The 57,671-nt window shown below is 38.8% G+C and carries 44 protein-coding genes and 3 rRNA genes (2 of these 47 cut by a window edge); 12 read left to right on the forward strand and 35 right to left on the reverse strand.

Annotation, left to right across the window (positions count from 1 at the left end; translation table 11 throughout):
- From metG to ALLST_RS0107365, 9 genes are all read right to left on the reverse strand, one after another.
- Window positions 1-1,292, reverse strand: the 5' portion of a protein-coding gene (gene metG, locus ALLST_RS0107320; protein WP_019893482.1) for a methionine--tRNA ligase. The gene continues 673 nt to the left of window position 1, outside the view; 1,292 of the gene's 1,965 nt are visible here — the first part of the coding sequence; it begins with the start codon at window positions 1,290-1,292; its stop codon lies beyond the left edge, outside the window.
- Window positions 1,293-1,533: 241 nt separating this feature from the next.
- Entirely contained in the window at window positions 1,534-3,312 is a 1,779-nt protein-coding gene (locus ALLST_RS11125) for a PHP domain-containing protein (RefSeq protein WP_019893483.1), read from the reverse strand.
- 80 nt (window positions 3,313-3,392) lie between these two features.
- Complete coding sequence (locus tag ALLST_RS0107330) at window positions 3,393-4,550, reverse strand: hypothetical protein (protein WP_019893484.1); 1,158 nt, start codon at window positions 4,548-4,550, stop codon at window positions 3,393-3,395.
- A 178-nt stretch (window positions 4,551-4,728) separates the two neighbouring features.
- Window positions 4,729-5,952 carry a 1-deoxy-D-xylulose-5-phosphate reductoisomerase gene (dxr, locus tag ALLST_RS0107335; RefSeq protein WP_019893485.1) on the reverse strand — a complete coding sequence of 408 codons (1,224 nt, stop codon included), beginning with the start codon at window positions 5,950-5,952 and terminating at the stop codon, window positions 4,729-4,731.
- A gap of 112 nt (window positions 5,953-6,064) precedes the next feature.
- A complete protein-coding gene (locus tag ALLST_RS0107340) occupies window positions 6,065-8,518 on the reverse strand; it encodes a glycogen/starch/alpha-glucan phosphorylase (RefSeq protein WP_019893486.1) in 2,454 nt (817 codons plus the stop codon).
- 499 nt (window positions 8,519-9,017) lie between these two features.
- The gene (locus ALLST_RS11130; protein ID WP_019893487.1) at window positions 9,018-9,626 is read right to left on the reverse strand and encodes a winged helix-turn-helix domain-containing protein; all 609 of its coding nucleotides are present in this window, start codon (window positions 9,624-9,626) and stop codon (window positions 9,018-9,020) included.
- Between the two features lie 362 nt (window positions 9,627-9,988).
- Complete coding sequence (locus ALLST_RS0107355) at window positions 9,989-10,315, reverse strand: septum formation initiator family protein (RefSeq protein ID WP_019893488.1); 327 nt, start codon at window positions 10,313-10,315, stop codon at window positions 9,989-9,991.
- Window positions 10,316-10,653: 338 nt separating this feature from the next.
- Window positions 10,654-12,519 (reverse strand): tRNA uridine-5-carboxymethylaminomethyl(34) synthesis enzyme MnmG, encoded by a 1,866-nt coding sequence (gene mnmG / locus ALLST_RS0107360; RefSeq protein WP_019893489.1) that lies wholly within the window; start codon window positions 12,517-12,519, stop codon window positions 10,654-10,656.
- Window positions 12,520-12,546: 27 nt separating this feature from the next.
- A complete protein-coding gene (locus tag ALLST_RS0107365) occupies window positions 12,547-14,178 on the reverse strand; it encodes an MATE family efflux transporter (protein ID WP_019893490.1) in 1,632 nt (543 codons plus the stop codon).
- Window positions 14,179-14,383: 205 nt separating this feature from the next.
- Between ALLST_RS0107365 and ALLST_RS10480 the strand changes: the two genes are divergently transcribed.
- Complete coding sequence (locus ALLST_RS10480; protein WP_019893491.1) at window positions 14,384-15,316, forward strand: NAD(P)H-hydrate dehydratase; 933 nt, start codon at window positions 14,384-14,386, stop codon at window positions 15,314-15,316.
- A gap of 52 nt (window positions 15,317-15,368) precedes the next feature.
- Here the strand turns inward: ALLST_RS10480 and ALLST_RS0107375 are convergent, their stop codons facing one another.
- The 3 genes from ALLST_RS0107375 to ALLST_RS0107385 all read right to left on the reverse strand — a co-directional run bounded on the left by ALLST_RS0107375 (window position 15,369) and on the right by ALLST_RS0107385 (window position 17,600).
- Complete coding sequence (locus ALLST_RS0107375) at window positions 15,369-15,692, reverse strand: hypothetical protein (protein ID WP_019893492.1); 324 nt, start codon at window positions 15,690-15,692, stop codon at window positions 15,369-15,371.
- Window positions 15,682-15,966: a hypothetical protein gene (locus ALLST_RS0107380; protein ID WP_019893493.1), complete on the reverse strand. Its 285-nt coding sequence runs from the start codon at window positions 15,964-15,966 to the stop codon at window positions 15,682-15,684. Before ALLST_RS0107380 ends, ALLST_RS0107375 begins: the two co-directional genes overlap by 11 nt.
- A gap of 173 nt (window positions 15,967-16,139) precedes the next feature.
- Entirely contained in the window at window positions 16,140-17,600 is a 1,461-nt protein-coding gene (locus tag ALLST_RS0107385) for a DUF1846 domain-containing protein (RefSeq protein WP_019893494.1), read from the reverse strand.
- 318 nt (window positions 17,601-17,918) lie between these two features.
- Here ALLST_RS0107385 and recQ point away from each other — a divergent pair, with 318 nt between their 5' ends.
- The 5 genes from recQ (at window position 17,919) to ALLST_RS0107415 (ending at window position 24,385) form a co-directional block, all read left to right on the forward strand.
- Window positions 17,919-20,153 (forward strand): DNA helicase RecQ, encoded by a 2,235-nt coding sequence (gene recQ / locus ALLST_RS10485; RefSeq protein WP_019893495.1) that lies wholly within the window; start codon window positions 17,919-17,921, stop codon window positions 20,151-20,153.
- Between the two features lie 609 nt (window positions 20,154-20,762).
- Window positions 20,763-22,031: a group II intron reverse transcriptase/maturase gene (gene ltrA, locus ALLST_RS0107400; protein WP_425386755.1), complete on the forward strand. Its 1,269-nt coding sequence runs from the start codon at window positions 20,763-20,765 to the stop codon at window positions 22,029-22,031.
- Window positions 22,032-22,287: 256 nt separating this feature from the next.
- Entirely contained in the window at window positions 22,288-22,830 is a 543-nt protein-coding gene (locus ALLST_RS0107405) for an ECF transporter S component (protein ID WP_019893497.1), read from the forward strand.
- A complete protein-coding gene (locus ALLST_RS10490) occupies window positions 22,827-23,435 on the forward strand; it encodes a uridine kinase family protein (protein ID WP_019893498.1) in 609 nt (202 codons plus the stop codon). The genes ALLST_RS0107405 and ALLST_RS10490 overlap by 4 nt, the downstream gene beginning before the upstream one ends.
- 47 nt (window positions 23,436-23,482) lie before the next feature.
- Window positions 23,483-24,385, forward strand: coding sequence for a DUF362 domain-containing protein (locus tag ALLST_RS0107415; protein ID WP_019893499.1), 903 nt, complete (start codon window positions 23,483-23,485; stop codon window positions 24,383-24,385).
- A gap of 80 nt (window positions 24,386-24,465) precedes the next feature.
- On the opposite strand, the gene ALLST_RS0107420 is transcribed toward ALLST_RS0107415, so the two are convergent.
- The 8 genes from ALLST_RS0107420 to ALLST_RS0107455 all read right to left on the reverse strand — a co-directional run bounded on the left by ALLST_RS0107420 (window position 24,466) and on the right by ALLST_RS0107455 (window position 35,926).
- Window positions 24,466-24,783: a hypothetical protein gene (locus ALLST_RS0107420; protein ID WP_169336059.1), complete on the reverse strand. Its 318-nt coding sequence runs from the start codon at window positions 24,781-24,783 to the stop codon at window positions 24,466-24,468.
- Between the two features lie 183 nt (window positions 24,784-24,966).
- Window positions 24,967-26,091, reverse strand: coding sequence for an aromatic acid exporter family protein (locus ALLST_RS11135; protein ID WP_051087245.1), 1,125 nt, complete (start codon window positions 26,089-26,091; stop codon window positions 24,967-24,969).
- Window positions 26,092-26,295: 204 nt separating this feature from the next.
- Window positions 26,296-27,732: a 6-phospho-beta-glucosidase gene (locus ALLST_RS0107430; protein WP_019893506.1), complete on the reverse strand. Its 1,437-nt coding sequence runs from the start codon at window positions 27,730-27,732 to the stop codon at window positions 26,296-26,298.
- 69 nt (window positions 27,733-27,801) lie between these two features.
- The gene (locus ALLST_RS0107435; protein WP_019893508.1) at window positions 27,802-29,697 is read right to left on the reverse strand and encodes a beta-glucoside-specific PTS transporter subunit IIABC; all 1,896 of its coding nucleotides are present in this window, start codon (window positions 29,695-29,697) and stop codon (window positions 27,802-27,804) included.
- A gap of 37 nt (window positions 29,698-29,734) precedes the next feature.
- On the reverse strand, window positions 29,735-30,616 hold the full coding sequence (gene licT, locus ALLST_RS10500; RefSeq protein WP_019893509.1) for a BglG family transcription antiterminator LicT: 882 nt from the start codon (window positions 30,614-30,616) through the stop codon (window positions 29,735-29,737).
- A gap of 453 nt (window positions 30,617-31,069) precedes the next feature.
- A 5S ribosomal RNA gene (rrf, locus tag ALLST_RS0107445) occupies window positions 31,070-31,174 on the reverse strand.
- Between the two features lie 89 nt (window positions 31,175-31,263).
- Window positions 31,264-34,134: ribosomal RNA gene (locus tag ALLST_RS0107450) — 23S ribosomal RNA — on the reverse strand.
- A gap of 265 nt (window positions 34,135-34,399) precedes the next feature.
- Window positions 34,400-35,926 (reverse strand): 16S ribosomal RNA (locus tag ALLST_RS0107455).
- The 16S, 23S and 5S rRNA genes sit together here, the layout of an rRNA operon.
- Window positions 35,927-36,662: 736 nt before the next feature.
- On the opposite strand from ALLST_RS0107455, the gene rpiB reads away from it, so the two are divergent.
- Window positions 36,663-37,121: a ribose 5-phosphate isomerase B gene (rpiB, locus tag ALLST_RS0107465; protein ID WP_019893513.1), complete on the forward strand. Its 459-nt coding sequence runs from the start codon at window positions 36,663-36,665 to the stop codon at window positions 37,119-37,121.
- Between the two features lie 160 nt (window positions 37,122-37,281).
- On the opposite strand, the gene ALLST_RS0107470 is transcribed toward rpiB, so the two are convergent.
- Both ALLST_RS0107470 and gdhA read right to left on the reverse strand, forming a co-directional pair.
- Window positions 37,282-37,455, reverse strand: coding sequence for a 4Fe-4S ferredoxin (locus ALLST_RS0107470; protein WP_019893514.1), 174 nt, complete (start codon window positions 37,453-37,455; stop codon window positions 37,282-37,284).
- A gap of 291 nt (window positions 37,456-37,746) precedes the next feature.
- Window positions 37,747-39,078: an NADP-specific glutamate dehydrogenase gene (gene gdhA, locus ALLST_RS0107475; protein WP_019893516.1), complete on the reverse strand. Its 1,332-nt coding sequence runs from the start codon at window positions 39,076-39,078 to the stop codon at window positions 37,747-37,749.
- A gap of 344 nt (window positions 39,079-39,422) precedes the next feature.
- Between gdhA and ALLST_RS10505 the strand changes: the two genes are divergently transcribed.
- The gene (locus ALLST_RS10505) at window positions 39,423-39,830 is read left to right on the forward strand and encodes a DUF2752 domain-containing protein (protein ID WP_019893517.1); all 408 of its coding nucleotides are present in this window, start codon (window positions 39,423-39,425) and stop codon (window positions 39,828-39,830) included.
- Window positions 39,831-40,036: 206 nt separating this feature from the next.
- Window positions 40,037-40,567, forward strand: a complete 531-nt coding sequence (locus ALLST_RS0107485) for a cysteine hydrolase family protein (RefSeq protein WP_019893518.1) — start codon at window positions 40,037-40,039, stop codon at window positions 40,565-40,567.
- Between the two features lie 176 nt (window positions 40,568-40,743).
- Here the strand turns inward: ALLST_RS0107485 and ALLST_RS0107490 are convergent, their stop codons facing one another.
- Complete coding sequence (locus ALLST_RS0107490) at window positions 40,744-42,168, reverse strand: MATE family efflux transporter (RefSeq protein ID WP_019893519.1); 1,425 nt, start codon at window positions 42,166-42,168, stop codon at window positions 40,744-40,746.
- 379 nt (window positions 42,169-42,547) lie between these two features.
- On the opposite strand from ALLST_RS0107490, the gene ALLST_RS0107495 reads away from it, so the two are divergent.
- Window positions 42,548-43,216 carry a response regulator transcription factor gene (locus ALLST_RS0107495; protein WP_019893520.1) on the forward strand — a complete coding sequence of 223 codons (669 nt, stop codon included), beginning with the start codon at window positions 42,548-42,550 and terminating at the stop codon, window positions 43,214-43,216.
- A gap of 190 nt (window positions 43,217-43,406) precedes the next feature.
- On the opposite strand, the gene ALLST_RS0107500 is transcribed toward ALLST_RS0107495, so the two are convergent.
- The gene (locus ALLST_RS0107500; protein WP_019893521.1) at window positions 43,407-46,022 is read right to left on the reverse strand and encodes a calcium-translocating P-type ATPase, PMCA-type; all 2,616 of its coding nucleotides are present in this window, start codon (window positions 46,020-46,022) and stop codon (window positions 43,407-43,409) included.
- Window positions 46,023-46,365: 343 nt separating this feature from the next.
- Between ALLST_RS0107500 and ALLST_RS0107505 the strand changes: the two genes are divergently transcribed.
- Together ALLST_RS0107505 and ALLST_RS0107510 are read left to right on the forward strand one after the other, a co-directional pair.
- Window positions 46,366-46,950 carry a manganese efflux pump MntP gene (locus tag ALLST_RS0107505; protein ID WP_019893522.1) on the forward strand — a complete coding sequence of 195 codons (585 nt, stop codon included), beginning with the start codon at window positions 46,366-46,368 and terminating at the stop codon, window positions 46,948-46,950.
- A gap of 18 nt (window positions 46,951-46,968) precedes the next feature.
- On the forward strand, window positions 46,969-47,514 hold the full coding sequence (locus tag ALLST_RS0107510) for a TetR/AcrR family transcriptional regulator C-terminal domain-containing protein (RefSeq protein ID WP_019893523.1): 546 nt from the start codon (window positions 46,969-46,971) through the stop codon (window positions 47,512-47,514).
- 130 nt (window positions 47,515-47,644) lie between these two features.
- Here ALLST_RS0107510 and ALLST_RS0107515 read toward each other — a convergent pair whose 3' ends face one another.
- The 11 genes from ALLST_RS0107515 to ALLST_RS0107575 form a co-directional block, all read right to left on the reverse strand.
- A complete protein-coding gene (locus tag ALLST_RS0107515) occupies window positions 47,645-48,472 on the reverse strand; it encodes a PRD domain-containing protein (RefSeq protein WP_019893524.1) in 828 nt (275 codons plus the stop codon).
- 31 nt (window positions 48,473-48,503) lie between these two features.
- Window positions 48,504-50,603: a PTS sugar transporter subunit IIABC gene (locus ALLST_RS0107520; protein ID WP_019893525.1), complete on the reverse strand. Its 2,100-nt coding sequence runs from the start codon at window positions 50,601-50,603 to the stop codon at window positions 48,504-48,506.
- A 283-nt stretch (window positions 50,604-50,886) separates the two neighbouring features.
- Window positions 50,887-52,095, reverse strand: coding sequence for a hypothetical protein (locus tag ALLST_RS0107525; protein WP_019893526.1), 1,209 nt, complete (start codon window positions 52,093-52,095; stop codon window positions 50,887-50,889).
- 228 nt (window positions 52,096-52,323) lie between these two features.
- Window positions 52,324-52,734 (reverse strand): regulatory YrvL family protein, encoded by a 411-nt coding sequence (locus ALLST_RS0107535; protein WP_019893528.1) that lies wholly within the window; start codon window positions 52,732-52,734, stop codon window positions 52,324-52,326.
- Window positions 52,735-52,760: 26 nt separating this feature from the next.
- On the reverse strand, window positions 52,761-53,207 hold the full coding sequence (locus tag ALLST_RS0107540; RefSeq protein WP_019893529.1) for a hypothetical protein: 447 nt from the start codon (window positions 53,205-53,207) through the stop codon (window positions 52,761-52,763).
- Between the two features lie 756 nt (window positions 53,208-53,963).
- Complete coding sequence (locus ALLST_RS0107550) at window positions 53,964-54,461, reverse strand: hypothetical protein (RefSeq protein WP_019893531.1); 498 nt, start codon at window positions 54,459-54,461, stop codon at window positions 53,964-53,966.
- Window positions 54,458-55,327 carry a DUF3990 domain-containing protein gene (locus ALLST_RS0107555; protein WP_019893532.1) on the reverse strand — a complete coding sequence of 290 codons (870 nt, stop codon included), beginning with the start codon at window positions 55,325-55,327 and terminating at the stop codon, window positions 54,458-54,460. Before ALLST_RS0107555 ends, ALLST_RS0107550 begins: the two co-directional genes overlap by 4 nt.
- Before the next feature lie 179 nt (window positions 55,328-55,506).
- Window positions 55,507-55,914: a 30S ribosomal protein S9 gene (gene rpsI, locus ALLST_RS0107560; RefSeq protein ID WP_019893533.1), complete on the reverse strand. Its 408-nt coding sequence runs from the start codon at window positions 55,912-55,914 to the stop codon at window positions 55,507-55,509.
- 11 nt (window positions 55,915-55,925) lie between these two features.
- On the reverse strand, window positions 55,926-56,363 hold the full coding sequence (gene rplM / locus ALLST_RS0107565; protein WP_019893535.1) for a 50S ribosomal protein L13: 438 nt from the start codon (window positions 56,361-56,363) through the stop codon (window positions 55,926-55,928).
- A 174-nt stretch (window positions 56,364-56,537) separates the two neighbouring features.
- Window positions 56,538-57,338, reverse strand: coding sequence for a tRNA pseudouridine(38-40) synthase TruA (truA, locus tag ALLST_RS0107570; protein WP_019893536.1), 801 nt, complete (start codon window positions 57,336-57,338; stop codon window positions 56,538-56,540).
- A gap of 84 nt (window positions 57,339-57,422) precedes the next feature.
- Window positions 57,423-57,671 carry the end of an energy-coupling factor transporter transmembrane component T family protein gene (locus ALLST_RS0107575; protein WP_019893538.1) on the reverse strand. The gene runs 549 nt beyond the window's last position, so 249 of the gene's 798 nt are visible here — the last part of the coding sequence; its start codon lies beyond the right edge, outside the window; the stop codon is at window positions 57,423-57,425.

The following is a 57,671-nucleotide window of genomic DNA, read 5'->3' on the forward strand; positions in this document are numbered from 1 at the left end:
TCGTCAATATATTTATTGGAACGACGTAATAAGTTGAAGATTTCATCTAATGCCGCACTCACTTGGAATGTATCCATGCAAGCAACAGCACCTTTGACTGCTTCCATTGCTACTTGTTTGAGTTCTTCATCAACTGGAGCACAAACATTTGGATTTTGGATTTTGCCACCAAAGTATTTGTTGGTCATCGAAATTGTTCTTGATAATAAGTTTCCAAGTACGTTAGCAAGGTCGGAGTTAATTCGTTCAACAACTAAATCCCAAGTAATTGTTCCATCTTGAGCAAATGGCATTTCGTGTAAGCAATAGTAACGAACAGCATCGACACCAAAGTGTTCAACAAGTTCTTCCGCATAAATAACATTGCCTTTGGATTTGGACATTTTGCCCTCACCCACTAACATCCATGGGTGCGCAAAAACCATTTTTGGTAATGGTAAATCTAATGCCATTAAGAAGATTGGCCAATAAATCGTATGGAAACGTAAGATATCTTTTCCAATGATATGAGTTGCTGGCCACAATTGTTTGAAGCGTTCAGATTGTTCTTCAAATGTTTTATCAGGATCATAACCGATTGACGTAATGTAGTTCGTCAGGGCATCTAACCATACATACACAACGTGTTTTGGCGCAAATTCTACTGGAATTCCCCAGCTAAAAGAAGTCCGGGATACGCAAAGGTCTAATAATCCTTTTTTCAAGAAGTTATTGACCATTTCATTTTTACGGCTTTCTGGTTGGATGAAATCTGGATGTTCATCAATATATTTCATCAAACGATCCGCATATTTTTGCATATTGAAGAAAAACGCTTCTTCTTTTGCTTTTGTGACTGGACGACCGCAATCTGGGCAATTGCCATCGACTAACTGTGATTCTGTCCAGAAGGATTCGCAAGGTTTGCAATACCAACCTTCGTATTCTCCTAAATAAATATCCCCTTGGTCATATAGACGTTTAAAGATTTTTTGAACCGTTTTAACGTGTTGTTCATCTGTTGTGCGGATGAAGTAGTCGTAAGAGGTATTCATTAAATCGAAGTTACTTTTGACCATGCCGGCAATGTTATCAACATATTCTTGAGGCGTTACCCCTGCGGCAACAGCTTTTTCTTCAATTTTTTGTCCGTGTTCATCTGTTCCAGTTTGGAAGAACACATCATAGCCTTCCATTCGTTTAAAACGAGCTAATGCATCACTTAAAATAATTTCATAGGTATTCCCGATATGTGGTCTGCCGGATGTATAGGCAATCGCAGTGGTCAGGAAATAAGGTCCTTTATTTTCCATACAAACACCTCTATCTTTCTAGTTCTGTTTTTTATATAAATATATTTCGTTTCGATCATTCTTTTTTATCGATTGTCATATCGATGTTCATATTTTTCTTTCCATCGATTAAAAAAAGAGTCTACTAGAGAGTTTAGCACATCTTTGCGTTGTTCTAAAAGTTTCATCGTCATCAAGCGACGTGATAAAAAAAGTCGCTTAAAAATAGCGACTTTTAGATGATTTCTATTTTGAATTTTCGTTAATTAAGGGCACTTGTGAACACCGAAACAATCTGATCCGCTTTAGGACTAGCTCCTGTAACACCTAAATGGCGATTCGCCATACGCGTTCCATGGTAGTCACTACCACTTGTAATAAAGAGTTTTTCCTCATTGGCTAATGAAATCAAAAAGGCTTGTTCGCGTTTCGAGTTGTTTGGAATAAAGGCTTCAAAGCCATCAATTCCTTGATCCAAAATGGCATCGATTGTCTCATTGGATAATTGTGAAACATGCCATCCCGCAAGGATCGCCATCCCTCCCGCTTTGTGAATCGCATCAATGACTTTCGTTGCGCTTGGATATTCCCCAATTGCTTCGCAAGGACCACCTTGGCCAAAACATTCTTGCATGCAAGCTTCGCGTGCTTCTTGTTCGCTTGGATATTGGTCAATATATTGTTTCACAACCGGGACTTGTCTTGCTTCTGGCGTATCAAAAACGAGATCGACAAGTTGTTTTGGTGTTAAAGTTTTAAATCTCGAATTTGCTAATAATGTATCCGTATCGACTTTTAATCCTGCCAAACGTTCAAACGCTTCAATACGAGCAAAGGATAAATCTTTTTCTCGCTTGAGTGATAAGCGTTCAATGCCATCAAAGAATGGATCATTCCAATCGATATAATAGCCAAGTATGCGCACGCGTTGGCCAAATTGTTGGCAATCGATTTCCACACCTGGAATGTATTTAATGTCATACAATTTTGCAAAATGATTGGCAATCGCATTGGCGCGGGCATTGTTGTGGTCAGTAATGGAGATGACATCGAGATTGAGTGCTTTTGCTTGTTGGAAAATATCTTCCACTTCGGCATCAGAATCATCGGAGAAATTCGAACGAATATGTAAATCGTATTTTGAAATTGCCAAATTTTCTTCTGGCTCTGCAGTCTGTACAGCAATCGTTCCTTCTACAACAGGAGGAAAATCATTGCTCAGATTTTCGGTTTTTTCTTTTTGACTTGCTTTGATCTTTTTCTTTGCTTCCCGTTTTTGTTTAAGTTTATTTAAACGAGAAGGCGCTTGCTGTGATGGAGAACTATCGATTGGATTGTTCTCTACTTCTAAGGCCGATTGGTCATCGAAGTTTGAATCCTCAAAAGATTCATTGAGTGATTGGTCTTGTTGTTGGTCAAAGTCTTCGAATTCTTCTTGTTGATTTTCCCTATTTTCGACAACTTTCATTTCGTATTGTGGTGGATAAACAAAACAAAGTCCGAAAATCCAATCGCAAATTGTTTTTTGATGTGGGGAGACTAGGGCGATTAAACCATCAATCAACCACCAGGTAAGAATTCCCCAAACCGAGAAAAAGAAGCCAAAGATCATCATGGGCAAACCAAAACCAAAGAGTTGGCGCAAAACGAGTTGCATCGCACTTGGCATGCGTTTGCCTTTTTCTTTGACTAGGCGAATGCCTAATAGTCGTCCCCCAACAGTCACGCCATGTTTAGCGGCTGTGTATAAAGGGAGCCAAATACAGCTGGTGATGAAGAGCAAGCCGTACATGACATAGAACAATAAGTCAAAATATGCTGGTGGGATAATTCCCGCCAAAATCATAATAAATTCGACGCCCCATAAATAAACAGGCACCAAACAAATGTTGAGATCGATGAGAAAGGCAAAGAGGTGGTTGGTATAATCTGATCCTTGTCTGGATAGATAAACTGCTTTTTTGTAGCCTTCACTGCCGTAAAGTTCATCTTCTTTAATCCGTTGGGCTCGTTTTAACTCATTTGCGGAAAAAATTGGCATAGTTGAATCTCATCTCTCTTTCTTTTTTGAAAAGACTCCGCCTTTTGCATGCGGCGGAGCTTTGTGAAGATCGTAATTCTTTAGTCCATTTTTAAAGAATTGAATATTTTTTGTTTTTTATTTTCTTCAACGGCAACAACTGCAATTGCTCCCGACATAATGGTTACACTTGACCATAACAACAAATCGGTTTGTGTGGCAGTCGATACATTTCCTTTAGATGTGCTATTTACTGGCACATTTAAACGAACTTGGTTGGCTTGACGGTATAACGTTTGATAACGCACTGAACCGGCAGCTGTTAAATACGAGTTGATCGAACTTCTTTGAGCTTGGCTCAAGCCATTCCATGTTGAAAAGCCCGCTAAAATTTGACTGTAATTTGCTTTTGTCGCTTGTGTGATGACCATACCCTTTTCAACACAATATGTATTCAAAAACGCTTGGGCATCATTATCCATGCGTGCAACGCTTTCTTCTTGCACATCGCTTGTTGCTTGTTCGGATTGATTAATGGTTTCTTCTGATTTCACTTCATCATTTTCTTGAACAACATCTAAATTCGAATCCGTTGCAGTTGTCGGTGGTGTTTGTGGTGTTTCTAATGTTCCGACTATCGCGGAATTCACCAAATATCCATCCTCAATATGGAAACGGGAAGCTAAATCTTCAATGCCTGATGGATCAGCAACACTTTCTTGAACTGGCTGATCTTCTGTTGCATCTGTGCTTTGTGAATCCGTCTGTTCAGATGGTTCTTGTGGTTCTTGCGTATCCTGTTGATCTTCTGTTGGTTGATCTAGATTTGGACTTGTTGGTTGTTGAGGAAGATTTAAAATTGGCGCATCTGGATTTTGGGATTGTTGTGGTTGTTCATTGATCACGGGTTTTAAATAATCAATGGCACTTTGTGAGAATGTTTTATAGTCCAATCCTTGAATCTTATATTCATAGATAATTTCATCTTGAACCACTTTTGGCATTTGATCAAAAATTGCTCGTCCTTGTGCAATGATTTGCGCATTGGTTTGATCCACTTGTTTAAACCAAGATAATTGGCGAATGTAATAACCTTGATTTGTCGTTTCGACCATTTCTCCTGCATATGCTTGAATAAAATCTTGAGCCGTTGCAGTTGCTGGGTTCAATACGATTGGACTTTGTGCCATAACCGAGACAATTGGGGTATGACAAAGTGCTGCCACTAAGGCTAGTGGAAGAATATGTTTTCGATTCATGGCTAGGCCCTCCTCAAAAGATCGTCTTGATCCGTATTATCTGTTCTAAAAAGATCTAAATTGATCTTTGTCTTTCTAAATTCGAAATTACATCACTTTATTATAGGATGAAATGAGCGCTTCTAACACTCTCTTGAACAGTTTCTTGATGAAAACAAGGTATTTTTAGCAATTTGTTCTAGTTATTTGCGTGATGTAAGTGTGCAAAATCAATCACAGCTTGTCTTGCACGCCAATCTGTTTGACGTAATTGTTCAAATGTTGGATGTTCAATCCACTCTACGCTTTTTAATGCATAAAGAATTGCTTCTTCAATCTCTAAGAAACTAATTTTTTCTTGTAAAAATAGTTCAACCGCTTGCTCATCGGCACCATTGAGCACACATCCGGCATTGCCTTTTCTTTTACCTGCTTCAATACAAACGCCCAACATTTTAAAACGTTCATAATCCATCGCTTTAAAATCGAGTGAGAACATCTTCGAGAAATCGAGAGGATGATCTTCTTTGAGAACAGGACGTTCTGGTGAGTAAAGGGCATATTGAATCGGTAAGCGCATATCAGCACTTCCCATTTGCGCAATGATGGCGTGATCTTCATATTCCACCATCGAATGAATAATCGATTGTGGATGTAAAATCGGGATGATTTTTTCATAAGGTAAATCGAATAAATAATGGGCTTCAATGACTTCAAACCCTTTATTGACCATCGTTGAAGAGTCAATCGTAATGCGCGCACCCATATTCCATGACGGATGTTTTAATGCCCTAGCCGGTGTAATATCTGCGAGTTGATCTCTTGTTAAATCACGAAGCGATCCGCCTGAAGCCGTAATATACAAATGACGCACTTGTTCGATGCGATTGCCTTGCAGGCATTGATAAATTGCAGAATGTTCTGAATCGATCGGATAAATTTGACTTGGTGAATAGGATAAGGCTTCGCGAATTAATTCCCCACCACAAACTAAAGATTCTTTGTTGGCAAGGGCAACATCGTGATGCAATTCAATTGCGCGCAGTGTCGGTTCTAGTCCCCGAAACCCCACTACAGCATTCACTAACAAATCATAGTCGCACGTTTGCACAAGACGGACCATTTGTTGTTCACCACCAAAAAGAGGAATTCCTTCTAATGTTCCATCTTCTTGATTGGAACAACCAACATATTGAATCGTATCGAATTGCTTGACGATATTCTTTAAGCCTTCAAGATCATGACCAGCACTAATCCCGACAAGTTCAAAGTCTTGTTCATGTTGCTTTAAAACATCAATTGTTTGTTGGCCAATCGATCCCGTTGCCCCTAATAGTAATATTTTTCGTCTTGTTTGTTCTTTGGCTTTTGGTGTGGTCAAACTGACCATTGGTTGGATCGTTGTTCCCATTGAATCGTACATAAAATTTCCTCTTTTTAAATTTCTTATTTCTATTATAGCGTACACCCTTGCGTATGCCACAAATCAAAAAAGCTGTCCACTTAAAACAGGGACAGCTAAAAAATAGTTATAGTTATTCAGCTTCTTTTTCGAATCCAAATTTTTCGTATTGTTCTGGAGTGAACTGAATTTCATCCAGACCCCAAATTTCATTGGCATATTGACGAATTGTTCTATCAGAAGAGAAGTAGCCAGATTTAGCAATATTGATCAACATTGCTCGTGCCCATGCTGGACGGTTTTGATACCAAGCGCTCACTTCACGATGTGCTTGAGCATAAGCATCAAAGTCTGCTAAAACGAAGAATTCATCACGGTGCAACATTAAATCGTTAAAGATTAACTGGAATTCGTTTGGATTACTGGACCATGTGCAATCGTGTAAAGAATCAATGACACGTGCTAAGTTTGGATTAGAGTTATAAATGCTCCATACATCATAGCTATTGTGACGTTTGATTTCTTCTAATTCTTCGACACGTAAACCGAAGATTTTTGCATTTTCATAGCCGACTTGTTCTACGATTTCTACGTTCGCTCCATCGAGAGTCCCTAAAGTCAATGCCCCGTTCATCATAAATTTCATATTTGATGTTCCAGATGCTTCTTTTCCGGCCATAGAAATTTGTTCAGAAACATCAGCCGCATTGATTAAAATTTCCGCAATAGAAACGGAGTAGTTTGGAATGAAGATAACCTTCATATAACGGCTAACGAGTGGATCGTTATTCACACGGTTTGCGACTTTAACAATCAATTTAATGATTTCTTTAGCTAAAGCATAACCTGGAGCTGCTTTGGCTGCGAAGAAATATGTTGTTGGTTGAACTCTAAAGTTTGGATCTTGTTTCATGCGTAAGTATAAAGACATGACATGCATAATGTTCATCAACTGACGTTTGTAGGCATGCAGACGTTTACACTGAACATCAAATACGGTGTTCACATCAACATCGATACCTAATTCATCATGAACATATTTTGCCAAGATTTTTTTACGTTCGAGTTTTACGTTCATGAATTTTTCTTGAAGAGTTGGATCATCAACGTATTCCATCAATTTTTCTAATTGTTCTGGATGACGGATAAACCCATCGCCAATGTATTCTTTTAATAAGCTAGTCAACTGTGGGTTGGAATAAACTAACCAACGACGATGTGTTACACCATTTGTTTTGTTGTTGAAACGTTCTGGCCATAAAGTCGCAAAAGCATTCATAACATCGTTCACTAAAATTTCAGAGTGAATTGCTGCAACACCATTGACGGAATGGCTTCCGACAACTGCAAGGCTTGCCATATGAACTTGTTGATCTTTTAAAATCGACATTTCCGCAAAGCGATTTCCCATACCACGAGCTTGAACATAGTGATAGAAACGACGTTCAATTTCTTCAATAATCATATAAATACGTGGTAACAAGTTACGAACTAAATGCTGTGGCCAACGTTCTAATGCTTCGGACATGATTGTATGGTTCGTATAAGCAACAGTTTGTCTTACGATATTCCATGCATCATCCCAATTGTAGTTATAATCGTCCATCAAGACACGCATCAATTCTGGAATGACGAGAACAGGGTGAGTATCATTGAGCTGGATCGCTGTTTTTTCACCTAAATTATCTAATGTTGGATAAGTGCGTAAGTGGGAACGAATGATTTGATCCACACCGGCACAAACGAAGAAGTATTCTTGTTTTAAACGCAATTCTTTACCTTCTTCAGTAGAATCATCTGGATAAACGTTTGCGGTCAAAGCGGATACTGCATTTAAATATTCATTCAGTTTTCCAGCTTGTACAGATTCTTCATCTACGGCTGCATCCCATAAACGTAATGTGTTTGTGGTTGGCGTATGATAACCAACGATTGGTTCATCATAAGGAACAGCACGAACGACAAAGCTTGGATGGTAGTTGGAGTGGAATTTTCCAAATTGGTCCATATATGCATCAAGTGTTCCGCCGAATTTAACACGAACGTCATGCTGTGGTTTCCATACTTCCCATACGTTTCCAAGTCTTAACCAGCAATCTGGTTTTTCGACTTGTTGGTCGTTAATAATTTCTTGTTTGAATAAGCCATAACGATAACGGATACAGTTTCCGTTTCCAGCTAAATTCAAACTTGCTAAAGAGTCTAAAAAACAAGCCGCTAAACGTCCTAATCCACCGTTTCCTAAACCAGCATCTGCTTCGAGTTCTTCTAAGTTATGAAGATCCATGCCTAAATCATCTAAAGCCTCTTTGACTACATCATAAACACCCATGTTCATTAAGTTGTTGGTCATTAAGCGGCCCATTAAAAATTCCATCGAGAAATAATAAAGTTGTTTTGTGTGGTGTTCTGCTACACTTTTTTTCGTTTCTTTCCAAGTATTTCCGAGTTGGTCACGAATTAAAGATCCTAAAACAAGATATCTCTCTTCTGGATATGCATCTTCAAAATCTCGCCCAAAACGATGGGCAACTTCTGTTGTGAGTGCTTCTTTAAATGTTTGAGCATCACTGAATATATTCTTCATTGTTAAACATCCTCCACGTTTTTCGTTGTTCAATTCAGTTTTGTTTTTGCAACAAATGCCTTTTCAAAAAGAAAATTTCGGATCCTAAAGATTCGGTTTATCTGGATCAAAATGGGGTTGATCATGCTAGAAAACAGGGTTGTTTTTCTTTCTTTTCGATCGGCTTTTTTTTTGAATGATACCTCTCTCTACATTCTATTTTCTGATTTTTTACTTTGACATTATAGCGGATTGAGCAAATAAATTGAAAGCGATTACCTTTCGTGCATTTGGCTCGTTTTTGCATAAAGCAAATCATCAATTCTTTCATATTGACTTTATCTATAGCTGATTTTTAATTTTTAACGATTTTGAGCTAGAGGTTAAAGTGTATGTTTTTAGGTACTATTTGCGAATTTATGCACATGAATATGTAAAAAGGTTTACAGAATTTACATCTATAAACCTTTTCTTACTTCAAGATTCAATGTGTTTTTTTTCCTTGTTGCATGCACAAATTTTAGTGTTTGCGCTCATTTGTGCTACTTTCATAACTCGTATATGCACTTAAATCTAAGTCTCGTTGAATATAGCGTTCAAAGACGGGCATTCCCCAGCGATATCCCATGCCATTGCTCGTTAAGATATATTCGCAACCTTTTTCTTGACCTAATAATTCTCGGGTTCGATTGATATGTTTCGTTAACGTATTGTCTTGAATATGCCGATGAGTTCTTTTCCAAGTTAAGTTTTTAAGTGATTCTCGTGAACAAAGGATCGTGCTATTGTTGCACAAGTATTGAACTAAATGATATTGGGTAGGAGTCAATTTAATACATACCCCATTTTTGTATACTTGTCTTCCTGCCTCATCAACGATTAAATCTCCCGTTTGAATCACACGATTGCGGCGTTTTTGTTCCTCGCTCCACGATCTTGGTGGACGGTCATACAATTTGCGACTTTGATTACCAAACGTGATGTGATGCAAAGGTTTAGGAATCGGTTGGGCGAAAAAGTATTCCCGCTTACCATTCACATTTTGCGAAACTAAGGTGTGCGTTTGATATTCAATGAGATCTGTCTGTGGCGAATCATAATAAGTATCGACGTTTTGTGTTTTGATCATTTTGTTTGCCTTCTTTTTATAGTGGATGAATTGTACGAATCGATAGGTCAATTTCTTACTTGTGTCTGACAGTTTTAATCATGCAAAATATTTAATTATTCTGAAGTCAAAATTTTTCCCCAGGCATTTTTTCTTTACTGTCCATTTTTACTTAAAATAAAGCATTTTCAATCATGATCGAATAGTTTAAAAGACAAATACAGTGAGTGGATAATCTCATTTTTTCATGACATAAATTTGTCTTCCATACGACTAATTTTCCAAAATAACGTCCAAAAAAAGACGTCTTTGCGTCCTTTCCAACCGTGGTTCAGACATAAAAAAAACTTGCCGATCAAGGCAAGTATATGGCGGATTGGATATTATTCGTCTCCTTCTAATCCTTGCGATAAAGAAGGGAAGACAAAGACTTGTTCTCCGTTGCGGGAAACATGATATTTGCCCCGAGCGACGAATTCAAGATAATCTGGATTGGTTAAATTTTTCTTTTCGTTTTCTAACGTCTGTTTGAGTTCTAATGTTTCTTGACGGAGTTGTTGATTGGCAAGAACTTCTGTTTTCAAGTCGAAATACGTTTTAAATTCTCTAACGATCCCCATCGTAAAGAATCCCGTAATACACATTAAGGTGAAGTAATACACCCCCATTGTGAATGGATTTTTATATTTTTTATCTCTTTGTTTTTTCATATAAAAACCCCCGTGAAGCCGCCTTTGTCATTATAACAAACGACATAAGTAATGAAAACAATCTAACAATCTTAAAAGGTTTGTCCTATAATCCTGAAAAGCCATTAGAATCGAATCGTTTTAATCCGTAAATGATTAAAAATAACTCGCTTTCTATAAAATAAAACCGAATTCATTTTAACGAATTCGGTTTTATTCATTCTATTTTTTTATTTCTTCATTCAATTCAATGCAAAAATGTACTTTTTTAGCTCATTTTTTCTAAATCCGGGTGGATGATTTGACTTTATGTTCTTTTTCTCAATTATAAAACAACGATTGCGTCTTTATGCTTCGTCTTATTTTTCATTTGCCTGCAAAATAGCGGAAAGTACCGCAATATCGCTTGGGTTAATGCCGGAAATACGACTTGCTTGACCAAGTGTTGTCGGTTGAATTTGTGCAAGCTTACTTCTCGCTTCTAAAGCCAAATTGCTCATGGCTTGGAAGTCTGTGCCTTTTGGAATTCGGACGTTTTCCAATTTTTCTAAACGATGTACATCGCGTTTTGCTTTTTCGATGTAGCCAGCATATTTACATTCAATTTCAATTTGGTTTGCCACATCCACACTTGGCATGACGCCAGTAAGTGGTGCTAAAGTTGCAATGGTCACATTTGGACGCTTCAATAACGTATATGCATCCATACCGTGTTCCATATTTCCTGCACCTAATGATTCTAAAAGTTCATTGACTTGTTCATTTGGTTTTAAATGCGTGTCTTGTAATGCTTGCACCGTTTGGGCGAATTCCGCTTCTGATTTTAAGAAGTACTGCCAATTTTCTTCTGGCAAAACTCCAATATCATGAGCAATATTGGCTAGACGACGATAAGCATTATCATGACGCAACAACAAGCGATATTCAGCTCGTGAAGTCAACAAGCGATACGGTTCTTTTGTCCCTTTCGTTGTTAAGTCATCGATCATAACGCCGATATAGGCTTGGGCTCTGCCGAGTACAACTGGCTCTTTGCCTTGGATTTTTAAAGAAGCGTTAATTCCCGCCATCAATCCTTGCGCAGCTGCTTCTTCATATCCAGAGGTGCCATTAACTTGTCCGGCCGTAAACAAGTTCTCGATCAGTTTGTTTTCCAAAGATGGATACATTTGTAAAGGATCAACGGCATCATATTCGATCGCATAAGCGTATTTTAAAATTTCGGCATGTTCTAATCCTGGTAAAGAATGCACCATTTCTTCTTGGACTTCTTCTGGCATTGAAGTCGAGAAGCCTTGGATATAGAACGTATCATAGCTTGCTCGTTCTGGTTCTAAGAATAATTGGTGGCGTTCACGATCCGCAAAACGAACGAGCTTATCTTCGATACTTGGGCAATAACGAGGACCAACGCCAGTAACCAATCCGGAATACATCGCTGAATCTTGTAAGTGTTCATTGATGATTTGATGCGTTTTGGCCTGAGTATAAATTAAATAACAAGGCAATTGTTTCTCTGGAGCAATGACTTGTTCCGGTTTCGTTAATTCACTAAAATGCAAGAACTCAGGATTTCCCGGTTGAATTTGGGCTGGTTCTAAATCTACTGTCGATTTTAAAACACGAGGAGGCGTTCCTGTTTTTAAACGAATGAGCTTTAATCCCGCATCGGCTAAAGATTGCGATAACGTTGTATTGGTTGGTAAGCCATCTGCCCCAGAAACAGTGGAAGTATGGCCACGTAAAATAGCCGAGTTCATCCCTGTTCCCGCTGTTAAAATGGTCATCTTGGCATGAATTTGACAACCATCCTCACATTCAATCCCGATGACTTTCTTTTTCGAATCATCGAGGATAATTTTAGCGGCGCGCTGCTCTAACAAATCGAGATTTTTTTGTTTTTGAAGCGCATTAAGCATCCATTTTTTATATTCATCTTTATCGGATTGGACACGTAAGCAACGAACGCCCGGTCCTTTTCCGGTATTTAACATTTTAAATTGTAAAGCTGTTTGGTCTGCTGCTTGTGGCATCAATCCGCCAAACGCATCGATTTCACGAACAACAATTCCTTTGGCTGGTCCACCAACAGAAGGATTACAAGGCATTGAGCCAAGCATGTCCAATTTATTGGTGATCAGTAATGTTTTTTGATTCATTCTGGCTGCAGCCGCTGCTGCTTCAATTCCAGCATGGCCTCCGCCTACAACTACTACATCATACATAGTTTTGACATCCTTATCGTTTAATTTTTATGCAGTTCTTTTTTTAAAGCGGAAGTGGAACAGTCTTTGGATGATCCCAAAGTAAAGTGCCAATCCAAAGAAAACCACCGAGGAGATAATGCCATTCAGTAGCATTCCCCCAAAACATAACATGCGGCTTCCCTGAGCTGCACCAAGTCCTAAATATTGTAAACCAAACATGACAAGTCCCATAGCCACTAAACAAATCGCAGTTTGAATAGCGATTTTAATTGTGGAATGGAAATTAATGGAATAGGCACGGGCCATTTCTCTAAGGGAGTAGAGGATAATCCATCCATAAGTCAGGATTGTGGAAATTACGTTTCCAGCAACACCCCACCACATCACCATTGGCACCATGATAATTGATTTTACAACCGCTGCCACGATCATTTGGCTCAATAATTTTTTGCGCATTCTACAAGCCATCATCATAGATGAAACAACTGGCGTAATTGTGCCAAATAAGCCTTCGATCGCAATCCATTGTACCGCATTGGCGGAAAGCTCTAAATCAGACGTGTAGTAGAGCGTATAGAACAATGGTTTAGCATAGAACAAAATCGCAAAGCTCAAAAATAGCCCGATAAATAAGACGATATTAATGCAGTCCAAAATGTCTTTGCGCACAGATTTAATGTTGCCAGTTTCTAGGGCACTGGTAATATGCGGAATAATCGCCGAGACAAACCCTGGCGATAAAATCATTGGAATCGCAGTGAGTTTAATGCCGACATAGTTAACCGCTGAAGTCATCGTTTGGATTTGTTCAACAGAATAGTTTGAATATTTCAAACCAATTGGCATTAAAACAGCATCAAAAATATCATTGGCATATCCAATCACCGCATATAACAAGTAAGGAATGCAAAGTAATATAAATTCTTTTAATAACGGTTTAATTGGAATGACACGCTGTGTTTGGTGTTCAGCTTGGTCACGTAATGATTGTTCTGTTCCTTTAGAAAAATGCGCAATTTGAACAATTCCGGCAATTGCTGCAACGGATGTTGACAAGACTGCCGCATATAAAGCATAAACACTCGACATATGGAAGGCATAGACAAGTAAACAGCCAACCCCAAGTAAAAAAGCCACGCGGAAAATTTGTTCAAATGCTTGGGAGAACGCAAATTCTTCCATTTCTTTATTTCCTTGAATAAAGCCACGATATGCGCTCAATATCGGAACAAAGAAAATCGCAATTGCGAGAATACACAACACTTTCGTCATGATGTCGATGCCATCTTGCGTTCCCTCGGTCATTGCACCGGCTAGAACGCCCGAAAGAGCAATCATGACAATCATGCCTAAAAAGCCTAATAAACTCATCGCCAAAATGGATAAGCGATGCACGTTGAGCACCGTCTTATAGTTTTTTCGCGTGATGTATTTTGCGGTCATCGTTGCGATCGCCATTGGTGCACCCGCCGTGAAGACATTTAAGATATAACTATAAATTCGATAAGCTGTCCCATAATAAGCCATATACGCATCTGAGCCTAAAATGCTGGAAAATGGGATAGAATAAATTAAACCAATCGCTTTTGCGATAAAGAAGCCACCGGTCCCAATAAGGCCACCCGCAATAATCGACTTTTTCGTTAGCGAATGATCTCGTGTTTTTTGTTTTGCCATGTTCAAATCGCCTTTCTTTAATTTCAGTTTCAACCTGATTGAACGATCTAAAATCCAACGATTACAATAGATTCGCCGATTCCTATAACGCAATCTATTGTTCATTGAATCTTCATGTCTGACAAGAAGACGCTCTTCTTACAAACAACAATTATACCATAATAGCGTTGTGGCCGATCTTGCCGCAACAAGGAGGCATAAAAAAATGGAAACAAAGTCTAAAGTCCAAAAATCCCATCCTCTTTTTCAACCGCAAATTGCCACCTTTAAGACGATGCAATCTTTATGGCAAATCCGCGAAAGCCATAGCCATAAAGGAACTTTTGGCAAAGTTTTGCTCGTTGGGGGGAGTTTTCGTATGCAAGGAGCACTCAATATGGCCACAAAAGCTTGTTTTCATTCCGGCTGTGGTACACTCACTTTATTCACTCCCCTTTCTTCTGCTCAAGCGATCGCGGCTAAAAATGATTTGGCGATGATTATCGCTAGTCCGCAAGATGAAGAAGGCTATTTTGCAAATGATGCCTACTTATCCCTTTTGGATATAGAGAACTATCGCGTTATTGGTTGTGGAAATGGAATGGGGACAAAAGAAAGTGGTTTACCCCTTTTAGAAAAAATCATTCGCTCCGGTGCGCTTGTCGTTTTAGATGCGGATGGCATTAATTTACTTGCCAAATACAAAGAACAATTGCTTGCTCTAATCGACTTACGAACAAAGCCTGTCATCATTACGCCTCATTTAATGGAATTCTCACGACTCACTGGAATTGAAGTTTCGCAAATTCAAAAAGATCCCTTAGCGATTGTTCATGCGTTTTGTTTGCAACACCCGAATCTTATCGTTGTTTTAAAATCGGAAACGACGCTGATCAGCCAAGCACAAAAACAAGACTATTGCATTAACCGTCCAGATAGCGCGCTAGCTAAAGGTGGCAGTGGGGATGTTCTTTGTGGCATCATTTGCGGATTATCGGCCTGGATTGCAAATCCCTTCCATGCCGCTGTATTAGGTGCTTTTGCCCATAACCAAGCCGCAGTTGGAACACTTAGTCCCGTTGCTTTTACCCCTTTAGATTTAATCGAAAACCTTGCCCAAGTTTTTGCTAAACTCGATCACCAAATCAACTCAAAGTAAAATTGTGTGAAAAAAAATCCGCCTAGATTGGCGGATTTTAATTTATCGATTTTTATTTTGTGATTTTAGAAAATTCGAGTTCTAAATAATAAACGCGTTGGTCAAATAATTTTGTATTAAAGCCATAGGCCCAATATAAATCGTCTTCTTCATCATAGTCCCAATCGTTATCTAAAGTTTCGACAAGTAGCGTTCGCTCTTGTTCTTCTACCATTCCACTTGCCGCAAATTCTAAACAACCTTCCAAACTTGGTTCAAGACGCATTGGGGAAAAACTAAGTTTGGAACAAAGGTTTGCTAACTCATTTTGAATCGATAAGCCTTGACTTTCGTCTTCACTTGAGACCACAACGCGCATGCGTAAACTATAGTTCATTGTCGAGTACGTATTGAGCGAGCTTTTTCATATTGGTATCGGTTGCTAAAGAAATGATTCGACCCATATTTAAATTCAGCACCGCAATTTTAATTTCGCCTTGTTCAACCGCAATATTGAGTGTTCCGTTTTGATCATTGAAAAACACATCATATAAATAGTTAGTGCGATCTCCATCATTTGTTTTTTCGACAAGTTCGACTTTAAAGTCTTCTTTATTTTTTAAGATTGTACGTACCGCATTGGCAGCACTTAAATTCATTCGTTTTGCCATGATAACCTGCTTTCTATTTTCGTTTCATGTTTGTTCTATTATAGAGAATTCAATTCCCGAAACGCAAAAAAAGCTCTTGAAAAGCTTGATTCATCCCCTTTTTATAATCACTGGTTTTAGTGCTACAAAAAGCGACAGATCAGTCTAGTCAAAAGAGCTTTTAAAGTTTTTCTTTATTTTTTTTCTGGTTCAAATGTCACTTGAATGCCTAAAGCATTAAATGTATTTAAGTCAGTTTCACTTAAAGAACTTGTTAAATGCGCTTGCGCTCCTTTTAATTGTGGAAGCATGCTCAACGCTTTTGCGGCTTGTTCATTCGTCTTTGCAGACATCGATAAAGCAATTAACGTTTCATATACGTGTAAACGTGGGTTTTGTGCCCCCATATATTCTGTTTTCAAATGTTGAATTGGAATAAATACATCCGGTTCAATCAATAACACATCATCTTTAATATTTGCCAGCTTTTTGATCGCATTCATGACTAGTCCTGCACTAGGTCCCATGAAATTGTTGTTGGCAGAAAGAATCATCATGCCATCGTCAAATTCCATTGCTCCACAAACTACACCACGTTGTGCTTCATGTTTTCTTGCCGCAGCAACACATGCACGATCTTCTGGTGTCAAACCGCATTGTTGTAACAACATTTCTTGGATATTTAATTCATCGCGTCCACAAATATCTTGCAAATAGCGATTACGTGTTGCGAAGTAACGACGGATGATTTCTTGTTTTGCGGCTTTTTGAACCACTTCATCATCAGCGATACAGAACCCTGCCATATTTACACCCATATCGGTTGGCGATTGATATGGAGATGATCCGTAAATTTCTTCAAACATTCTGCGCAATACTGGGAAGATTTCAATATCGCGGTTATAGTTGATGGCTACTTTTTGATACGCCTCTAAATGATAAGGGTCGATCATATTTTTATCATCCAAATCTGCTGTTGCGGATTCGTAAGCTAAGTTGACTGGGTGATTTAAAGGTAAAGACCAAACTGGGAATGTTTCAAATTTTGCATATCCTGCTTGAATTCCACGAATATGATCATGATAAAGTTGGGACAGGCAAGTTGCCATTTTCCCACTTCCTGGCCCTGGTGCAGTAACGACAACTAAGCGGCGTTGCGTTTCGATATAATCGTTTTTCCCAAAGCCTTCTTTGGAAATAATTTTATGCGTGTCCGTTGGATAACCGTCGATCACATAGTGATAGTATACGTTGATATCTTTTTTCGTCAGACGACGTTTTAATTTTTGTGCACTCTTTTGTCCGGAGTATTTAGTGATTACAACAGAAGATACAAATAAACCGGTTTGACGATAGACATCAATTAAACGTAAAACATCTTCATCATAGGAAATCCCGATGTCTTCGCGAACTTTGTTGTCTTCAATATCTTTTGCGGAGACGACAAAGACCACTTCGGCTTCATCTTTAAGTTCTAACAACATTTGGAGTTTTGAATCTGGTTGGAATCCAGGTAAAACGCGGCTTGCATGATTGTCATCAAATAACTTGCCACCAAACTCCAGATACAACTTATCCCCAAACGAGTTAATGCGTTTGCGGATCTGATCAGATTGCATTTTTTTGTACTTCTCGTTATCAAATCCTTGTATCATCTTTTCCCCTCTTTTCCTGAATATCTTGATCTTGGGATCTTTTTTATTTTTTTGACGTGAATAAGGCATTTCTTCATTCACACTTTGTTAACTTCTATTGTTCTACATTATGCCGTTTTTCTTAGATGAAAAGCGACATTTGATAAGTCTTTTTAGAAGTGGATGAATCCACTTACTTTTTGATTTTCTACGATCACGTGTTTCGTAATCCCAATAAAAAAAACAATTCTATACTACGATACGAAAATAAGCCCCTCTTTTCAAACGAGTCGGCATAAAACACGCTAAATCAAACAATAATTTGATATATTCAATCATATGTATAACCCAAACCGAAACTACCCGCCAATTTTAAAGGCGCTCAAAAAATATTATGGCTACGATTCATTTCGTCCAGGACAAGTCGAGCTCATTCATCACTTACTCGATGGCCATGACGTATTAGGTATCATGCCTACTGGCGCTGGAAAATCTGTTTGTTTTCAGATTCCCGCTATTTTTATGCCGGGCATTACGTTAGTTATTTCACCATTGATCTCTTTGATGAAAGACCAAGTCGCTTCTTTAATTCAAGCTAAAATTCCCGCTGCTTATCTCAACAGTTCTTTAACCCCCGACCAATACCGTCTTGCCTTACGTCGGGCAAAAGAAGGTTGTTATAAAATTATTTATGTTGCCCCTGAGCGATTAAATACCCCCGCCTTTTTAGATTTTGCGCACTCTGTTCAAATCTCAATGATTGCCGTGGATGAAGCGCATTGTATTTCCCAATGGGGCCAAAACTTTCGTCCAAGTTATTTACGGATTCCCGAATTTGCACAAACATTGCCATATCGCCCAATCTTTGCGGCCTTTACCGCAACCGCAACTGGTCCAGTTAAAGACGACATTGCCAAACAACTCAACCTGCAAAATCCGTATACATTAATCACGGGATTTGATCGCCAAAACTTATATTTTGAAGTCCAACACCCCCTCGATAAACTGGATGCCTTAATGGATTTTCTTGAACAACATCGTCATGAAGCGGGCATTGTCTATTGTTTGACCAGAAAAGAAACCGAAGAAATTTGTCGAGCCTTAGTCGAACAAGGCTATCGAGCTTGTTTTTATCATGGCGGGATGAGCGATGAAAAGCGTTCCGCTAGCCAAGATGCATTTTTATATGATCAAGTCGATATTATTGTCGCAACCAACGCCTTTGGGATGGGGATTGATAAATCCAATGTCCGCTATGTTGTCCATTACTCCATTCCTTCTTCATTAGAAAACTATTATCAAGAAGCAGGACGTGCCGGACGAGATGGTGGGCCAGCCCATTGCTTATTGCTTTATAAATCTGGTGATATGCATATCAACCGCTTTTTAATTGATAAATCTTATGAAGAAAGTATTCGTCGAGCGAGTGAACAAGAAGATAGCGTGCAATATATTTCCGCCTGTCTTGATCAAAAAAATCGGGAACTGCATTTATTAGATACGATGGAAATGTATGCGACGACCCCAATGTGTTTGCGTAGTTATCTGCTCCAATACTTTGGTGAATCCTCAAGTGGAAAATGTGGCCATTGCTCCAATTGTGATGCCACCTGGATCAAAGAAGATATTTCCGAAATCTCCCAAACGATTTACATGGCACTCAACCAATTACCAAAACAATACGGCCTTTCTTTATGTGTCGAATACTTAACCGGCGTTTCTTCAAGCAAGATCAAACGTAATCAACTACAAGAGTTAAACGGATTTGGTTGTTTAAGCGAGCTAGATGCTGGGCTTGTTCGCTTGTATTTAGAATCGTTACTCATTCAAGGTTATCTTTCTAAAAGCGCTGATCTATATCAAGTCATTTCACTGACGGAGAAATTCCATAAAGCGTTTAGCGAACAACAAACGATTCATGTTCAGTTTAAAGAAAATGCCCTTCATCAGCGTAATCGCCAATCAAAACAGCATCTCACTTCACGCTCTTCCACGTGTGAGAGTCTAGGGTCACCAGAAAATCAAGCACTCTTTGATGTGCTTAAAGCGTTACGCTTGCAACTGGCAAGACAAAACAAGGTTCCCCCTTATGTCATTTTCTCTGATGCCACACTCATGGAAATGGCGAAAAAACGTCCGCAAACGCCTAAAGAGATGTTAAAAGTGTCTGGTGTGGGAAATGTGAAAATCGATCATTATGGACAAGACTTCATTATGGCCATCCAAAAGCATGTTGCCGATGAAAAACGTACCCAAGCCTACCAACAAGATACGATATTTTCTGCCTCTCTAGATTCTGATTTACAAGTTTCCAAGAGTGCATCCTTAAATCCCAAAGCTTATGATCGAATAAATCAATCACTTTCCCCTTTACTGAAAAAGCAAACGCAAAAGGAGATTTCCAAACTTACTTCGAATTCTCCACTCTACAAAAAGTGTTCCCCAAATAAAGGGCCAGTTCAAAAATACAACTCCACCCCTAATAACGGAACAAACCCACACACAAAAGAGCGTCAATATGAATCGACTGCCGTTGTCTATTCAGCAAGAAATAATCAAACAAATTCCAAGTAAAAAAGCTCGTTAAATACGAGCTTTTTTCATTGTGTGTCGGGCATGGCGCACATCTTGTCGGTGAAAGTCCGATCACAGGTATTTGTCGCCAAGTGTAGCGAACCGCAAGCCGAAAGCCGTGAGGCTGGGGTGAAGGAAGCGGTGTAGCAAAGCTGTCGAGCCTACGAACAGAAACCTGATACAAGGCCAAATGGCGGGTAAGGTTGCAATACAAACCAAAGCCCAAAAGACAAACGTAACGCCAAGACGGTAAATCAGGAGGTTGTGCAGTGAAAGATGTGTGTCTTACCCCGAGAGATCTCGCGGACGATATTCCGAGAAGCTTTAAAATCAGCAATCGGTGGCCCAAAGAGAACGGGTTCGGTCGAAATAAGGTTTGTCGCGAGAAGTCAGCTGAGGGCATAGTAAGTCATCGACTGAAGGCCCTAATGGTTTTACAGAGCGTTCCGCTTTGAAATAACAAACCAGTAATCTGTAAATCTGGAAAAATCCAATACAGAAGAAACGTAATCTTCTGGGACACTCTGGACGAGGATGATCTGAATTTGTTTGTGAAAAGAAAGGAGACGCATCATGCGTTTAATTGAATCAATACTTCAATNAGAAAACATGAATCAAGCTATCCGAGCTGTCCAACGGAATAAAGGNTCAGCCGGAATAGATGGAGTCACAGTGGGTGATCTTGAATCCTACTGGGATAAGCATCAGGAAGAAATTACTGAGGCTATACTGAATATGAAATATAAGCCCCAACCGGTCAGACGGGTCTATATCCCTAAACCTAATGGAAAGAAACGCCCGTTAGGTATTCCAACTGTCATGGACAGAGCTATTCAACAGGCAGTTGCCCAGGTGCTCGATCTCATCTTTGACCCGTCGTTTAGTGATAGTAGTTTTGGTTTTCGTAAAGGCAGAAGTGCACATGATGCCATCATGCAGGCATTGAATTACCTGAACGAAGGTTACGACTGGGTCATCGATTTAGATATCGAGAAATTCTTTGACAAAGTGAATCACGATAAACTCATTTCACTGATCCGAAATTTCATCAATGAAAAAGAAGTTCTCCATCTGATCCGATCCTTCCTCAAAGCAGGCGTGCTTGAGGAGGGCAAGATCGTAAAAAGTGATCTCGGCACACCGCAAGGTGGGTGCATTTCGCCAGTACTAGCCAACATCTATCTAGATCTATTCGACAAAGAATTAGAGAGTAGAGGACTTAGATTCTGCAGATATGCCGATGACGTCGTAATTTTCGTCAAAAGTGAAATGGCTGCGAATAGAATCATGAAATCAGTTTCCAGTTGGTTAGAAAGGAAACTATTTCTCACTGTCAGTGCAACTAAAACCCATGTATGTCGACCACCAGAAAGTACCTTTCTAGGTTTTACCTTTTGGAAGGGTAAAGATGGATGGAAGGCAAAACCGGCAAATGACCGTAAACAAAGACTCTATGACAAAATTAAAGAAGTTCTTTGTAGAAAAAGAGCGGTCGCATCACCATTAAAAGACGTGTTTACAAAAGTAAACCAAATCGTCAGAGGTTGGATTAACTATTTTAGCATTGGTTCGATGAAAAAGTTCCTGACTAAGTTCGGTGAGTGGCTCAGGCATAAAATCAGAGTTGTCATATTGAAACAGTGGAAAAGACCACGAACAATCTTCGATAACCTGATGAAATTGAATCGCATATCTAAATGGCCTTTAGAATCTGAATTGATCAGACAAACAGCCAACTCCAGACTAGGCCTATATAGGACAGCAGGAATGCGAACAGTGAACTTTCTGATCTCACCAAATATTTTGGCAATGAGAAAAGGAGATCGACCAGGATTGATCGATCCCCTTAATCTCTATTTATCATTTTATAACGCATGAAATAAAACTGTAAAGCTGTAGCGCCGTATACGAGAACCGTACGTACGGTGCAATGAGAGGGGCGAGACTCACAGATAGTCTCCCTCTACTCTATTCTATTGCTTTTAGAACTGTTCTAGCCATCTTGATATTTAATCGCATTTCTAAAACATCTTTTGCCAGCTATCAATTCGATTTGTTTGTTTCAAAAACAAGACAAATTTATAATAAACTTAACCGAAAACGCATTGTTCTAGCGTTTAGAAAGGATCAAGTTATGAAATCTGTCCATCGATTAACTTTGAGTGCTCTCTTTTTAGCACTCGGCTTAATCCTTCCTTTTATTACCGGGCAAATTCTCACGATTGGGCGCATGTTATTGCCTATGCATATCCCCGTTTTACTTTGTGGATTGATTTGTGGTTGGGAATATGGACTTGGGATTGGTTTAATTACCCCATTTTTAAGAAGTGTCCTCTTTCATTCACCCGCAATGTTTCCCATGGCCTTTGCGATGGCTTTTGAATTAGCTACTTATGGTGCCGTGATTGGTTGGATGTACGCAAAGTTCAAATCTAAAAATCTATCGAGTATTTATCTCTCTTTGTTGATGGCTATGGTCTGTGGTCGAGTGATGTATGGTTTAGTCATGGCACTGATTACAACGCTCCTTCACCAACCTTATTCCTTTGAAATCTTTATGACTGCAGCAATCACAAGTGGAATTCCTGGCATCATCATCCAGCTGATTTTAATTCCTGTCATTATGTTATTTCTGTATCGTACGGGTATGATCCAATCCAATGAGGGCCAACAATGATCTCTTGTTCCACGATTCAAGAAGCTGCTTGTTTGATCTATTCTTTATATCAACAAAAACAAAAAGAAAACCCTTCTTTAACAAAGCAGCCTTTCATCATTTCGATTGATGGACGCTGTGCAAGTGGGAAAACGACACTTGCTAGAGAACTTGCTTCTTTATTTCCATCTTGCAATGTCATCCACCTTGATGATTTTTTCTTGCAACCCCATCAACGCACACCAAAGCGCTATGCAACAGTGGGGCGAAACGTCGATGATCAAAGACTCATTCAAGAAGTGATCGTCCCTTATCTCGACAATCGCGAAATTTGTTTTCGCCCATTTTCTTGCCAAAAGATGGCTTTACAAGACCCGATTGTTTTACCCAAAACCGATGTGCTTATTTTAGAAGGTTGTTATGTCAACAACGCCTTGTTGTACAGTTATGCCAATTTGCGCATCTTTATGCATGTTGATGACCAAACACAACGAAAACGAATCGAAATGCGCAATGGACCAGATCGTTTACAAGATTTTATTAACAAGTGGATCCCACTTGAAGAGAAGTATTTTGAAACCTTGAATTTATCCACATTTGATTTACTTCTTGATCTTTCTTCATGAACACCCAAAAAATAAATAAACTATACTTAAATGAATAAGGAGGACTTATGGCAAAATCAAAAGTTTATTTTTCACGAAACACTAGCCCAGACACATTATTAGAACTATATCGGACACTGGGCAAACAATTAGAAGGAAATGTGGCCGTGAAGTTGCACTCCGGGGAAAGAGGCAACCAAAACTACCTTCGTCCAGAATTCGTCAAACCGATCGTTGATGAAGTCAAAGGAACTGTTGTTGAATGTAATACGGCTTATGGTCATGACTCTGGCGGATATCGTTCTACAACTGAAGAACACATCAAAGTTTTAGAAGAACACGGTTGGACCAAATATTTCGACGTTAAAATCCTTGATGCCGAAAGTCCAGATCTTGTACTCTCCGTTCCAAATGGCAAAATCATCCAAGAAAACTTTGTGGGAAAAGATCTAGCTCAGTTTGACTCTTTACTCGTTCTTTCTCACTTTAAAGGACATCCAATGGGTGGCTTTGGTGGCGCATTAAAACAATTATCGATCGGATGTGCTTCCACTGCTGGTAAATGTTGGATCCACTCTACTGGAAAATCCAAAGATATCGACGAAACTTGGGAATTAGATATTAACCAAGACGAATTTATCGAAGCAATGGCAGATGCCGCTTATACAGTAGATCAATATTTCAAAGATAAAGTCGTATATATCAATGCGATCGTGAACCTTTCTGTCGACTGCGACTGCTGCCATGTAGCCGAAGATCCATGCATGGAAGATATCGGTGTCATGATCTCCACTGACCCAGTTGCGATTGATCAAGCTTGTATCGACATGGTCTTCAATTCTGATGATCCAGGCTGCGATCATTTTGTTGAACGTGTTGAATCTCGTCATGGACGCCTCATTTTAGATGCCTGCGAAGCACTCGGATTTGGCAACCGTGAATACGAATTGATCAATATCGACGAAGACTAATTACACAAATCCAATTTCATGAAAAAGCCTCTGTCTTGTGACAGAGGTTTTATTTAATTTATCATTCATATTAAAATCAATTAAAGCATGCAATCGACACCACTTAAAAAGTAAATAGCATCGACTAAAGCGCCGGCGAATTCAGAACTTTCAAATTGTGTTCCTGGCAATAATTGTAGAATTTGATCCGCTTGTTGAAATGAAATCCAACAACGCTTCCCTTCTTCCAGTGTTAAATCACATGTTTCATTAATTTGATGAAGAAGGCCACTCTTTACAAAGCGTTCAAACTCATCTTGACCCATTTCATAATCATGGATATAAAATGAATCCTCTTCACTATTGAGTGCACGTTGGCCTTCTTCATTGACCGGTACGCTAAAATATTTCATTCTCATTCACTCCTTTCGTTCTTTTTGTATATACATGTTTTTAAAGTGTTTGGTTCACATTCATCTTACAGAGTAGATTGTATCGATCTTTCAAAAGAATTTTAATATTCATCCGATATACGTACTACAATTTAACCCATCATTTTTCAATCAAAAAAAGGAGATCCGAATTGTGACCTCCTCAATCTGTTAACAATTGTCTAATTCAACTTCTATCTCCATACGACTGGCATAATCTTGTTGTAATTGAATCAGTTTATTTGCGTATTCACCCTGATAATGGTGATGGCGTCGGTAAAACTCTTCTTGTTCTTTTTTAGTTATTAAACGATTTAAAAAATTTTGTCTAAGTTGAACAAACTCACGTAAGTTATACAACATCATTAACAAGATCGCTTGTGTGCTAGCCTCCAATGCACGGTGTTCATTGAGTTCTACTTGTTCAATGACAAGCCGATTTTTTTCTAACCATTCCTTAGGCTCGATGGCATCAATTACCGTCAAAGCGGTTTCTTCAATATGATCAATGACACCACCCAAACGTTTTGTGCAAACAGGTTGGAGATCCAATTGTGTTGTTAAAACATGAATTAATGAATATTGGGCAAAGCCAAGTTCTAAATAATTTAAAATCCAACGATGTCCAGTCCCGAGGCGGTTTTGATAATATTGTTGAATTAAATCAACAGCCTTTTTCATATCATCGAGCATCATTTGAATCGTTTTTGCACTTGCTTCAATTTTCTTCGTTCCTTTTAAAACACCAGATAATTCGATAAAGGTCACCATAATTTCATATTCGACTTTAAAGATTTGTTCATAAACCAAATTCTTAATCGCAAGATCTGGCTGATATAGATTTAAAAGAAAGGCAATCGCAATTCCAATCGTCAAAATCAATAGTTCGATCAAAATATGTTCGAAAGAAAATGTCTGATCGAGGATAAATGCCGTCCCAATTACCGCATTAACAGATAGAGTATCTTTCCAGCCTATGGTCCACAAAATAAAAACGATTCCTAACAAATACAGCCCATACGCTAAATAAATGGATTTTACATGAGGAAAGATCAACCAACACAAAAAGATCGCAAATCCAAACGATACATACCGTTTTCCAATTAATGACAACGTCTGTTTTCGTGTACTTCCCATTAATGTCAGCAAAGTAATGGTCCCTGCTGAATAAGGATGAGGAAGATTCAGTAGTGTACAAATAACAACCGCTAATGCAGAACCAAATGCAATTTTTAATGCTTCAGTTAAGTGAATTTTTAACACCCCTGATTCAAGATTCGAAACTAATTTATTCATAACTATTTTATCCATCTTTTTTGCTTAATATGAGGTATCTTGCCATAACCTTCAAATTAAAGAAAGCGCTTTGACACTAATTAAAATATTCACGAAATCTTGAAATTTTGACTCAACTAAACAAAAATAAAGACTCCAACAAAATTGTCAGAGTCCTATTGTGTTATTGAATAAAGTGTTGCGTAAAACTCGAAATGTGGCGAACTAATCGAGATTCTCTCCATTTGATTCGATGACCTTCTTATACCAGTCAAATGATTTTTTGCGATATCGTTGATTACTTCCTTGTCCTTGATCATCCTTGTCTACATAAATAAATCCATATCGTTTAGACATTTCCCCTGTCGATGCGCTAACTAAATCGATGCATCCCCATGTTGTATAACCAAGTAAAGGAATTCCATCAAGTTCTACAGCATCTTTAAATGCCTGAATATGTTGACGAAGGTAGTCAATACGATAATCATCTTGCACTGTCCAATTTCCATTTTCATCTTGAACCAATTCATCTTTTGCACCTAGTCCATTTTCAACGATGAAAAGTGGCTTTTGATAGCGATCATACAGTGTGTTCATTGTCGTTCGTAATCCGAGAGGATCAATCGTCCAACCCCATTCACTCGATTTGAGGTATGGATTTTTTACCCCTTTAAAAGCATTACCCGTCGATTCCCCAGCATCATCTCGCGTGGAAACACAACGAGTGGAATAGTAAGAGAAACTAATAAAATCTACTGGATAGTCTTTGAGTAGTTTTTCTTGTTCAGCATCAAGGTTTAGATCAATTCCCAATCGTTCAAACATTTTCTTCGCATAATTTGGATATTCTCCTCTTGCTTGAACGTCAATAAACATCAAATTTTCATGTTGTTTTTGTTGCGCCAAGAAAACATCTTCTGGCATTGGACAATATGGATAATAATCCCCTGCAGCAACCATGCAACCAATCTGGTTTTCAGGATTGATCTCATGTCCAATTTTGGTTGCCCATGCACTAGCGAGAAGTTCATGATGGGCTGCTAGATATTTTGTTTTCTCTTGATCTTCGCCTTCTTCAAATTCAAGCCCTGCACCCATAAATGGCAAATGAAGGATCATATTAATTTCATTAAACGTTAACCACCATTTAACGTATGGTTTAAAACGTGTAAATAGGACTCGACAAAGTTTTTTATAGAACTCAATAACGATTGGGTTTTTCCAACCCCCATATTGTTCAATCAAATGCATTGGAATATCAAAATGTGTAATGGTAACAAGAGGCTCAATCTGATATTTTTTCAATTCTTTAAATACGTCTTCATAAAACGCTAAGCCTGCTTCATTTGGTTCATTTTCGTCTCCATTTGGGAAAATTCTGCTCCACGCTATGGACATTCGGAAAACTTTAAACCCCATTGCCGCAAACTCTGCAATGTCCTCTTTGTATGTATGATAGAAATCAATTGCTTCTAAAGCTGGAAAATGATGTTTTTCATCGATTTTATGAATCTTTTTGATTCCACGCATAACATCCCCACGATCTGCACCATGCGGTGTGACATCCACATTAGCTAAGCCACGACCACCGGCTTGCCAGCCCCCTTCAAGTTGGTTGGCAGCTGTAGCGCCACCCCATAAAAAATTCATTGGAAGACTCATTTTATTTCTCCTATTCTGTATAAACACAAAGGTTCCTTTACAAGGAACCTCGTTTTTGAGTTGAATTGATTAATGGAAAGCTAAGATAATCTGGTCTCCAGGATTGACTGAACCGTCGTTAGTTGCGGCAATATCCTGAAAATCATTAGAGTTTGTAACTAAGATTGGAGTAACTAAATCGTACCCCTTTTCTTTTATCGCTTCTAACTCTACTTCAAGAATTGGATCGCCAACTCTTACTTTATCTCCTGCTTTAACTAAAGCATGATAGTGCTCACCATTGAGATTCACCGTATCTAAACCGACGTGAATTAAAATTTCTGCTCCATCTTTTGATTTTAATCCAATTGCGTGTTCTGTGTTGAACACCATAACAACTTCACCTTCAATTGGTGAATAAAATGTGTTGTCTTCAGGAATAATGGCAGCTCCTTTTCCTAAAATTTCTTGTGCAAAAGTTGGATCATTGACATCTTTAAGATCTACTAGAGTTCCTTGAACAGGGGAGCAGATCTTGATTCCTCCTAGTGAAAGTCTATCTTGATTTTCTTTTTGATCTTGTTTTCCTTCTTCTTGTTTTCCTTTGCTTTCTGTTCCGTCATTGTTTTTTTCTTTATATAAAATATAAGAAACAATGAAAGCAATCACGAATGCAATCGTTGCGCCAATACTTGCGTGGATTAAATGTCTAAATGTGTCATCGCCAATATAACCAGCTAAAGTCATTAATCCAGGTGATCCACCCGCAAAGTTACGGACACCCATTAAACCTGTATAAAGGCCACCAAAAGCCCCACCAATACAAGCTGCAATTAATGGTGTTTTAAAACGAATATTTACACCAAATAAAGCAGGCTCTGTGATACCACATACTGCTGTGATTCCTGTCGAGTAAGCAAGTTCTCGAATATTTTCTTGTTTTGTTTTTACAGCAACCGCAAAAGTTGCAGCCCCTTGAGCGATATTAGAACAAAGGTTTGCAGGATAAACTAACGTATCATATCCCATTGTCATACGGTTATTGATTCCAATTGGAATAATTCCATAGTGAGTTCCTGTCATAACAAAAATTGGGAACAATCCACCAAGCAATGTTGGAACAAGCCATGAAGCATAAGAGTTCAATAAATTAATTCCGTTTGAAATCCAACTAGAAATAATAAATCCAACTGGACCAATCGCAAGCAGAGTCACTGTTCCGCTAACTAGAATGGTAATTAATGGCTTTGTAAAGAATTTTATCGCTTTTGGAGAAATGCGATCTGCAATAGGCTCAACGTAACTCATAAACCATACTGCCAAAATAATTGGAATAACAGAAGAAGAATAGGATGCGTTATAAACTGGCAATCCAAATAAACGAATTGCTTCTCCTGTTTCTTTAGAAGCTGTAACCATTGAAACAAAGTTAGGGTGAAGAAGAATTCCCCCAATCATCATGGCTAAGTATGGATTCGTATTAAATTTCTTTGCGGCTGAATTTGCCAAAAGAACAGGTAAGAAATAGAATGCCGCATCAGCCATAAAGTTGATGACTTGATATGTAGAATCCGTTGTCTGCAACCAACCAAATGCTGTACAAATAGACAAAACAGCTTTAATCATACCAGCAGCTGTAATTGCCGGTAAAATTGGAGTAAAAATACCTGTGATCGTATCAATAAACTTGCTTCCTAATCCTTTCTTTTCTTCAGATTTTAAAGCACTATTGAATTCTTCGAGTTTTACAACATCCATGATTGGACGAAAAACATGAGAAACATCATTTCCGATGATGATTTGATATTGACCACCTTTAGAAACAACCCCTAAAACACCCGGAGTTTCTTTAATTTGATCGGTTTTTGCTAAACCTTCGTTTTTTAAATTAAAGCGAAGCCGTGTAGCACAATGAGTTAAACCAGTAACATTATCCTTACCGCCAACCAGGTCCAAAATGACTGCACCAAGCTCGTTGTAATTCATATTGTGAGTCCTTTCTTTTATATCGATTTTTTTTACATTAGATCAAGTTGTTCGGGCTAATTCTTTCTTTTTTCAAACCATTTACTTCCATGAGTCGATTAATATGAATCGTCAAATAGATCATTTCATCATTACTCAGTTCCTTTTTATAAACTTGTTGAATCATACTAGAAATCTTCAACACATTTAAATAGGCAGCTTTGTATTGAGATTTGATCATTTGATACATAGCTATATCAATTGGTGGTTCGTCAGAAGAAGTTAATTTAAATAACCGACGACTAAAATACTTTAAATGGGTAATGAATCTTCGATAAGCAAGAGAATCCGTATCCAGATCAAGATGGCATTGATACTTCAAAACCCGTAAGCTATTGCTGATCAATTCCGTCATGACTCTTGCTGATTCAATATTTTGGTCTTCTTGTAAAGCACTAATGAAATGCAAAGCAATGAATCCAGCTTCATCGTCGATCAGTGAAACATCCAGGCGCCTTTGAATAATTTCTACTGCTTGAAGACCCGCTTCAAATTCATTTGGATAGAAACTGCAAATCTCATTTTTAAGAGCATTCGGAACAAAAATGTTGTTTTTAGCTCGCGCGATTGCAAATTGAACGTGATCGGCCATCGCAATATATACTGCATCGCTAAACTTTACGCCAAGTAAGGCAGAGCCTCGTTCAACAATCTCATTCACTGTTTGGATAACCTCTAGTGAGATACCTGCTAAAACATCCTCTAGTGTTCTACTTTGGGCATGATCTTGTAAACGATAAATCTTTTCAATCTTTGTCTTATCTACTGGATCACCCGGTTTCTTTTTAAAACCAAGACCAGAACCCATAACAATCAGCTCGTTACTGTTCTCATCGAGAGTTCGAATAATGTTGTTGTTGATCACTTTTTCTACTTGCATAAGTTCCCTCCTCGATAAAAAAAGGCTATACCAAAATGACATACGAAAAAACGTCGTATGTACATTCGGTATAGCCTGCATGACCAGTAACAATCCTTTTGTACGTACTTATGATAACATATTCAAAACAAGATGCAACATCTTTTATAAAAAGCTGAAAGAGGTTTCGCTTTGGCTTTCTCGTAAAGAATCATTCTTTAACATCACTCAATTTCAAAAGGGATCTAAGGGATACGATTGGATATACAGAAAAATTATCTATTTATACTGATTCAATCTTAACTTACGCAACTGCTTATCGAATTTCTTTGCAGATTTACTTAAGTTTCTGCCTTTTTATTTCGCGAAAATAAATGAAGGGACTAAGAGGACAAAAATCTTTATACAATAAAAAGTTTACTTCATGTTTATCTAACTAAAAAAAACTGCCTCATATCAAGGCAGTTTTTCTTTGTCCAGCGGCTTCCTATTTTCGCATTCACTATCGTCGGCGCTAGATGGCTTAACTTCTGAGTTCGAAATGGGATCAGGTGTGACCCATCCGCTATCGCCACTGTACTATTGAATTGTTCCATCGATCTTTCAAAAACGAAGACCAGTATTTACATAACTGTTACAGTTACCTTTTTTCTTATACTCTCGAATCTTAGATGAAGCTTTCGACCGATTAGTACTGGTCAACTCCATGAATCACTTCACTTCCATTCCCAGCCTATCACCTTATCGTCTTTAAGGGGTCTTATTTACCGCAGATCTTATCTTGGGGTTGGTTTCGCACTTAGATGCTTTCAGCGCTTATCCATTCCCTACTTAGCTACCCGGCTATGCCATTGGCATGACAACCGATGCACCAGTGGTAGGTCCATCCCGGTCCTCTCGTACTAAGGACAGCTCCCCTCAGATCTCCTTCGCCCACAACAGATAGGGACCGAACTGTCTCACGACGTTCTGAACCCAGCTCGCGTACCGCTTTAATGGGCGGACAGCCCAACCCTTGGAACCGAATCCAGCTCCAGGATGCGATGAGCCGACATCGAGGTGCCAAACCCCGCCGTCGATGTGAACTCTTGGGCGGGATCAGCCTGTTATCCCCAGGGTAGCTTTTATCCGTTGAGCGACGGCCCTTCCATTCGGCACCGCCGGATCACTAATCCCGACTTTCGTCCCTGCTCCACTTGTCGGTGTCGCAGTCAAGCGCGCTTCTGCATTTACACTCTTTGTCTGGTTTCCATCCAGACTGAACGCACCTTTGGGCGCCTCCGTTACTCTTTAGGAGGCGACCGCCCCAGTCAAACTGCCCACCTGGCACTGTCTGTGACTTTCGTCTACGTTAGGGGTTCAAATCATCAAGGGCGGTATCCCAACGGCGGCTCCTTAGAAACTAGCGTTCCTATCTCTTTGCCTCCCGCCTATCCTGTACATGATCATCCAAAACCCAATACCAGGCTGCAGTAAAGCTCCATGGGGTCTTTCCGTCTAGTTGCGGGTAACCTGCATTTTCACAGGTACTAAGATTTCACCGAGTCTGCTGCCGAGACAGCGCCCAAATCGTTTCACCTTTCGTGCGGGTCAGAACTTACCTGACAAGGAATTTCGCTACCTTAGGACCGTTATAGTTACGGCCGCCGTTCACTGGGGCTTCGGACCACTGCTTTGTCTTGCGACGAACAGATCCCCTTAACCTTCCAGCACCGGGCAGGTGTCACCCCATATACTTCGCCTTACGGCTTTGCATAGAGCTGTGTTTTAGTTAAACAGTCGCTTGGGCCTTTTCACTGCGGCTCTCTCGAGCGCCCCTTCTTGCGAACGTACGGGGCCATTTTGCCGAGTTCCTTGGCAACAGTTCTCTCGCTCACCTTCGTATTCTCTACGTGCCCACCTGTGTCGGTTTTGGTACGGGCCGCAATAAAGTTAACGCTAGAAGCTTTTCTTGAAAGCCGCTCCATGTGCTTCACTACTTTCCGAAGATTTCGTTTACCGTTCACGCTCTGTACATATTGATCCGGATTTGCCTAGATCTGTACTGCTTCGCTTCGCCCCCAATCCATTAAGGGGGTCACACTTCCCGTCTTTGTCACTCCATCGCCTTTATCACGGGTACAGGAATCTTCGCCTGTTTTCCATCTGCTTCGCCTCTCGGCTATGCATTAGGTCCCGACTAACCCAGGGCGGACGAACCTTCCCCTGGAATCCTTGGGCTTTCGGTGTGCAGGATTCCCACCTGCATCTCGCTACTCACACCGGCATTCTCACTTCCATATCCTCCACAGACTCTCACGATCCTGCTTCGATGAATATGCAACGCTCCCCTACCACTTAATATCTAATTAAATCCGCGGCTTCGGCAGATGACTTAGCCCCGGTACATTTTCGGCGCAGAGCCACTCGACTAGTGAGCTATTACGCACTCTTTCAAGGATGGCTGCTTCTAAGCCAACCTCCTAGTTGTCCGTGCATCTCCACATCCTTTTCCACTGAGTCATCATTTTGGGGCCTTAGCCGGCGGTCTGGGCTGTTTCCCTCTTGAGCATGGACCTTATCACCCACGCTCTGACTGCCAACTATTGACTGACGGCATTCGCAGTTTGATTCCATTCAGTACCCCGGGATGGGGCCATCATGAATTCAGTGCTCTACCTCCGCCAGCTTTCCATTAACGCTAGCCCTAAAGCTATTTCGGGGAGAACCAGCTATCTCCGAGTTCGATTGGAATTTCTCCGCTAGCCACAGGTCATCCGCTAACTTTTCAACGGTAGTCGGTTCGGTCCTCCACAAAGTTTCACCTTTGCTTCAACCTGCCCATGGCTAGATCACCCGGTTTCGGGTCTACTTCTGTCTACTCTATTCGCCCTATTCAGACTCGCTTTCGCTTCGGCTTCGCATTTTCCTGCTTAACCTCGCATCCAAAAGTAACTCGCCGGTTCATTCTACAAAAGGCACGCCATCACCCTTTGACGGGCTCTGACTTCTTGTAGGCATACGGTTTCAGGTTCTCTTTCACTCCGCTTGCGCGGTTCTTTTCACCTTTCCCTCACGGTACTTCTTCACTATCGCTCACTCTTACTTATTTAGCCTTGGCGGATGGTCCCGCCTGCTTCCGACAAGATTTCTCGTGTCTCGTCGTACTCAGGAGACGCTAACGACTCAGTTCGCTTACCTATACGGGAATTTCACCCTCTTTGTCTGTGCTTTCCATCACATTCTAGTTCACTTACCTTTTGTATCTCGCGTTCCTACAACCCCGTATTTCTACGGTTTGGGCTCTTTCCCTTTCGCTCGCCGCTACTCGGAAAATCACTTTTGTTTTCTTTTCCTCCAGCTACTTAGATGTTTCAGTTCACCGGGTTGTTCTCCATACAAGTATGGATGACTGGACTTGACTCCAGCCGGGTTCCCCCATTCGGATATTCATGGATCGGCGCTTTTTTGACAGCTCCCCATGACTTTTCGCAGTCTAATACGTCCTTCTTCATTCAAGAGTGGCAAGGCATCCTCCGTACGCCCTTCCTTGCTTGATCTAATTTCAAAATATGCTTGTTTCGAGATTGTTTTTTACACTATAAGAACTGTTTACTGTTTTTCTGACTTGGTTTATCTTTTCTGATTACCTTCGTAATGTTTTCTACAACTTACGTCAGACCTTCTGTTATGTCTTATACTGATCATTCGTTTTTCAAAGATCGATGGTTGATGATCAAGGTCTCCCTCTCTCACCTTGGAAGATCACTCTTCCAAAACTCAATGACAAACTCACTTAACTCTTCCCTTGTACTTTCTCCTTAGAAAGGAGGTGATCCATCCCCACGTTCCCGTAGGGATACCTTGTTACGACTTAACCCCAGTCATCGGTCCCGCCTTCGACGATTCACTCCCTTACGGGTTATGCCATCGGCTTCGGGCGTTACCGGCTTCCATGGTTTGACGGGCGGTGTGTACAAGGCCCGGGAACGTATTCACCGCGGCATGCTGATCCGCGATTACTAGCGATTCCAACTTCATGAAGTCGAGTTGCAGACTTCAATCCGAACTGGGACATCTTTTCTCGGATTGGCTTGCCTTCACAGGTTCGCTTCCGTCTGTAGATGCCATTGTAGTACGTGTGTAGCCCAGGCCATAAGGGGCATGATGATTTGACGTCATCCCCGCCTTCCTCCGGTTTGTCACCGGCAGTCTGATGTGAGTCCTCAACTGAATGGTAGTAACACATCACGAGGGTTGCGCTCGTTGCCAGACTTAACTGAACATCTCACGACACGAGCTGACGACAACCATGCACCACCTGTCACCGAGATAACCTCTAACATATCTCTATGTCTTTGCTCGGGATGTCAAGGCCTGGTAAGGTTCTTCGCGTTGCTTCGAATTAAACCACATACTCCACCGCTTGTGCGGGCCCCCGTCAATTCCTTTGAGTTTCACACTTGCGTGCATACTCCCCAGGCGGAGGAGTCATTGCGTTAGCTTCGGCACCGAGGTACTACCCCCGACACCTGCTCCTCATCGTTTAGGGCGTGGACTACTAGGGTATCTAATCCTATTTGCTCCCCACGCTTTCGTGCCTGAGCGTCAGTTACAGGCCAGGCGGCCGCCTTCGCCACTGGTGTTCTTCCACATCTCTACGCATTTTACCGCTACACGTGGAGTTCCACCGCCCTCTCCTGTCCTCGAGCATACCAGTTTCCAAAGCCTGTACAGGTTGAGCCCGTACCTTTCACTTCAGACTTGATATGCCGCCTGCGCACCCTTTACGCCCAATCATTCCGGATAACGCTCGCCACCTACGTATTACCGCGGCTGCTGGCACGTAGTTAGCCGTGACTTTCTGGCGAGGTACCATCAAAAGAGAATCATTCCCTCTTCTCTTCCTTTTTCCCTCGCAACAGAGCTTTACGATCCGAAGACCTTCTTCACCCACGCGGCATTGCTCGTTCAGGCTTGCGCCCATTGACGAAAATTCCCTACTGCTGCCTCCCGTAGGAGTCTGGGCCGTGTCTCAGTCCCAGTGTGGCCGATCGCCCTCTCAGGCCGGCTATGCATCATCGCCTTGGTGAGCTGTTACCTCACCAACTAGCTAATGCACCGCAGATCCATCCATCCCCTAAGCCAAAGCTTATTTCAAAAATTTAAGATGCCTTAAATCTTCCTATGGGGTTTTAGACTTCGTTTCCAAAGCGTATCCCCCGGGTATGGGCAGGTTATCTACGTGTTACTCACCCGTTCGCCACTAGCTACCGAAGTAGCTCGTTCGACTTGCATGTATTAGGCATGCCGCCAGCGTTCATCCTGAGCCAGGATCAAACTCTCCATTTGATATTGACTCAAACGCATTTGCGTTTATTTATTTCGTGAAATGATATATTGAAGTATATTAAGTGTTTTTGTTCAGAATCGACGTTGTATAATTTTTATCGAATTTGAATTGTCTGTCATTGAGTTTTCAAAGAGCCATCTGTTTTCAACCGGCTACCCGGTCAAAAAGCTTGTTTACTATACCGCTTGAGATTTGGATTGTCAACTCGAAATTTGAATTTCTTTATTTCGTGTTGTTTTCCAAGTCTTTGTCGCTGCCCTCATCAGCGTTGCCGCTCGGTGAGTGCTCGACTATTCAACCACATATCCCATCTCTTTGCAAGCATATTTTTTAAAAAAATTTCACTTTTATTTGTGCTTGCTTTACCTATCGTGTTTTTTCAGATTATTTTTTCAGATTTTATTCATACTGAATTATATACTTCTCATAATGAGTTATTCATGCATAAACTTTTCTCTTTTCTTTTTGAGTTTTTTCTACAAATCAATGAATTTATTTTAGAGCTCTTTATCCATTTTTATTTTTTTAGTGATTTCATCTCTTTTTTTGCCCATTTACTTTCTTATCGAGTAGTATAAATAAGAAGATCTAATAGCTCTATTGTTTAAATGCCTGTTGGTAAGTATTTATTCTTGCTTTTTATCCAACAGTTTTTTCATGATAGTAATGATCTTGATTTCAAATATTCTAGTAAGAAATCATCTAAAACAAATATACAGAAAGAGGGAGACGAATATGACAAGAATTGTGATTGGAAATGACCACGCAGCAGTTGCGATGAAAAATGAAATTAAATCAATGTTAGAAAGCAAAGGTTATGAAGTAATTAACGTTGGTACTGATACAAACGATAGCGTTGACTATCCAGAATTTGGTCAAAAAGCAGCTATGGCTGTTGTAAACCACGAAGCAGATTTTGGAATTGTAATTTGTGGTACAGGAATCGGTATCAGCATTGCTGCTAACAAAGTTCCAGGAATTCGTTGCGGATTATGCAAAGACGTTACTGATGCTCGTTTAACTCGTGAACACAACGATGCAAACATGTTAGCTATGGGTGCAAGAACAACAGGTCTAGAAACAGCAAAAGACATTGTTGAAACTTTCTTAAACACACCATTCTCTCAAGGTGTTAACCACATCCGTCGTATTGAAAAATTAGCTAAAATCGATGGTTCCTTTAAAGGGGAATAATCCAACTCAACTCGATCAATAAAAAAGAAGGTGTACACCTTCTTTTTTATTTTCAATCTGTAATTAACTAATTCATTTATTAAAGACTCATTAGCATTTATTTGACTACAGAAAAGAAAAAACGGCTATTCGCCGTTTTTGCTTTCTAGATTAATTGGAATTAGTCAAGAGCGATAGCACCAACTGGGCATCCACCAACGCATGCACCACAATCGATGCAAGTATCAGCGTCTACAGTTGCTACACCATCATTAAGAGAGATAGCACCAACTGGGCATCCACCTTCGCAAGCTCCACATCCGATGCAGAGGTCAGCAGTAACTTTTGCAGCCATTGAGAAGTCCTCCTTTCATCACGTAATTCTGTGATCATTATAGTCAAAAAAACACAGTCTGAAAAACATTTCTTCTCTGTTTTGGTTAGTGTTGGTAAACCTCTATCCTTTATTCAACGCAAAACAAAACGTATAATTGCCTTATTTTTCAGTTCAAAACTAAAAAAGTAACATTTTTTGTCATAAACAACTGAAATTTTCTTAAATGTATCTTTGTCATCCCCACTATTCAATTTTGATTTTTTTCCTGTTCTTCAATTTTGCACAAAAAAAGTGGGATAACCCACTTTCTTAGCAGCAACCTTGTTCTTTCATTGCTTGAGCAACTTTTAAGAAGCCAGCAATATTAGCACCGATCACATATTCATCTGGACGACCGAATTCTTCCGCTGTGTCTTTGCAGTTGTTGAAGATACCAACCATGATGTCTTTCAATTTTGCATCGACTTCTTCAAATGTCCAACTTAAGTGTTCAGCGTTTTGGCTCATTTCTAAACCAGAGCATGCAACACCACCGGCATTACTTGCTTTACCTGGAGCATAGTAAACACCATTTTTCATTAAATAGTGAATTGCGTCTGGTGTTGTTGGCATATTTGCCCCTTCACAAACACAGAAGACTTTATTTGCCACAAGAGCTTTAGCGTCTTCTAGATCTAATTCGTTTTGTGTTGCGCAAGGTAATGCGATATCGCATGGAACAGACCATGGACGTTTACCTTCCATGTATGTTGCTTCTGGATGAGAATCCAAATATTCTTTGATTCGTCCACGACGAACTTCTTTAATTTCTTTCACTGTTGCTAAATCAATTCCATTTGGATCATAGATGGAACCATTGGAATCGGATAAAGTAACAACTTTAGCACCAAGCTGCTGTGCTTTTTCACAAGCATAGATTGCAACATTTCCCGAACCGGAAATCGCAACTGTTTTTCCTTCGAAGTTTGTTCCTTTGTTTTCAAGTAAAGCTTGTGTGAAGTAGCATAAGCCATAACCTGTCGCTTGCGTACGAACTAAGGATCCACCAAATGTTAATCCTTTACCGGTTAAAACGCCGGACCAGTCGTTTGTCAAACGTTTATATTGGCCAAACATATAGGCAACTTCACGGCCACCAACACCAATATCACCAGCTGGAACGTCTTCGTTTGGTCCGATATATTTATAAAGTTCGGTCATGAAAGACTGACAGAAACGCATAATTTCGCCATCACTCTTTCCTTTTGGATCAAAGTCGGCTCCACCTTTACCACCGCCCATTGGCAATGTTGTTAAAGAGTTTTTGAAAATTTGTTCGAATCCTAAGAATTTGATAATTGAGATATTTACACTTGGATGGAAGCGAAGGCCACCTTTGTAAGGTCCAATCGCATTATTAAATTGAACACGATATCCACGATTAACCTGGGTTTTACCTTGGTCATCTACCCAAGGAACTCGGAACATAATCTGGCGATCTGGTTCAACAAGTCTTTCTAAGACGCCATCATCAAGAAGTTCTGGCTTTTGCTCAGCAATGACTTGAAGTGATTCGAATACTTCTTCCACAGCTTGCAAAAATTCAGCATCATTCGGGTTACGTTTTTTTACTGTTTCGTATAAAGCTTTAAGATCTGCCATAATTCCTCCTCATTAAATTTGACTTTCAAAGTATATCATTTTCATTTTTAATGAAAAGAAGAATGAAAAGAAATCAATGGTTCGTTTTCATAATTTTCATAAAAATGTATGTTTTACAAAAACATTAAGCCATTCCAAAAAGACAAATTACAAAAATGTATTCTTTTTAGACGTCAATCTTTTATTTGTTCTTTCAATCGCTACTCATTCATACATGATCTAAGTATTTAATTTCCTATTTTTGGATCTTCAATCTTTGACAGCTACACTATTTTTCAAGCGCCTGCCTTTTCGCTTTGATCAATACAAAGCTACAATAAACAAAAAGAAAGTAATCAAATTCTATGCTAAATTCTAATTCATATTCTCATGTCCAACCATCTCCAAAACCACCTCGTATTCCCTTTGACTATCGCAATTTTCTGAGATGGGGATTTTTAGTCGTGTTTGTTGGTTTTGTTGTGTTTGTGTTCGATTATCATTGCCCATTTAGAGCTATTTTTTCTTTACCTTGTCCTGGTTGTGGCATGACTCGCGCTTTTCTTGATTTGTTACAAGGACGCTTTGCTTTATCTTTGCAATGGCATGCGATGTTAATTCCATCCTTGATCTGTCTTGGCTTATCTATCGTTTTATGGTTCAAAGGAAAAGATCGTTGGAAAAATGCCGTTCTCTATACTTGGGTATTTTTGATGATTGTCTATTGGATTTGGCGCTTAATTTTTGTGTTTCCTCACTCGCCTTTGTTTTAATCAAATCTTATGGAATAATCGATATCCCTTTTTTCAGTCGAAGATCATGGAAACTTGCTTCGATTGGTATGGAGTGTTTGTTATCTATTGATATTTTGCCCGTTTCCTTTTTTCCTCTGCCTTTTTGGCTAAAATAGGAATAGCTTGAAAATAAGTTAAATGATGTCATTCCCATTGGATGATGAAAAATGAAGAGAGGAAAAATCATGGCTGAAAAATATCTTATCGTTGTCGATATGCAAAATGACTTTACCTACGATGCACTTGGAACCCAAGAAGCACAAGCAATTGTTGATCGTGTAGTACAAAAAGTTCAAAACTTTTCTGGCAAAGTTATTTATACTTTAGACACACATCAACCGGACTATATGGAAACACAAGAAGGCAAAATGTTACCTGTTCCCCATTGCATTAAAGATACACACGGTTGGCAATTAATTGACCCACTTTTATCTTTACAAAAACAAAACAACAATCTCGTTTTTGAAAAAGGAACTTTCGGTAGTGTTGATCTTGCCCAATATATCGTCAATCAATACAAACAAGGAAATGTAGAAAGTGTTGAATTGATCGGGGTTTGCACAGACATTTGTGTCATCAGCAACGCCTTACTCATTAAAGCTTATCTTCCAGAATTACAGATTTATGTCGATTCAGCATGTTGTGCAGGGGTCACTACCGAAAAACATAACGCTGCAATTGAAACATTAAAAAGTTGCCAAATCATTGTTGAATAATGGGCAAGTCTTAAAATTTCAAAAAATATACAGAGATCAAAGTTGAAGATGCCTAGTCATGTTCAACTTTTTCTTTTTTTCTAAATCGATAGATTTGGTTACAGAAAAAAAGCTTTGACCATTTTAGTCAAAGCTTCTTTATTTATAACGATAATTTATGATGCAACTATTTAAGCTTATTTAGCTTGTGCTTTTTGGCGTTTTGTTGCGGGCTTAATATAAAACAATGCTCCAATCATCAAGAACGCGGTAAGGCCCAGTGAAATGGGGAACACTGCTAAAATCGTATGATACGTTGGATTCATTGGAAATACGACAAAAATCCAGAAAATACGGACAACACAAACACCGAGCGTTGTTACTGCTGCTGGTAAAACGGAAATTCCAAATCCTCTTAAATATCCTGAAATCACCTCATAATGAATAACGAACACATATGAGGACAACATCACGACTAAACGTACATAACCTTGCGCGATTACTTCCGGATTTCCGTTAAATAAACTAACAAGAGAACGTCCAAAGACCATCACTGATCCCGCTGAAACAAATGTTACCCCTAAGCCCAATAACAAGCATGTCATGAGCACTTGCTTACAACGTTGAATTTTATTAGCTCCATAGTTGGCACCTGTAAATGTTGTACAAGCGTGGCCAAAAGAAGAAACAAGGCTATATACAACAGATTCCACGTTCAACGATGCACTGCTTGATGCCATGATAATCGTTCCTAATGAGTTAAATCCAGATTGGATGACCACATTCGCAATTGAAAATACAGAGGATTGAATTCCAGATGGAATACCGATCCGTAAAATATTCACTAAAATATCACCATGAATTGGATGGTCAAACAAAGAGTGGAATGAAATCAATTTATCTTTTCGCAAATAAATAAATAAAATAATCGAACTGATCAAGTTAGAAAAAACTGTTGCAATCGCAACACCTTCAACTGTCATATGAAATCCGATGACAAGGATCATGTTTAAAATAACATTGATCACACCTGCTAAACTTAATGCGAATAATGGCAATTTGGTGTTACCAATTCCACGCATAATTGCAGCTTCGAAGTTGTAAAGCAAGATAATTGGCATGCCCATCAAATAAATTTTGATGTACAGGTTAGCCATATCGAAGACTTCGGCTGGCACACCCATCAATTTCAAAACTGGCCCGGAGATCAGCTCCCCAACTAAAGTCACGAATAATCCACCGATGAGTGCAACCCAAATTGAAGTCACACAAGTACGTTTAACACGTTTATCATTATTGGCACCTACTGCATTGGCAATAACAACGTTACTTCCAATTGAGATCCCAATAAACACATTGACTAATAACGAAATTAAAGAGGTACAAGCCCCGACCGCTGCCATACAATGTGCGCCGAGCTCGCCGGTAAATTGTCCAACGACTGCTATATCCGCCGCATTGAACAATTGTTGTAAGACTCCCGTTAATCCTAACGGTAACGCAAATAGAAATACTTTTTTCCAAAGCGAACCTTCGACCATATCCATGCCGCGCGCTTTATTTTTCTTGTTATTCTCTTGAAAACGAGCAATATCATTTGATTCAAATTGTTTTTCTTCCATTCTGCCTTCCTTTCTTTTTCTCGACTTCTTTTCACTTTTCGCCCTGTCTTTTTGCACTTTTTACAATGATAGGGTTCATCAATGATAAACCAATTTTTTTGATTTTTTAGACAAATTTTTCACGAGTCTGTTAATCGGTTTCATTGCTTTAAATAAAAGATTTGTGAAAATTTTGTTTTTCAATAGATCAAGAAAAGAAAGAAACTTATGTCAATCTGTTTTACCCTCCAATTTGAAGAAGATTTAGATTCACAAGCGAGTGTATCTTAACGATAATCGAATGCAATCTTACAAAATCTAAAATTTTCGTTCAGAATTCTTAAAAAACTTTTAGGAGTAAATTCATATTCTAAAAAGTAGAAAGTTTTATAATAGAGTCATGTATAAAATCATGATTGTGGAAGACGATCCATCCGTCTCCAGCGCATTATCTTCTGTCTTAACAGGCTGGGGATTTGATGCGTATACCACACCAACTTTTGATAACATTCTCCAACAATTTGAAGAATTAAAACCCGATCTTGTCTTGATGGACCTTAATCTACCTGAACGGAATGGATTTTACTGGACTTCTGAAATTCGTAAAACATCATCTGTGCCAATCATCTTTATCTCTAGTGCAGACGAAAACATGAATGTCATCAGTGCCCTCAACCAAGGAGCCGATGACTATATCACTAAGCCTTTCGATATTACCGTTTTAGTCTCTAAAATCCGCGCGCTTTTAAGAAGAACATTCGATTATACTTCACATATCGATTACCTTGAACACAAAGGTGTTCGTCTAAATATTGGAAATAACGAAGTTAGCTTCAATGGTAAAACGATTGATTTATCCAAAAACGAAGCAAAGATTCTTAAGATCTTAATGGAAAACAAAGATACAATCGTCAAACGCGAATTCTTAATGGATGCCTTGTGGAAAACGGATTGTTACATTGATGAAAACACATTATCGGTTAACGTCAATCGACTCCGTCGCAAACTCGAAAGCATTTCATTATTTGACTTTATTCAAACCCGTAAAGGTATCGGCTACATGGTATAGCCGTGATCTATAAAACTAGAAACAGGAACGAACGATCGAGTAACAACTCAAAAAAAGCCATCCGCAACAGGATGGTCTTTTTCTTTATTCAGATGAATTTGCTAAATCATTTCTAAAAAAAGAGTTATCTTTTGCTCGATAACTCCTTTTCAAAACTTAAATATTTAATGATTCATTGCTTTATTGAATCTTAATGATGATGTTTGATTAAACCAAATGCTTTTGATAATTCCATCACAACAACTGGTGTGAAAATCAAACATAAAGCAATCATATACAATTTGCCGGAAAGCATAACAACGCCAAATAAATTAGATACAGGTGTAAATAAGACAACAAGTACTAATAAAGCGGAAACAAGTGTTGCTTGATTTAACTTTTTGTTTGTAAAGATTCCTATTTTGAACAGGGAACGTTCAGAACGCATGTTGAACGCTTGAATAACTTGGGAAAGGGAAAGCACCATAAACGCCATTGTTTGTCCGCCTTCAACTGTTCCCATTCCTTGTTTACCTAAATAATAAGCAATTAAAGATAAAGCACCGAACATCACCCCTTGCAGGATAATGCGGATTCCATAACCATGCGCAAATAAATCTTCGTTTTTTGGTTTTGGTTTGTGATCCATGACATCAGGTTCAACTGGTTCCATACCTAATGCGATTGCAGGAAGGCTATCAGTAACTAAGTTAATCCATAATAATTGCATGGAAAGTAATGGGGATTCATGCCACATTAACATCGCCATAAAGACTAAGATAACTTCCCCAATGTTGGTTCCTAATAAGAATCCAACAACTTTTTTAATATTGGCATAAATGCCACGTCCTTCACGGACAGCGTCGACAATTGTCGCAAAGTTATCGTCAGTCAGTGTCATATCTGCTGCTCCTTTAGCAACATCAGTTCCGGTAATCCCCATTGCACAACCGATATCTGCTGCTTTTAAGGCTGGCGCATCGTTAACACCATCACCGGTCATCGAAACAACTTGACCTTTACGTTGCCAAGATTTAACGATACGGATTTTATTTTCTGGGGAAACACGCGCATAAACGGAAATGTTTTCGACTTGTTCATCAAGTTCACGATCTGTCATTGCATCGAGTTCAACACCAGTAATTGCCCGATCCCCTTCTTGCAGGATACCAAGTTGTTTAGCAATCGCAGAAGCGGTTATGACGTGGTCACCTGTGATCATGACTGGACGAATTCCTGCATGACGACAAACATCAACGGCAGCTTTTGCTTCTTCACGAGGTGGATCGATCATACCCACTAAGCCCATGAAGATTAAGTTATTTTCTAATTGTTCAGAAGTTGGTTCTTCTGGAATTTCATCGATTTCTTTATAACCAATTGCGAGCACACGCAATGCGTTTTTACTCATTTCTTCGTTGACTTGTGCTGCCCGCTCTAAATCACCAGCAATACAACGCGAAGCCATCATATCGAATGCCCCTTTAACAATCACGATATACTTGTCATCGATCTTGTTTACAGTGGTCATCAATTTACGATCGGAGTCAAACGGAATTTCTGCTAAACGAGGATATTCACGATTGAGCATTTCTTTTGGTAATCCGTTACGATGAGCCGCTAAAACGATTGCGGTTTCCGTTGGATCCCCGATATGTTGTTCTTCTGTACCATGGAAAACAACATTTCCATCACTACATAACGTACCGTATGTCAAAAGTTTTTTAACCTCATCGGAGTTATGAATCGTAATGTCTTCAGTGTCTGTTGCACCATCAAGATAAGCTTTCACTAAAGTCATGCGGTTTTGTGTCAATGTTCCTGTTTTATCAGAACAAATGACAGAAGCACCACCTAAAGTTTCTACTGCAGGTAAACGACGGATAATCGCATTTTTCTTGACCATCCGTTGTACACCAATCGATAAAACAATCGTAACAATAGCAGGTAATCCTTCTGGAATTGCTGAAACAGCTAAAGAAACTGCAGTCATGAAGATTTCAAGTGCTGGAATTCCATTCATCATTCCCACAACGAAAATAATGGCACATGCACCTAAAGCTAAAAAGCCCAGATATTTTCCTAATTGCGCTAATTTTTTCTGTAATGGAGTTTGTGTTTCCCCTTCATTTTCTAAAAGGTTGGCGATTTTCCCCATTTCAGTATCCATTCCCGTCGCAGTAACAACAGCTGTCGCTGTACCATATGTAATACTGCATCCCGAGAACACCATATTGTTGCGATCTCCTAATGGAGCTTTTTCATCAACAATTACACTCGCATCTTTTTCGGAAGGAACTGATTCCCCCGTCAAAGCGGATTCTTCACTTTTTAAGCTTACGCTACGGATCAATCTTGCATCGGCTGGAATAAAGTCCCCTGCTTCCAAGTGAATAATGTCACCTGGAACGAGTTCAACAGCATCGATGACTTTTTCTTTTCCATCACGTAACACTCTTGCGTGCGGTGCTGATAAACTTTTCAGTGCATCCAATGCTTTTTCGGCTTTACTTTCTTGCATTACGCCCATAATCGCATTCAAGATGACGATGAGCAAAATAAGAACCGGTTCAAAAAATTCTTTAGGTTCTCCTTCAATACAAGCGATCGCAAAAGAAACGATTGCTGCGATAATCAAAATTAAGATCATCACATCTTTGAACTGTTCCGCAAAACGTTGCAAAGTCGTTTTCTTTTTCTTTTCCTTTAACTTGTTTTCTCCAAATTGTGCCCTCTTCTCTTCAACTTGGCCTTGCGTTAAGCCAGTAGTCAAGTCTGACTGAAGGGACTGGACGACTTGATTCGCATCTTCATTGTGTCCTGTCATTGAAGATCCTCCTTCTTTTTGGTTATGTATTGTATTATAGAATTAATTTAAAAAAGTGCATTGGACAAACAATGGGTATCGTCCCATTTTTTCTCGTACGGCTATATTCGTTACATTTTTGACCATCTTTTATCATTTGTCCCAAAATCATCTTGATCAAATCTTAATTATCCAATATTATTAACGATACATAAGGGAGTAGTCAGCGTATTTACGCGGCGATACCAACATGCTGGATATACATCCTGGTGTCACCTTAATTGACGAGACTTATCTGCTGCGGTGGGTGAGTTTCGTCTTTTTTTTCCCATCGTTTCATGACATAGTGAAGGAGAAACAAGTTATGGGAATTAGTGAATTATTATTATTAGCTGTTGGCGTCAGCATGGATGCTTTTGCGGTTTCGATCTGCAAAGGTCTAGCAATGAAGCGTTCAACACTAAAAGCAAGCTTAACTTGCGGAATTTGGTTTGGTGGCTTTCAAGCACTGATGCCACTGATCGGTTTCTTTTTAGGCGCATTATTTGCTTCATCAATTCAAGCAATTGACCATTGGATTGCCTTTATTTTACTGGCCTTCATTGGAATCAATATGCTCAAAGAAGCACTTTGTTCGAAAGATGAATGTGATTGTCAACCAGATGAACAAGATGCTGATTTATCAACCAAGACGATGTTTGTGATGGCCGTTGCCACTTCTATCGACGCTTTGGCCGTTGGCATTTCACTCTCGATGGTTGGCAATGTCAACATTTGGCTTGCGATCACTTTGATTGGCATTTGCACCTGCTTATTTAGTATGGTCGGTGTGAAGATCGGCAACGTTTTCGGTCGTAAATTTGAAACAAAAGCCCAAATTCTCGGGGGAATCATTTTGATTTTAATCGGGCTCAATATCTTACTCGAACATTTAGGTTTTCTCGGTTAATGAATAGGAAAAACAGATATGGCTGACTCCAATATTACAAAACGAGCTTTAGCAAGCTCATTAAAAACATTGATGGAAGATACTCCATTTGAGAAAATTCAAATCGGACAAATCTGCGAACGATGCGAAATGCATCGTAAAAGTTTCTATTACCATTTCATGGATAAATATGATTTATTGAATTGGATTTTCGATTCAGAAATCGCTTCTTACGTCCAAATGCACATCGATCCGCTGGATACTAACCAACATATTCAACGAATGCGCCAAGCGTATCATTACTTATATGAAAATAGAGACTTCTATCGCAAAGCATTAAAAATCGAAGGACAAAATTCATTTAAAAGTCATTTTCGTGATTTCATCCAATCGCACATTAAATCCCAAGCGATCTATTTTTTGTATGAAGATCTTGATGAATTCGAATTAAATGTTTTAAGTGATGTTGCTTTAAGCTTAATTGAGAACTGGCTGATGGATCTAAATTGCATGTCCCCAGATGAAATGACTGATCGCACATTGCGTCTGCTCAATCGCAAATATAATTTCATTACCAATTCATAGAATTTTATGTCAAAAAAGGATGGTCGATTGATCACCCTTTTTTTGTATCTGATCGTGGATAGCTCTTGTATAAAAATCCCTGGAGTCTTAATGAGGACGCCAGGGATTTGATGTTTTATCTTATTTTAGTCTATACACTTTTTTCTAGAGAGAATACGCGTTGGATATGTAAAGCTAGATATCCAATTTCGATTGGTTCGATTTTTTTATTCAACGCTCTTTCCGTCTTTTTGATGATCGATTTAGAAATTTCATAAGCTCGCGGGAATTGGTTTTTCGTAAATTCATCCATATCAATCGATAATTTTTCGCCATTTTTCGTTCGTGCAATGAGATATTTCATATGTGTTAACATTCGCGAATACGATAATGAATGCACATCTACGTTCATCGAGAAAGCTTCTTCTAATTCTTGAATCGATTCATTAATCAACACCGCAAAAAGCATTCCTTCACTCACTTGATCATCACTTCGAGCGGAGTGAATATGAAGTGTGATATAGCCAACTTCTTCATCATTGATCCGAATATCGAGGCGTTGTTCAATAATATCCCGCGCTTTAAGCGCTGCTTGATATTCTTGATCAAATAACAAAGAGATATCGTGAGAAAAAGGGTTAGAAATCACCATATTGTTTTGAATCCGATGGATCGCAAAGGCAATATGATCGCTTAAAGGTAGCAATATACTTGTATCAATATTTCCAAATTCCTTTTTTGCTTCATCAATAATTGCGCTCGCAATTTCCAAATAAATCGGATCATTTTTTGTAACCGCAGGGATGAGATCTACTTTCGCTTCATGGCGATAAGCCACATCACCATCTCTGGGAATAAATTGTTGATTCATGTGCTGACCAAAACCAACCCCATTCCCAATAAAGATCACTTCTTCTTGGGTCTGGGTGTCAATGGTCAAAAGCGCATTATTATTTAAAACCTTTCTAACCTTAAACATACCTATCTCTCTTCATTTATCGTGACATTGACTAATACACTTTTAATACTTCTTCTTTTTGTTTTACCGGACCAAGTTTTGTGATTTCTACTTTACTATCTGGTGATAAATTTGTGAAGACCAAAGCAATCGCATCACTCGGCGCATTTTTCTTAATGAATTCGAGATCAAATTTTACAAGCAAATCGCCTTTTTTAACCGTTTGACCCGCTTCAACAAATGCGGTAAATCCTTCACCATTTAGATTAACAGTATCTACACCAATGTGTAGTAAAATTTCATTTCCTTTTTCACTTTTTAAGCCAATTGCATGTTTTGTTGGGAATACGAGTTCAACAGAACCATCACATGGTGAATATACTTCACCTGTTTCGGAAATAAACATGACTCCATCGCCCATCATTTTATTCGCGAATGTTTCATCTGGCATATTCGTAATTAAATCGATGCTACCATCTGTAATTGACGCAAAAGTTTCGAGAATTGTTTTTTCTGTTTTTGTTTCAACAACTTCTTGGATATCTACTTCTTCTGTTTCGTCATGATCACCACTTAAGTAATCTTCTAAATGGCTTTTAATCACACTGACTCTTGGTCCATAAATAACTTGTACACCATTACCTTTACGGATAATTCCAGCTGCTCCACTAGATTTTAAAAGTGCTTCATCGACTTTTTCTTGATCAAAAACCGTGATTCGCAAACGTGTTGCACAAGCATCGACATCACTAATATTCGCTTTTCCACCTAATCCTTTTGTGATCAGTGCAGATTGTTCGTCTTTCGCTGATGCCGCACCATTTGCTTTTTTCTCATTCACATCAGCTCGTGTATATAATTTTGTTTCTTGATCATCGTCTTCACGACCTGGTGTTTTGTAGTCATTTTTCGTAATCAAGAATTTGAAAATCGCAAAGTATAGGATGAAGTAGAATACACCAACAATCACGATCCAAATCCAGTTTGTTTTGGCATTCCCTTGCATAATCCCAAATAATGTCATGTCGATTAAACCACCAGAGAAAGTCATTCCGACACCAACATTGAAGATATGCATCAACATGTAAGCTAATCCGGCAAAGATGCAGTGAATTACATATAACAATGGCGCAATAAATAAGAAAGTAAATTCAAGTGGTTCTGTAATTCCTGTTAACATGGACGTTAATGCTGCAGAAAGTAATAATCCCCCAGCAACTTTCTTTTTATTGTCTTTGGCGCAAGTGTACATCGCAAGCGCAGCACCTGGTAAACCAAAAATCATTAATGGGAATTTCCCAGCCATAAATCTTGTTGCTTCAACTGAGAAACGAGTTGTATTTGGATCTGCTAATTGCGCAAAGAAAATATTCTGTGCCCCTTCGACTAAAGTTCCAGCAACTGTAGCTGTCCCCCCAACACCAGTCTGCCAGAATGGCAAATAGAAAACGTGATGTAAACCAAATGGAATTAAAGCACGTTCCATAAATCCATATACCCAAGTTCCGGCATATCCAGAACTTCTTACGATATCACCAACTGCATAGATTCCATTTTGGATCGAAGGCCAAATAAATGACATTAAAATTCCAACAAGTAAGTAAACTACCGCACTGATAATTGGAACAAAGCGGGATCCTCCAAAGAATGAGAGAACTTGCGGAAGTTCGATCGTATGATATTTATTGTGTAATGCAGAAACACCTAATCCGACGATAATCCCGCCGAATACACCCATCTGTAACGATTGAATTCCCACAACCGATGTAATAGAACCCGCTGGTAAAGTTTCGGCAAGCCCTAAAACTTCAATCATTGCGCCAATTGAAGCATGCATGATAAAGAAGGCGATTGCGGCAGATAAAGCAGCAACTTCTTTTTCTTTTTTAGCCATTCCAATCGCAACGCCCATAGCGAAGATAATCGGTAAGTTGGCAAAGACAATATCTCCTGCTTTAGACATGACGCTGAACAGATCAAACATAATTGTTCCTGGACCAAAGATTGACATCAATCCATAAGCCTCAAGCATTGTCGTATTGGTGAATGATCCACCAATCCCTAGAAACAAACCGGCAACAGGAAGAATAGCGATCGGTAACATGAAGCTTCTTCCGACACGTTGCAAAACACTAAAAATTTTGTCTTTCATTTTTTTCTCCTTTCGACAAAATTTCTATGTATCTATGCGTGCATGAATTACTACAATATGATTTTCAGATAAAAAAAATGCAGGCATAAATACAATAGAAAAAACAAGTAGTTAAAACAGATGTTTATTTCTATCAAATTAATGCCTACATGACTAGTAACACTTTTGATGATCCTATCATCGCAAGTTGAACTTCGTTTGTCAATTTTATATTTTACTTTTCCGCTTTTAAATGAATGATCTCTAACAAAAACATTCTCAATTCAACATATGCGACTTTAATTTATTCATGAACACTGTAGTACTCTAAACCCAATAAACTTTTGCGAATACAAACTCGACAACTATCGCCAATAGAAGTTTTTAAATACTGACTTTTCGACACGTTAAACTCTTGTTCTTCACCACGCCAAGAAGCAATCAGCTCATAATCCGTCAAACTATTGCCTGTATCGACATCTTTATCTGTAATCACAATCGTTTCATGAGTTGGCTTTTCAAACGTCAATAAGAAACTGACCGGGAAAGTTATCGTAAAGGACATCATCAAAACTGCGAAAACTACTGATAATTTCCGAACAAATCGTTGGGGCACTTTGATCCGTACCGATTTGATCACAAAAGGAATGAATAAGACAACCGCTATAATCAATGTCGTTTTAAAATAGGCAATTTGATCATATCCAAATGTATTTGCCGAAGTTAAGTTTAAAAGTAGGGCAATTGCGGCACCCAAAAATGGCATTTGGAGCATGACTTGTTCGCCCTTTTTAGTCTTCGTTTCGATGTAAATATACGGATAATACCACAGGTATACCGCATAAGATCCTAGAATCACTAAAACAAATAAAACCATCATCAGCTTTCCGCCAACGACAAAAGCTATTCCATCTAACGCGATCAAGACAATGCCTAAAACACGCAAAAATCTCTTCGCTTTTTCGAAATCGAATCGACAACGATCGGAAGAAATACTGTCGATTGTTTCTGTCTCTTGCACAATAGATTGATAATAATTTCGTTCTATCGCATTCAATGTTCCCACATATTTCGATACATCTTTTTTCTGCTCTAACAATTCTTCAAAATCGACAATTTGTACTTCATGTTCTGCTAAAGCATCAAAGAGTAGGTCAGAGTTTCCAAAAATAGAATCTAATGTGACCAATCGATTATAACCACGATCAATCAAAGCCATTTGGGTTCGATTCCCTAATGGAATCAATAATAAGCATCGAATCTCAGAAAAACGCACTTCTATTGATTTTTTTAAAACATAATTGAAAGTCAGTGTATTGTGATCGATCACAATTGTTTGTTTTTGGTACGCAAGTAATAGCGCAATGCCTAAAAACGTAAAGGGGAAAAAACAAAGTGCCATCAGAAAATGACCGGCGATAAGAGGTACAACCCACATCAGCCCAAAAAGAACAGTCGTGATGATCCCTAATACTTTGACAAACTTCGAACAACGAATGACTTGTTTTTCCATAATGATCCCTACTCTTTAATTTTCTTCTATTTGAACACAATACTTAACGCATAAATTGCACTTGCGACCAAAAGCGTATCGATTATAATTGTCGCTACCATTTTCATTTTATTTTGACTATTCGCCTTTACACTTCGAATAATCCATATCGGTCCAAGTAAAAATACACATAAAGCATAAACAACTAAAATAATATCCATAACTTCATTCCTATTCTATGTGATCTGTTTATGGATTTTTGAAATCTTCAATTCCCGGTAAAGCGAAAAGAAAAGACATAACGAGGATGGATAAATGACTTGCCGAAATAGAAGGCAGACAATAATCCACAATCATCAATCCCAAATACGTCGCAATTGTATCTAAAATCAAATACAGAACAATTGCTCTATTTTTATTCATGCGTTTTATTTGATAGAGTGCTTTGGACAATCCCCCGGCAATTAAATTCATTGGATATGAAACAATCGTTGTGATGACGAAAAACAAAATCATGCTGCCGATCGAATCATACCGAAAACCGAAAAAGCGCATAATTGTTCCACTCAATAGGGCAATAACGGATAAAGCAACAATAAAAATAGTCCCACAAGCTATAAATGTGATGAATTGTTCTTTATTCTTCTTAAAAAAATTCACAATAAGCAATATTCCTTTTCATCGGTTTAATGCGCTAATGCATCTTCAATCAATTCAATTGCGCGATTCGCAAAATTAATCTTGATTTGATCAGTATTTCCATTCACCTTGATTTTCGCTACACAAAGTTGATTCTCTTTTGTTTCTTGAGGATCACCACTTAGTGTTGTCCACTCCACGCTGATATCCTCTTGATTCAAAGGGGCGTTGACATAATATTCATAGCTTAAAGGTTCAAAAAACTCACTATTTGATTTTGCTTGAATCGAAATAGTTTCCTCATTTTCTTTGTATATTTCGATATCGTAGCGAACCACATCTTCTTGATTCTCTACATATTTCTCATTTGGCGATATAGATTCTTGATAAATCAAATCATCCTGTTTCTCATTCACACGATTACTTGCAGCACAACCACTTACGCCGATCGTCATGGATAGTAAAGCTACAGCTAGAAATCTTTTTAATTGCATATTGATCTCCTACTTTTTTAATCAAAAGCACAACTTGATAAATCAAAAAAGGAATAACACCGATAATCCCCACAATCAAATAAAATGGGAATGTCAAAATACCAACCATTACTCGCACTGCAACAGTGAATTTGCGAGTTAAATGGTTAAAAAGGATCAATCCAGTTGTTACACCAGAGAATACAAAAGTTTCTCACAACATCAAAAATCTACTTTATAAAGATATTCTTCATTTTTACTATGCCCAAACGAACGAATAGTCCATCTGCTAGCCGAAGCCAGATCATTGAAATGACAAGAATAAATGCAAAGAATAATATTGAGTTCCTTAATGCATTACGTAATAAATAAACAATCAAAAATAGAGGAAGCATCAATAACAATAAGCATAGTAAATAGCGAAGCGAACTTCGTCCTGTATCTTCTTCCCATTCATTTAGATTTGCGCCACAAACGCATCGGTTTGGAACAAACAAAAACTTCGAATTAATTTTATGTCCGCATTTTTTACAATAGAGTTTTTTCATGAAATACCATCCTTATTCAGGGTTTCAATCATTGATGCATTCGGTTCTTCATTCTTTGTCGCAATAGAATATTTAGATCAGTGATTTTATATTATCACAAACGCATAATCTTAATTCTTACTTCCGTTCCTATTTCTGTAAGATTGCATAAACGAAAAAAAGAAGCATTTAAACTTCTTGCAAAGTCTAAACACTTCTCTATTTTTTGTTCACAATGATGTCTAATATTTTAATTGTTAAACCCCTTTATTCTTCTCAGTATTTCTACTCCCTCTTTAGTCAATTGATGAACATCTTTATCTAGTACTATTGATTTTGCTTCTAAAATTCGGTCAATTGCATTCATTGGATCTAAGGAATGATACGCAAAAAACAGACGTCTAAGTTCGTTACCTTTTACAATCTTATAAGCATTCTTGCTGTCGATTTGATAAACATAGGATAGATATCTATAAATATAACCGATCCAATACATCTCATTCATTGAAAATTTGATTTTTCCATAAGTAGATTTACCGTACTCTTCGTTAATTTCGTCGAAAACATCTTCAATTGTCGTACTCTCATTTAAAAAAGTTAAATTATCCATTCTAGAAACAAATTTAGAATTCATAAATCGACGAATAAAAATATTCGAACTGCAATCTTCTATAGTTATAGATTGTTCAAAAATTTTACCTTGTACATCACATAGTAACAAGCCAGTTTGATCCATTTCTCTTTTCATAATTTATCATCTAATATATCGTCAATATATTGACCTTGTCCTCTATACTGTCTCCGTGCTATTTTGATTTTAGCATCCCCAAGTTTATTATCTCCTAATCTTTTAATTTGATACTTTTCTTTTTCTTTACTGCACAAATAACATCTTTCAATTATTTTCACCTGACTCAAAGCTTTTTCTGTTTTAAAAACGTATTGAAATCCTAAATTAGTAGCTGCCAAACAATGTATACACTGTTCGTCAGTAATTTCACCTTCAATAAAACTATCTATAATTCTAAACATTCTGTTATCAGCAATTGGTGCAATTAAATAATCTACGCCTTCTAATTTACGAATTAGTTTATTAATAATCGGATGATCTTCATACCCATTAAGTCTTCCCCTGAAATATGCGATCGTTAACATCCATTCTTGATTGACTTTATATTCTATGCTAGAGAGGTTTTGTGGGTCAAAACTCAATATATAAACGCTTGATGTGTCAAATCCACTTACAAATAACGAAGACTGTTCAAAACTCTCTCCACAATAAAACCCTTTACCAAAATCATTATTGGTTTTAGAGTGTTCAATATCAATCTCACCATCTATGCGTTTTTTAGCGCCATGAAATAATACCAACTCATTTTTATTCGTTAATTCTTCATAATATAGTTGCGCTTTAATTTCGTTTATAAAGATATTGTGATTCAATGCAAAAGTATATATGCTTTCGATATTTTCTTCCGTTGCATCCGTTTTTTCCGTTTCCCATCTCTCTACCGTAGTCATATCAACTGCTATTTTTTTTGCAAATTGTTGTCGTGATAAATTAAGCATCTCTCTAATTAATTGAACATCTTCGCCAATTCGATAATTCACCATAGATTTATTATCACCTCATAACTTCATTATAGCATCCTCTATATAGAAGTTTTCTTATAACTTCTATTATGCATATGCTAACAAGAAGTTTATTTCTATTCTCTGCAAAAGAAAAAAAGAAGCATTTAAACTTCTTGCAAAGTCTAAATACTTCTTTGAATTTCTCACAACTATTATTACTAACGTTTTGAGAACTGTGGCGCACGACGAGCTTTTTTAAGACCGTATTTTTTACGTTCTTTAGCACGTGGGTCACGTGTAACAAAACCAGCAGCTTTTAATGCAGGACGGTAATCTTCACTAGCTTCCATTAAAGCACGAGTGATTCCGTGACGGATTGCACCAGCTTGACCAGTGAATCCTCCACCTTGAACGTTAACTAACACGTCGAATTGATCAAGAGTGTTTGTTAATTCAAGAGGTGCACGTACTACCATCTGAAGAACTTCAGAAGGCATGTACTCTTTAAGTTCTTTACCGTTGACTACAATGTTCCCTGTTCCGTTTGCACGAAGGAAAACACGGGCAACGGCTTTTTTACGACGGCCAGTACCAAGGTACTGAACAATGTTATTTTTCTTTGCCATTTCCTATTCTCCTATCCTTTAACCTTGAGTTCTACAGGTTGTTGAGCCATATGTGGATGTTCTGAACCAGCGTAAACTAATACGTGTTTACGTTGCACATCACCTAAACGAGTGTGTGGGAGCATACCTTGAACTGCTCTGCGAACCCATTCAACAGGGTATTTTTCCTTCATTTCTTTGGCAGTACGAACACGTAATCCACCATAGAATCCGGAATGGTTGTAGTACTTTTCAGTATTAAGTTTGTTACCAGTCATTACGACTTTGTCTGCATTGATAATAACTACATAGTCACCGCAGTCTACGTTTGGTGTATATGTAGGTTTGTGTTTACCACGCAGTACATGTGCTGCAGTTGTAGCAAGGCGACCAAGAGTCTGACCTTCGCCATCAATTACATACCAAGTGCGTTCTACTTCAGCAGGTTTTGCCATTGTTGTTTGACGCATGTTTGCTTCCTCCGTTTCAATGAGCGTTACCGGGGCTCAAAGGCTTGGATATAGCCACGGATAATCTTATGCAAAATATCGATCGATGTCAATTAAACATATTGAATTTTACTGCGAAAATTTCGCCAAAATTGAATGTGTCTAATTGCATATCATTCCATTTCAATGCAAGCCTTATACTTCTTCGATTTTTGCCAATGACGCCTCGTTATTGTCGCTGTTTTGTCCCTTAAAGTCAAAAGGTTTATAGCCAACTTTTACTAAATATAATCCTTGGGCTGGTGCGTTAAAGCGACAAGCGTGTTTATCTTTTGCCTCAAGTATTTCTTCAAGTTGTTTGACGGTGATTTTATGCGATCCTAGTGCCATGAGTGCCGCTGACATCATGCGCACTTGATAACGCAAAAAGCCATTTCCAAAATAGGAGATCACAATATCTTTTCCTTGTTCTAGAATATCAATTTTAAAAATGGTTTTTACTCGTGGTTTGCGTGGATCGATTTGCGCGTTGCAAAACGAAGTGAAGTCATGTTGACCTTCTAGAACCTTTGATCCTTGGCGCATCAATTCAAGATCTAAGTTTTGCCAAATCACTGCTTTATAATGCTCGACAAATGGATTATCGCGTTCATTGGTGATGATGTAGTCATAATGCTTATATTGAACGGAAAAACGCGCGTGAAAATCATCGTCGGCAAATTCCACTTTTTTAATTCGAATATCCTTGGGTAAAAGTGTATTGAGAGCTTGATAGAATCCACGCGTACCAATGGTTTCTGGTCCATCAAAATGAAAAACTTGACCAAGGGCATGAACGCCAGCATCTGTTCTTCCTGAGGCCGTGATAGATACTGGTTGTTTCATTATTTTTTCTAATGCACGCTCAATCACGCTTTGAATTCCATTGGCATTCATTTGTTTTTGGAATCCAGCATAGCGATGGCCATCATATGCGACTGTCACTTTATAGCGCATAACTTTCCCCCTTTACAGTGAATGGACTTCGACAGAACAGCCGAAGTCCATTTATTCATCATCATCTATTTTATTCATTCAGTTTTAGATCCAACATAAAACAAGATCAGTTGCAAAGACAACAAGGGCGAATGCCATAGCGAAATAATCGACATTTGTCATTTTTAACACTTTGTAGCGTGTTCTTGTTGCAGATGGATCATATCCTCTTGCTTCCATCGCATCCGCAAGTTGATCAGCGCGATCAAATGCAGAAACAAATAGAGGGACGATTAAGGATAAGACGGCACGAATCTTTTCAGTCATCGTCCCGTTTTCCAAATCGACACCACG

This window comes from Allobaculum stercoricanis DSM 13633 (assembly GCF_000384195.1).
GTDB lineage: Bacteria > Bacillota_I > Bacilli_A > Erysipelotrichales > Erysipelotrichaceae > Allobaculum > Allobaculum stercoricanis.

What these genes read in the sequence shown, in the direction of transcription:
- ALLST_RS11125 (WP_019893483.1), bottom strand. Translation starts at nt 3,312, where the DNA reads ATGCCAATTTTTTCCGCAAATGAGTTAAAACGAGCCCAACGGATTAAA.
- ALLST_RS0107330 (WP_019893484.1), bottom strand. Translation starts at nt 4,550, where the DNA reads ATGAATCGAAAACATATTCTTCCACTAGCCTTAGTGGCAGCACTTTGT.
- dxr (WP_019893485.1), bottom strand. Translation starts at nt 5,952, where the DNA reads ATGTACGATTCAATGGGAACAACGATCCAACCAATGGTCAGTTTGACC.
- ALLST_RS0107340 (WP_019893486.1), bottom strand. Translation starts at nt 8,518, where the DNA reads ATGAAGAATATATTCAGTGATGCTCAAACATTTAAAGAAGCACTCACA.
- ALLST_RS11130 (WP_019893487.1), bottom strand. Translation starts at nt 9,626, where the DNA reads ATGATCAAAACACAAAACGTCGATACTTATTATGATTCGCCACAGACA.
- ALLST_RS0107355 (WP_019893488.1), bottom strand. Translation starts at nt 10,315, where the DNA reads ATGAAAAAACAAAGAGATAAAAAATATAAAAATCCATTCACAATGGGG.
- mnmG (WP_019893489.1), bottom strand. Translation starts at nt 12,519, where the DNA reads ATGTATGATGTAGTAGTTGTAGGCGGAGGCCATGCTGGAATTGAAGCA.
- ALLST_RS0107365 (WP_019893490.1), bottom strand. Translation starts at nt 14,178, where the DNA reads ATGGCAAAACAAAAAACACGAGATCATTCGCTAACGAAAAAGTCGATT.
- ALLST_RS10480 (WP_019893491.1), top strand. Translation starts at nt 14,384, where the DNA reads ATGGAAACAAAGTCTAAAGTCCAAAAATCCCATCCTCTTTTTCAACCG.
- ALLST_RS0107375 (WP_019893492.1), bottom strand. Translation starts at nt 15,692, where the DNA reads ATGAACTATAGTTTACGCATGCGCGTTGTGGTCTCAAGTGAAGACGAA.
- ALLST_RS0107380 (WP_019893493.1), bottom strand. Translation starts at nt 15,966, where the DNA reads ATGGCAAAACGAATGAATTTAAGTGCTGCCAATGCGGTACGTACAATC.
- ALLST_RS0107385 (WP_019893494.1), bottom strand. Translation starts at nt 17,600, where the DNA reads ATGATACAAGGATTTGATAACGAGAAGTACAAAAAAATGCAATCTGAT.
- recQ (WP_019893495.1), top strand. Translation starts at nt 17,919, where the DNA reads ATGTATAACCCAAACCGAAACTACCCGCCAATTTTAAAGGCGCTCAAA.
- ALLST_RS0107405 (WP_019893497.1), top strand. Translation starts at nt 22,288, where the DNA reads ATGAAATCTGTCCATCGATTAACTTTGAGTGCTCTCTTTTTAGCACTC.
- ALLST_RS10490 (WP_019893498.1), top strand. Translation starts at nt 22,827, where the DNA reads ATGATCTCTTGTTCCACGATTCAAGAAGCTGCTTGTTTGATCTATTCT.
- ALLST_RS0107415 (WP_019893499.1), top strand. Translation starts at nt 23,483, where the DNA reads ATGGCAAAATCAAAAGTTTATTTTTCACGAAACACTAGCCCAGACACA.
- ALLST_RS0107420 (WP_169336059.1), bottom strand. Translation starts at nt 24,783, where the DNA reads ATGAGAATGAAATATTTTAGCGTACCGGTCAATGAAGAAGGCCAACGT.
- ALLST_RS11135 (WP_051087245.1), bottom strand. Translation starts at nt 26,091, where the DNA reads ATGAATAAATTAGTTTCGAATCTTGAATCAGGGGTGTTAAAAATTCAC.
- ALLST_RS0107430 (WP_019893506.1), bottom strand. Translation starts at nt 27,732, where the DNA reads ATGAGTCTTCCAATGAATTTTTTATGGGGTGGCGCTACAGCTGCCAAC.
- ALLST_RS0107435 (WP_019893508.1), bottom strand. Translation starts at nt 29,697, where the DNA reads ATGAATTACAACGAGCTTGGTGCAGTCATTTTGGACCTGGTTGGCGGT.
- licT (WP_019893509.1), bottom strand. Translation starts at nt 30,616, where the DNA reads ATGCAAGTAGAAAAAGTGATCAACAACAACATTATTCGAACTCTCGAT.
- rpiB (WP_019893513.1), top strand. Translation starts at nt 36,663, where the DNA reads ATGACAAGAATTGTGATTGGAAATGACCACGCAGCAGTTGCGATGAAA.
- ALLST_RS0107470 (WP_019893514.1), bottom strand. Translation starts at nt 37,455, where the DNA reads ATGGCTGCAAAAGTTACTGCTGACCTCTGCATCGGATGTGGAGCTTGC.
- gdhA (WP_019893516.1), bottom strand. Translation starts at nt 39,078, where the DNA reads ATGGCAGATCTTAAAGCTTTATACGAAACAGTAAAAAAACGTAACCCG.
- ALLST_RS10505 (WP_019893517.1), top strand. Translation starts at nt 39,423, where the DNA reads ATGCTAAATTCTAATTCATATTCTCATGTCCAACCATCTCCAAAACCA.
- ALLST_RS0107485 (WP_019893518.1), top strand. Translation starts at nt 40,037, where the DNA reads ATGGCTGAAAAATATCTTATCGTTGTCGATATGCAAAATGACTTTACC.
- ALLST_RS0107490 (WP_019893519.1), bottom strand. Translation starts at nt 42,168, where the DNA reads ATGGAAGAAAAACAATTTGAATCAAATGATATTGCTCGTTTTCAAGAG.
- ALLST_RS0107495 (WP_019893520.1), top strand. Translation starts at nt 42,548, where the DNA reads ATGTATAAAATCATGATTGTGGAAGACGATCCATCCGTCTCCAGCGCA.
- ALLST_RS0107500 (WP_019893521.1), bottom strand. Translation starts at nt 46,022, where the DNA reads ATGACAGGACACAATGAAGATGCGAATCAAGTCGTCCAGTCCCTTCAG.
- ALLST_RS0107505 (WP_019893522.1), top strand. Translation starts at nt 46,366, where the DNA reads ATGGGAATTAGTGAATTATTATTATTAGCTGTTGGCGTCAGCATGGAT.
- ALLST_RS0107510 (WP_019893523.1), top strand. Translation starts at nt 46,969, where the DNA reads ATGGCTGACTCCAATATTACAAAACGAGCTTTAGCAAGCTCATTAAAA.
- ALLST_RS0107515 (WP_019893524.1), bottom strand. Translation starts at nt 48,472, where the DNA reads ATGTTTAAGGTTAGAAAGGTTTTAAATAATAATGCGCTTTTGACCATT.
- ALLST_RS0107520 (WP_019893525.1), bottom strand. Translation starts at nt 50,603, where the DNA reads ATGAAAGACAAAATTTTTAGTGTTTTGCAACGTGTCGGAAGAAGCTTC.
- ALLST_RS0107525 (WP_019893526.1), bottom strand. Translation starts at nt 52,095, where the DNA reads ATGGAAAAACAAGTCATTCGTTGTTCGAAGTTTGTCAAAGTATTAGGG.
- ALLST_RS0107540 (WP_019893529.1), bottom strand. Translation starts at nt 53,207, where the DNA reads ATGCAATTAAAAAGATTTCTAGCTGTAGCTTTACTATCCATGACGATC.
- ALLST_RS0107550 (WP_019893531.1), bottom strand. Translation starts at nt 54,461, where the DNA reads ATGAAAAGAGAAATGGATCAAACTGGCTTGTTACTATGTGATGTACAA.
- ALLST_RS0107555 (WP_019893532.1), bottom strand. Translation starts at nt 55,327, where the DNA reads ATGGTGAATTATCGAATTGGCGAAGATGTTCAATTAATTAGAGAGATG.
- rpsI (WP_019893533.1), bottom strand. Translation starts at nt 55,914, where the DNA reads ATGGCAAAGAAAAATAACATTGTTCAGTACCTTGGTACTGGCCGTCGT.
- rplM (WP_019893535.1), bottom strand. Translation starts at nt 56,363, where the DNA reads ATGCGTCAAACAACAATGGCAAAACCTGCTGAAGTAGAACGCACTTGG.
- truA (WP_019893536.1), bottom strand. Translation starts at nt 57,338, where the DNA reads ATGCGCTATAAAGTGACAGTCGCATATGATGGCCATCGCTATGCTGGA.